The sequence below is a fragment of the Rheinheimera mangrovi genome, from assembly GCF_003990335.1.
Taxonomy (GTDB): Bacteria; Pseudomonadota; Gammaproteobacteria; order Enterobacterales; family Alteromonadaceae; genus Pararheinheimera; species Pararheinheimera mangrovi.
This window is the reverse complement of sequence record NZ_CP034683.1, coordinates 57,672-115,342: the sequence shown is the minus strand read 5'-3', so window position 1 is coordinate 115,342 and position 57,671 is coordinate 57,672. Positions and strand designations below refer to the sequence as shown.

Sequence of the window (57,671 nt, the reverse complement as noted above, 5' to 3'; positions counted from 1 at the left end):
AGTGGTCATGCCCAAAAAGCCAGCCACTATCATCCAGAAGGTCGCTCCAGGCCCACCCAAAGCTATGGCTACAGCCACACCAGCAATATTGCCTGTGCCCACTGTGCCGGATAAAGCCGCAGACAAGGCCTGAAACTGAGTGATATCGCCTTTGTCGGTTTTATCGGCGTAATCGCCACGCACCACCCGTATCGCATGGCGAAAACCACGGATATTGATAAACCCCAGATAACAGGTAAAGACAATAGCGCCCAGTACCAGCCAAAGCACTGTGACAGGTAAAGCAGCACCGTTAATAGGAATGGCATAAAACACTAGTGAGGCAATGGCAGAACTTAACCATTCAAAGGCCTGCTGAAAACTAAAATCGGACATAGACACGCACCTTGGTATTTTTATTTTTACCGCCTGTTATATATACCCAAGCAACTTGAAATTGCGGCGAGGCGACAAGCCTGTGAGACCCCAGGAGCATAGTTAACCTATGTGACTGGGGCGAGATGGCGTAGTCAACAAAGCTGCAGCTTCAAGGGCGACGGGTATACTTCCAGACGGCTATTTTTATAGAAGGCTATCTTCAGCGCAGAACAGAGCCAACGCAAGCTTTTTTAGCCTGAATACTATTGATGTCACCGAATTGCCATCAGTTTTAAGCTTTGTTGTCATGTGCCACTGGCAGGATCTGCCCCAATCCACTGCTGTTGGGGTAAAACGATGAAGTTAAACTGGCTTGTGTTACTGGTGTTTTTACTGCCACTTAGCCTGAAGGCTGAACCTAAAGTTGTATTGGTCAGCATAGACGGAGTGCGTTGGCAGGAAGTTTTTGCCGGAGCAGATCCAACCCTTAATCAACAATCCCAGTGGGTGAAAACACCGGAATTGATCCGGGCCTTTAAACCAGGCCAGCCAGACCTTTTAATGCCCTTTTTACATAACACAGTGAAGCAGCGCGGCATTACGGTCGGCGACCGCAGTCAGGGGTCGGCCATTAATGTCAGCAACCCTTATCAGATTTCTTACCCTGGTTATCAGGAATTACTGGCTGGTTTTTCCGACCCGGCTATTCACAGCAATAACAAAATAGCCAACCCTAATGTCACAGTACTGGAATGGTTAAACCAACAACCTCAAATGCGGCATAAAGTTGCGGCTTTTGGCTCCTGGGAGTTATTCCCTTACATTTTAAATACAAAGCGTTCAGGCCTGACGGTGAATGCAGGTTTTATGTCGGAACAAGGTAAACTGAGCGAAAAACAAAAGTATTTAAACCAGTTGCAGGCGAAAACACCCAGCCCTTTTGCTTCAGTACGACTGGATGTATTTACTCAGGAATTTGCGCTGGAGCATATGCGTCTGCATAAACCTAAAGTGCTGTATATAGCCCTGGGTGAAGCCGACGATTTTGCCCATTTAGGCCAATACGATCAGTACCTAGCGGCTATTCACCGCAGTGATCAGTTTATTGCCGACTTATGGCAGGAACTACAAAACGACCCTTATTACCGCGACCAAACCACATTATTGATCAGCACCGATCATGGCCGTGGCGAAGCAGCTCAGTGGCGCTCTCATGGTAAAAGCACAGCAGTGCCAGGTTACAAAGGGCCAGTGCCACAAATAGCAGGCTCAGAACAAATCTGGCTGGCCGCTATGGGGCCAGAGATTCCGGCTGCAGGTTTAATTCGCACCAACGGAAGCTGGCAACAAGGCCAGATGGCTGCAACATTGGCTGCAGCTCTGGGTTTTGATTATCAGGCGATACAACCGAAAGCCGCTGCAGCCTTTGATTTTAACGCCTCAGCTCAGTTGGCACTATTTGGTAAAGTTCCAGTGGCAGATCATCAGGGTCTTTAAAAAAGGTATAAGCCCGTTCTGTATAGGGGTCAATCCGCACAGGCTCAGCTGCGATGCCATGCTGCTCTAAATGTGATACCACCTGAGCGACATCCAGCACCTGAAAAGCCAGATGGCGTAAGCCCTGAGCTTCAGGTGTACTAGGGCGAGGCGGTGGATTTGGAAAAGAAAATAACTCCAACTGGCTACCATCAGGCAACTGTAAGTCCAATTTGTAAGACAAGCGTTCAGCTCTGTAATGTTCAGCCAGAACTTTTAAACCCAGAATTTCAGTATAGAAATGCTTGGAGCGCTGATAATCACTGCAAATCAGCGCCACATGATGAATACCGGCTAACATAGCAACAACCTTTGGCAACTAGTAATACGCCTAGTGTGCCAGTTGTAATCACAATCAGCCAGTTTATCCCCCGAGTAATTCAGGGGTGCATGGTTTAAAAATTCGATAAAAACTCAGATCGAGTTGCAGCGTCGGTTTTAAAAGCACCACCCAAAGCCATAGTCTTAGTGCTGGAACTGGTATCCATCACACCACGGGACTTCACACAATAATGCACAGCATCGATGCTGACCGCTACGTCTTTCACCCCCAACAAGGCCTGCAAAGACACTTGAATTTGCTGAGTTAAACGCTCTTGCACCTGCGGCCGCTGCGCAAAAAACCTCACTATACGATTGAGCTTCGACAAACCAATAATTTTCTGGCCCGGTATATAAGCTACAGTCGCAGTGCCATCTATAGTGACAAAATGATGCTCACAGGTGCTGGTAAAACTAATGTTCTGCACCTTGACCATTTCTTCTGCACGCATTTTATTATCGATCATGGAAATCTTAGGAAAAGTGCTGTAATCCAAACCAGAAAACACTTCATCCACATACATTTTGGCAATACGAGCCGGAGTTTCTGCCAGACTATCGTCACTCAGATCCAGCCCAAGCGTCTGCACCACTTGCGTCATCAGTTCAGTTAAACGCTGTTTTTTCTGATCACTCGACAAACCATTATCCAGCATAGGCGTTTCCAGCCCCGCAGCTTCCAGAGCGCTGCGCACCACTAAAGCAGATTCAGTTAACATAAAAGCTCTCGCCGCTTGTTATCACAAAGTTCATATTATACGCAGACCACGGACGGTTGGTTTAGTTTGGTGAATAAGTTGTTAAGGCGGGCTGATGTGTTGTCTAAAACCTTAGATAATCAGCAGTTAAGTCGCTTGTTACAGCGTTTGAGTAAATGAAAGAATAACTAGCACACTGCGTGTACAAATTTTGCCTGAAACCATTTAAGGTATCTAAGAACAAAAGCATTGAAAAACAGGTACATTGGCGCTAATTTGGTATCAAGAAAGAAGGCGAGATAATGCCCAACTTGAGGGCGTGGCATCGTCTAACAAGCGTTATAGACTTCAGGAGGGATACCGTGTTAGAAAAAGGAATTATCATTTCTCCAGATTTTAGTTTCGATGGACGCAATTTAGAATTGCGAGGTTTGTCGGGACAAACACTGCGTCAGTGCTTGCTATATTGGGATCATATTGAATTTCCTACTAGTAACATCCTAAATGTAGGAACAAGTCCCGAACTGCAGTTTTTAATTGATGAAGGGGTACTACAAAGAACTGATATCAGGCTCGAGCGGTTTTCAGGGAATATTGGCTACGGTGTTATTCAGACCCAGATTGAAGCCTTTAGGATAATGAACGAACGAGAGCCTGGACAATGGAGTTTAGCCCAGTCTTCAAACGCTCTTTGTTTAATCGGTGATAGGGCTAAAGAAGAGAATCTGATTGAATTTGAGCTGCATAAATGTATGCCAGTCCCAACTTCTGACGTACCTTTTGAGGATATATTAGAGTTTAAGTTACGAAGAAAAGATGAATATATCGCTTTCAAAAATTATGTAGGTGAGTTGTACCTAAACATCGTTAATTCGAATGACGTTCCGAGATCAAAAATTCAAACGTTGAATAGGCTAGAAGAGGCAATATTAAATATTGATAGAGTAACGCAAGAAAGCTTTCCAAAGAGAATAATGAAATCTTTTTCTCTAAGTTTGAACCCAGCGAATCTATCCACTCATGGGCTGGCGGGTATAGGTGCTGCAACTTTATTTGGTTTTCCTATACCCCTTGGCGCCGCAGCTGGTGCGGTATTGGGAGCAATAAACTTCAACTTGATCAAACAGTCTGTTCCAGAAGTCATGTATCAGAACCAAAAAGGGCTGGCTTACCTAATGAGCGCAAGGGAGCAATTCGGCTGAGAATTGATAGCAACCTCAGGGTCAGGTCTTACAGTGCGCGTCATTGCTACTTTTATCTCTTTGGTGTCGATCATTGGAAAATCAATTCCAACTACTGACACCAATCCCCCATTGGGGCGCGGTACCGGTACTTCGCTGAGCTCAGTACGTTTATTCGGCGGCAAGCCAAATTGTTGGCTTACCGAAAGCCCGAATCAACCCAGACAAAATTGGGTGGCCAAGGTTTTAAGGCTGGGAGTGTTTGAGTGAGGAGCGGTAGCGACGAGCGAGTTGCCCAGCCGCCTTGGACGCACGATTTTGGGCCGGGCTTTATACTCACTTCGTTCGTACCCCTTCGGGGCCAGCTAAAGCTGTTCAACGCAAGCGTTGTCGCTGCACCTGGGGTCGCCTTTTATGAATTGCATCCCTGCAATTCACCCTGCGGGCCAGCCTTCGGCTGTTAGAAAGTGCTTCCTGCACTTTCTTTGGATACTTTCTTTTGGCGAAGCAAAAGAAAGTATCTCGCCAGCGGCGAAACGCTTTTAACCTAACCGAACGCTACCAAAAACAAAGCCGCTAAAAAGCGGCCTTGTCCAAATAACCTAGCGGTGCATTTAGATTACAAAGTAAAACGCCCCACCATATCTTCCACGACTTGCTTCATCAGCTTATCGTGCACTGAACGGCGGCGGTCTGCAGCTTTGGCGCCTATAGATACAGCGTCACTGGTGCCTTGTACCAATTGATCATTGTAAGTGGCGTATTCCTGCGGTACATAAGGCTGGCAGTAGCCGTCAACACAGTAGACATAAGTGTTAGCGACTATTTGATCGGCATCTTCCTGCGATTGCACATTGTTCCACTCGTAAAACCAAATAGCACGGCCATTTTCGACTAAAGTCACGCTGGCGTTGATGCTGGCGCTTAGTACCTCAATACCTGCGATCATGGCTTGTTCGTTTTGTTTGGCATAAGTGTCGAGTAAATTGGCCATATAACTGTCGACAGCTGTCGGCACTTTGCTGCCCCCATTCGTGATGTAAAAACGTCTGTCCCAGCGTGCGTCCTGACCTGCCTGAGTGACTCCACGCTCCAGCGAGTTAATCTGAAACATCGCATCTGCTCTGAGTTTTTTCGCTGCATCCAGATGGGAGGTCGATACTGTCATTTCGTTTTGCAGTACTTTCCAGCTGATCACCCCAAAACCCGCTTTGGCCAACGAGCTTTCGATTTGTGCCATTTCAACACCACAAGTGGTTTGCATTACATTGGTTTCAGCGCGGGCTGTACCGGTGCGCTGAGATTGTGATTCGCTGACACAAAAATCAGGGGCCTTTACCGCAATAGTGGCCAGGCGTGGGAAGTTAGCCTCAAAGCCCTGCCCTTTGGTGATAGTAGCCGGAATTCTGTCGTTCGCCGCACTCATTTTGAAATTCGATTCCACCTGGTAATAGTCATAAGAGCTACAACCTGTCATCAATACTGCAAGTGCTGTCAGACAAATAAGTTTCAACAGATTATTCATACTTCTATTCCTTTTTCTTTATTCGAGTGGAAGTTCAGTGCGTATAGAGCATCAGTAGATTTGCCAATACAAGTCAGGTGGGGTCGACACTTCAGCCTGACGGCCAACCACCCTGCCTTCTTTGTTAAAAGCTTCCAGATTACTGCAGCTTACAGCCAGAGGGATCACCAGACTACGGCCGGTTTTCAGCTCACGCGCCAGTACTCTGTCGTTGCTGTCGTCATTGGCGTCACAGGAGCGTTCGACAATACGGTCTATGGTTTCACCAGTGGAGTTCACCACTGTCAGTTCGGGGGCTTTAATTCTGGAACTATAGTCCTCTGCGCAGGAGCTTAAAAAAAGCAGGCAGAGGCAGGAGAGAAATATGGGGTATGTCTTAGTCATTGATCTGGCTTTAATATTTTAATTATTCCAGACCAGAGTATTGAACAAATTAAAAAAGCGTCAAGTTTTGATCAGTTTTTAACCGTTAAATTTTTATTTTTGCTTGTTTTTCCTGTTGTTTTACCTCTAACCACAACGACTCCATCGCACCCAAATCGCTTTGTGCCGGACTAGAGCCTTGATCCAGCAGCGCCTGTTCTACCTGCCGAAACCGCCGCTCAAACTTATTGTTGGCCTGGCGCATGACTTTTTCCGGGTCAAAACCTTGTTTACGCACTACATTGACCAGCGCAAACATTAAATCTCCCAGCTCTTCTTCCAGCTCAGCCGCACCTGCAGGTAATTCGGCGACTTCCTGAATTTCTTCCTGCACTTTATCCCAGGCCCCTTCTACATCAGGCCAGTCGAACCCGACTTGAGCACAACGTTTTTGCAATTTGTAAGCCCGGCTTAATGCCGGCATCGCCAATGGGATATTGTCCAGTACTGATGTTTTGCCGGAGGCCGTGCGTTCTGTGGTTTTTATCGCTTCCCAGTTTTGCAGCACGGCTTTGCTGCTATCCAAATTCATATCAGCAAACACATGAGGATGGCGGCGGATCAGTTTGTCGTTAATGGCCTGAGCGCAGTCGTCAAACTCAAAACGGCCTTCCTCTTTGGCAATCTGGGCGTAAAACACCACCTGAAATAACAAGTCGCCCAGCTCGTCTTTTAACTCGGCATAATCTTCACGAGCTATCGCATCGGCCACTTCATAGGCTTCTTCCAGCGTATAAGGCACTATGGTTTGGTAAGTTTGTTCTTTATCCCAGGGGCAGCCGTTTTCCGGGTCCCGAAGTCTGGCCATAATGGCTAATAATTGCTGAAGTGGTTGTGACACAGTCTGTCCTGCAGAGGCCGGAGCATAAAACTCCGGCGCTATTGAATTTAAAATTAATGAAACCGTTTCGCTTCGATCACATCGTCAATCTGGCTGACTTTAGTCAGCAGTTTGTTCAGTGAATCCAGGTTATACAGCTCCATCGTCATAATAATAGTGGCTGTTTGCTGGGCTATATCCGAGTTACTGCTCATCCGCAGCACGTTGGCTTTTTCATTGGCCAGAATGCTGGTGATATCGCGCAATAAGCCATTGCGGTCATGCGCCACAATACGAATAGTGACTTCATAACCTGAGGCATATTTATCGCCCCATGTTGCTTCCACCACGCGTTCACGATGCGCTTCCTGCAAGGTTTTAAACTGATCGCAGTCGTCGCGGTGCACAGCAATACCGCGGCCCTGAGTGATATAACCTACTATGGCGTCTCCAGGCAGCGGCTGACAGCAACCGGCCATATGAGTCAATAAATTACCTACGCCTTGCACCACCACATGACTTTTTGGCTGGGCCGACATAGGTTTGCTGATCAGGCGTGGGTCAATTTCAGGCTGCTGAATTTTGCCTGACTGACTCTGCACATAATGCACTACTTGGGTGACTTTAATTTCACCGCCACCAATACCGGCCAGTAACTCTTCCATGGTATTGACGTTAAAACGCGCCAACACTTTAGGAATACTGTCGATACTAAGATTCAGGCGGCTTAATTCGGTATCCAGCAGCTCTTTACCAGCCGCTATATTTTTATCTCTGTCCTGCAGGCGGAACCAGTACTGTACTTTGGAACGGGCACGGCTGGATTTTAAATAGCCTGAGTTCGGGTTTAACCAGTCGCGGCTTGGGTTCGGCTCGCGGCCTGTTAATATTTCAATTTGATCGCCGGTTTTCAGCTGATAGGTAAAAGGCACAATGCGGCCGGAGATCTTCGCACCTATGCAGCGGTGGCCCACATTAGAATGCACATAATAAGCAAAGTCCAGCGGCGTGGAACCTACTGGCAAATCAACAATATCGCCTTTAGGGGTAAACACATACACCCTGTCTTCGGTAACCTGATTTTTTAATTCTTCGGCTAAATCCGAGCCATCGACCAACTCTTCCTGCCAGGCCAGCAGTTTGCGTAACCAGCCAATTTTTTCGTCCAATTGGCCTTCTTTACCCGCATGGCCTGTGCCTTCTTTATAACGCCAGTGTGCCGCTACGCCCAGTTCGGCGTCGTCATGCATCTGATGAGTCCGAATCTGAATTTCAACAGGGCGGCCAGCCGGGCCAAGTACGACGGTATGAATAGACTGGTAACCGTTTTGTTTCGGTGTGGCTATGTAATCGTCAAATTCTTTAGGCAGATGACGCCAGGAGGTGTGCACTATACCCAAAGCTGCGTAGCAATCTTGTACTTTGGTGGTGACAATACGTACAGCACGGATGTCGTACAGTTGATCAAAAGCCAGCTGCTTTTTCTGCATCTTTTTCCAGATACTGAAAATATGTTTAGGCCTGCCGTACACTTCGACCGAAATCGCAGCGTCCTGCATTTTCTGCCGCACTGAAGCGACAAAGTCCTGCATATATTGTTCGCGGTCTAAGCGTTTTTCTTCCAGCAAACTGGCAATTTGTTTGTAGGTTTGTGGGTGCAGGTAGCGGAATGCTAAGTCTTCCAGCTCCCATTTGATTTGACCTATACCTAAACGGTTAGCCAGCGGGCCAAAAATAGCATTGGTTTCTTTGGCAGCCAGTACCCGGGTTTCTTCATCGGCGTTTTTAACAGAACGCAGGTAACAAATTTGTGCCGCCAGCTTTAACACCACAGCGCGCACATCTTCTACCATGGCCAGCAACATACGGCGCAGGTTGTCGGCTTGTTGCGGGTTACTGCTTTGATTTGGTCCAACCGGAATAGAACGAATGGCCTCCATCTGGCGCACTGCGTTGAGCATGGTCAGCACGGCCGGGCAAAACTGTGTTTCTACCTGATCCAGTTCAATCAGCTTGGCGTCCACCAAAGGAAATAATAAGGCAGCAGTTAAGGCATCTTTGTCCATACGCAAATCAGCCAGAATTTCGACCATTTCCCAACCCGTTTGTACTTCGGGTTCCTGGTCAGTTAAATTCTGCTGATGTAACCAGAGTTCAGCATCCAGCAGCGCATTGGTTTTTGCTTCAGGTAAACCCAAAGCAGTTAACCAGCTCTGAGTGCCGCCTGGGTGGTATTCGGCGCTATGTGATTGCCTTACCGTCACCATTCGTTACTTTCTCCTGTGAAACAAGGCCATCAACTCCAGATGGCTGGTTTGTGGAAACATGTCCATCACACTGATTTTATCCAGCTGATAACCACAAGCCAGTAAAACTTTTGCATCCCTGGCAAAAGTAACTGCATTGCAGGACACGTACAATATCTGTGCCGGACTTAAAGCAGCTATTTGCTCCACTGCCCCCACAGCACCAGCACGAGCCGGATCGAGCAGTACTTTTTGGTACTTCGGCTTATTCCACTCGGCTTTGGGCCATGCTAAATGCAAATCAGCCTGACTAAAACTCAGATTGGTCAGGTTATTTAATACTGCATTGGATTCTGCCCGCTGCACCATAGTGGTGACACCCTCCAGCCCATGCACCCATTTGGAGCGCTGCGCTAACGCCAGACTGAAGTTACCAATACCAGAGTACAGCTCTAATACCTGGTCATCAGGCTGCGGATTGAGCCAATCCAGTGCCTGTTGCACCATTTTCTGATTAATACTCTGATTTACCTGAATAAAATCTGCAGCGGAAAACTGCAGCTTTAATCCAAATGCTGGTAACTGGTAACAAGGCTCTGCAGTTCCGACTTGCCAATGCTGATAAAGTTCAGGCTCTGCTTCGCCTATCCATATGGCCTCTGGCCAGGACTGGAGCAAAGCCTGCCTGTCTGATTCTGGCAAAGCACGGATATGTCTTACTATTAAATACACCTGACCGTCTGCATCCAGCGCTTCAACATGAGTAATAGCAGAGCCATGTTGCAGTTTTGGCAGCTGTTGTTGCAATACACTAAACACAGAAGTTAAAGCCGGACTGAGCACTAAACAGTGCTCAATGGAGGTAATGACTTTGTCATTGGCTTTGCGAAAACCTACAGTAAATTGCTGTGTTTTTTTATCAAACCACACGCCAATACGGGCTTTACGGCGATAACCCTGACCTTCGCTTTTCAGCGGCATTTGCCAGGGTAAGCTGGCCAAGCCGGTTTGATGGCGGATTAGTTGATCTACGCCCTGCTGTTTTAGCTCCAGTTGGTGTTCTGCCGACAAATACTGCAACTGACAACCACCGCAGTCGGCAAAATGCTTACAGATAGGTGCCTGTCGCAACGGCGAGGCTTGCAGCACTTTCACCACCTTGCCTTTGGCCGATTTGTCTTTTTGTTCGGTCAGTTGTACCTTCACCCGCTCACCGGGCAAAGCACCACTGACAAACACGATCCGCTTTTGCTCAAAGCCTATGCCCTGCGCTTCATGATCCAGACGTTCAATCTGTAGTTCAATTTGTTTTAACTGTTGAGGTTTATCTCTGGTGCCTTTGGCAGCCTGATAAATTTTGACCATCTGGACTTAGTACCTGTGGTGGGCTTTTAGTAAGCCTTGTGTCATTATAAATTCGCTCCGGACTATTCTATCAAGCAGCGCTACAGATGACGAAAATTGGTTTAAGAGATTGGGTCTTATTGACCACCCTGGTGCCGACCTTGCTGGTCAGTTTATGCCTTGGGGGTTATTTTAGCTATGCCCGCCATCATGATTTGGCCCAGTATCTGGAAGATCAGGCTGAAAACATTGCAGTCCCTTTAGCTATTGCCAGTGAACATGCCTTATTACACAACAGCAGACAAGACGTCAAACGTTTGCTGGATGTCAGTCATAGAAAAAATTCGGCACTGGTGAAAAGTATCGCCATTTTTAATGCCGACCACGAGCTGTTTGTCACCACCAATTATCATAAAGACTTTGCCATGCTGAAGTACGCTCGGGACAGCGCTATTCCGCAGCAAAGTACCATCACAGACCTTGGCAACTGGTTGGTGATCCGCACCCCCATTTTGCCGGAACAAGCTGATTTCAGCACAGATCCTGCCGATCAGCCTTTGGGTTATATCTCAGTTCAGGTGGCCAAAGACAAGGTGATGCTGGCACAGCAAACCTCCCTGCTCAGCAGCTTGATCATTATTTTGCTTGGGCTTGCCGCCTGTGTGTATTTCAGCATGCGCCTAATCAAGCGTGTAAGCAGCCCTTTGCAGCAGATGGGTGATGTCATAGAGCAACTGCGCGAAGGTCATTACCAAAGCCAGCTACAACAGCCTTTTTTAGGCGAACTGGAACAATTACGCACTGGCATCAATGCGCTGGCGACAGCTCTTAAAACCCATGACGAAGAAATGCAGCAAAGCATTGAACAGTCGACCAGCGACTTGCAACAAAGCATGGAACAGCTGGAGATGCAAAATATTGAGCTGGACCTGTCCCGTAAAAAGGCGATGGAAGATAACCGCAGCAAATCCGACTTCCTCGCCAAAATGAGTCATGAATTACGTACGCCTCTCAACGCCGTTATTGGTTTTGCCCGGCAGTTACTGAAAACTAACCTGACTCATAACCAGCAGGATTATCTGGCCACTATTCAAAAGTCAGCCAATAGCTTACTTAGCCTGGTTAACGATGTGTTGGATTACGCCAAACTGGAAGAGGGCCGGATGCCCATTAACCCCGAGCCTTTTTCATTACGCGACTTATTAAACGATTGTGTGGAGTTATTAGCCTCCAATGCCTTTGATAAACAGCTGGAATTGGTACTACTGATTGAAAACAGCTGCCCCGATGATTTAATTGCTGACCCGATACGGATTAATCAAATTCTGACCAATATTGCCGGTAATGCGATTAAATTTACCGAACAAGGTAGTGTGGTGATCCGCGTCAGTTGTCGTCCTATGCCGGATGAGCAATGGCAATTGCGCTTTTCGGTGCAGGATACAGGCATTGGTATTACTGAAGATCAACAAAAAAGCTTGTTTGGTGGTTTCGCACAGGCCGACAACAGCATAGGCCGTCGTTATGGTGGCACAGGTTTAGGTTTAGTCATTTCGCAGCGCTTAGTAACGGCTATGGGTGGCAAAATTGGTTTTGACAGCAAAGCCGGTGAAGGCTCGACCTTCTGGTTTACCTTGCTGTGTAAACGCCATCATCTATCCATAGCAGAGCCTTTGCCGCTGGAAGAACTGAAGCAAAAAACCTTACTGTACTTTGAACCTCAGCAGTACTCGCGCGAAGCTATGCTGGCACAGTTGGATCAGTGGGGACTGAATATCATCAGTTGTAGCAATATGAGCCAGTTGACTCAGACGCTTGCCTTGCAGCCCAACATTGATATGGCGTTGATTGGCCGCTCTATTTCGCTGAATCAGGTCAATCAGGTAATTGAGTTACTGCAACAATTGCAGCTACATAGCGAACAGTTGTATTTACTGGTCAATACCCTGTCACCGAATTTACGCGAAGTACTGCAAGCCTCGGGCGCCAAAGCTGTGTTATCCAAGCCTGCGCATTACCGTAAACTGGCGATGACTTTGGCGCAGCCTTATTTGGATTTCCCTGAGCAAAACCCGCTGCAGGACAAACCTAAAGCTCGCCTGCGGGTGCTGTCGGTGGACGATAACGAAGCCAACTTAAAACTGATTAATACCCTGCTTTCTGAAATGGTGGAACAAGTCGATTCAGCCCGTAATGGCGCTGAAGCCTGGCAAAAGGCCAACCAACAGCATTACGATTTAATTTTTATGGATATTAATATGCCGGTGATGGACGGTATTCAGGCCTGTCAGCGTATTCAACAAAGTTCGCTGAATGAAGCCACTCCTATTATTGCGGTGACAGCTCACGCTGTAGAAGGCGAAAGAGAACGGCTTTTAGCTTTAGGTTTTTGTGAGTTTTTAACCAAACCTCTCGATGAAAAACTGCTGCATTACACCTTGCGCGAATGTTGTCCTGATTTTCAGCAAGCGCTGGCGGCTTCACTCAGTGAAAACCAACTGCCACAAAGCAAACAGTTGGACTGGACTCTGGCATTACAAAGAGCAGGCGGTAAACTGGATTTAGCCAAAGAAATGTTATGGATGTTGGTACAGTCTTTACCCGATAGCCTGACGCTTATTCAACAGGCGATGCAACAACAGGACGCAGAACAACTGCTGCAACATATCCACAAATTACATGGAGCCAGCTGCTATACAGGTCTGCCCGTACTGAAACAACTGACAGAATTAATTGAAACCGAACTGAAAAAAGGTAAACAACCAGAGCAACTGGAGCCTGAGTTGTTTGAATTACAGGACAGGATCCAGTCTTTATTACAGGACGCCAAAAGCTGGCCACCATTGGTGACTGAGCCAATACAAACCAAAGTATCAGGCTAATCGTTAGAGTAAGTGCGGCGCTTCTGCAAAATGTCGTTGATTTGTTCCACTGTGGTATCGGCTTTACAAGGCACACTGGTTGACAACCAGATGGCATTTTTACGAGACTCAGCAGGAGGAACTTTCCAGCAGCCTGGATTAGTGTCAATCAGCATGCTGCCGTCAGCAAAGGCTTTTACTTTCCTGCCCATTTCCGGCTTTTGTTCAGCTTTTAGTGCCGTGATCTCCAGTGCCAGCTGTTTTTGTTTTTCTTTCCAACTGGCAGAGCCTGAAGCATCCCCTTGTTTGGCAGCCTGTAACGCTTTATTGGCTGTGGTTTTCTGCTGTTCCAAAGAAGCAGCCACAGCTGTGGTTGCTTGTTGTGTCGTAGTATCTGCGGTGTTTTTTGTGGCAGTTTGATTGGCTTTCAGCTGAATGGCTTGTGCTGACGCAACATCAGCTTGTTTGGGTAAAACCTCTGGCAATGCTTTGGCTGCGACCACTTCTGGCTGTTTAATCACAGGCTTTGGCAATGGCTGCGCTGCTACTACTTCTGGCTGTTTGATCACAGGCTTTGGTAACGGCTTAGCTGCGACCACTTCTGGCTGTTTGATCACAGGCATTGGTAACGGCTTCGCTGCTACCACTTCAGGCTGTTTAATCACAGGCATTGGTAACGGCTTCGCTGCTACCACTTCAGGCTGTTTAATCACAGGCTTTGGCAATGGCTTAGCTGCTACTACTTCTGGCTGTTTGATCACAGGCTTTGGCAAGGGTTTAGCTGCTACAGGCATAGGCTTGACCATAGCGGGCTTGCGCACGGGCACAAAAGGTTTGCGCTGTGGCTGAACAGAGGCAGCTTTGACTATGGCTGGTTTGGTTTTTACTTGTGGCTTTGCCTTGGTTGGCTCATTTTTCGGCACGACTTTCTTTGCCGCTGGCTTTTTCACTGCAGCTTTTTTAACTACCGCCTTGGTTTCACCTTTTTTAACCGCTTTGACAGGAGGTTGTGGTGTCACCACTTTGGCAGGAACAGCGACAGGCGTGACCACTGCCGGAGCTGTTTTGGCTTTAATTGGCTGATAAGCGTAAGCCAGAATAGGAGGCTCTGGCACTGTTTTTGCGGCATCATCCGGCGCAAAATGATGATAGGTTAATAAACCTAACAACACGATGTGCAAACACAATGACCACAAAAATGCTTTCAACGCATCTCCCTATTCGCTTGTCGACACAATCTTGTTTTACCTACATCACCAAGAATCAGACTTCAGGCAAGCTATACGCTTAGCCGTTAAAAAAATGCACCTTGTTTCGCCCCAACTGCTTAGCCTGATACATGGCAGTGTCTGCATCTTCGATCAGTTTGGTTAAATGGTAACCTGAAAGTTCAGCAGAAGTGACGCCAAAACTAGCACTTAATTTAAACTCATAACCCGAAGCTGCAGTATCAATACTGTTAATTGCATCACGACAAATATCAGCCAATAAGTGGGCCTTGTCACTCTGACAACCAGGCAAAAAAATGGCGAACTCTTCACCACCAATACGACCAAATACATCGTTATTGCGCATAAAGTTACGGCAAGTATCAACAGTCTGACGCAAAGCCCAATCGCCAGCGGCATGGCCATACTGATCGTTAATTTGTTTAAAATGGTCCAGATCAAATACGATAAGAGCAGCAGGTAACTGGCCTTTTTCACACAAAGCTAAAGCGCCTTTCGCCGAGGCCGAGAAATGGTATCTGTTGCTTATAGCGGTGAGATCGTCGTATTCAGCCAAAGCTTTAAAACGCTGGCGAGCGACATAACTACGATACGCCAGTATCGTAAGGCCCAGCACCAGCACAATTAAAGCAGCAATCAGTAGTTTGTTAAACGTAGCCTGATGCTTAAGCGCAGTTTGTTCGTACTGTAGCAATTGGTTGTCTTTATCCAGCAAGGCGATTTTTTGGTTTTGCGCCATAATTTCCGAATGCGCTGTATGGTAAGCCATTTGTTGCGCCGATTTATCATCCATATACGCAGTAAAAGCGGCCATATATTGTTCGTGGTAATCCAATGCTTGCTTGTAGTTTTTTTCTTGTTTGTTTAACTCTGCCAATACCTTGAGAGTATTCACTATAGGCAAAGTAGCAACATCGTCACCGGTAACATTATGACTAACCACTAGTGTTGCATAGTGCCTGGCTTGTTGATTCTGATTCGTTTTGGCATAAATCTGCGCCAATATGCTATTTAGCTCAGTCATCAAACGCTGATAATGCGTTTTTTCTGCTGCAGGATAACTATCTAAAATAAGACGAAGAGCTTCGTTGTCTTTATTTTGAGTTAGTAAATATTGCGCTTTGTATAATCGAATCAAAGTGGCAAAGAGCAAATTCTTACTTAATTCACATACGCTAATGCCTTGCTCATATTCCTGTTCAAATAAATCATATTGGCCTGAAGCCAGTAATGCGTCTAATCGGAGTTGTCTTGCTGTACATATAGCCGTATTTCTAGGCTTCTCGCCTTCTAGAATACGGGTATATTCGATAGTTAACTCATAGCGGTCAATGTATCTGTACATCATAGCTATAACCATCAAACCTTGTTCTCGCGCCAAAGCAGCTCGCACATCGGGTAACTGAGCAATTAACTGCTCCAGATAATTAAACGCATCCAGATAACGTCTGGCGACCACTAAACTATTTATTGCGAGAGCTTTAGCCCGAAAACTAATGTCGGTGTGAGTTCCTGAACTAATCAGGCTTGTTGTCAATTCAATTGTTTTCTCCGTATTGCCCATATAGGCCGCTTCATAAGCCATCAGTAAGTGCAAATAGTCAGTTTCAAAATCAGAGAATGAGCCAGAGTCTTTTTTTAACAGCTCCAATTGCTGACGAAAGATTTGAAAATCAGTGTTTTTTATTTGATCTGCTTTAACTAACTGCTCAACGAAAACGTCAGCCCAGACAGGGGCCAAAGGAAAAGCAAATAAAAAAATAAACCACACTAGCAAGTGCGGTTTGCAGACTGGAAATGAACTTCTTGTATGCCTCATTGGGCAGAATTAGCCACAATGTTTCAAATGTATTTTGTCCTCGTCCTGCTCATCGTCAGCAGGCTCATCTTGATGAGGTTCATCTGCGGGGTAAATCGCACAGACTATATTAGAGCGCGCCCCTAAAATTGCCTCTAAAGCTTGCTGATCTCCGCTAATTACAGCGTCTATTAGCGCAGGGTCTGTATCCGAAATTAATACAGCTAATTGTTCGGCGTTGGCATAGCGGAACTCTGCATTCTCGCCCAATCTTTCTAACAAACTGATAATTTTTGACATAACGACTCCAAAACTACAAAACAACGCATCATTAAAAATCAGATGCCAGAAGTGCTGACGCAAATCCACTTTAAAACGATAAAATTAAAAGCACAAGCATGCAGAACCAGTTCTCTGTTTAAGTTTTTATCACAATGGCGCTATTGCATAGTTCGGCTTCACCCAATAGGTTCTGGCATGGTGCACGTCAGGCTGAAAGCCAGTTTTTAATACCAGCTGCACTGCGGCCTGATTATTAGGATCTAAATCACCTTTGATCACTGCACCATAAAACTGCTGCTGCACTCGTTGAATTAATGCACCCAGAGCTTCTGTTGCATAACCCTGACCATGCCAGGGCCGCAGCAACATAATGCCAACCTCTGCTATGCCGGTTTCACTGCTCCATTGGTTGATAGCACACAAACCTGCACATCGCCCTTGTTCAACAATGGTCAGAAATAGCCGCTTAAAGGGGGTTTTAGCATTTAATCGTAACGCCACTTCAAAGCTATGAGTGGCCTGTTCGGGCGGCAAAGGTTCACCAACAAACACCATAGTCTCTGCATTAGTGTATAAATCCAGGTACAGCTGTAAATCCTGTTCAGCCAAAGGGCGGATCAACAAACGCGCTGTAGTGATCTCAAAGTTTTCTGCAACTGCCGCCTTATGCCAATCTGTATTCACTTTATGCGTCCTGAGCTACTACAGCTTTTAGCTTATCTAAAATAGCCTGATTGGGCTTAGCAACACTGGCTGGAGGTATCACTAAAGTGGTTTTTAAGTCCATTTGGGCTTGAGGTAAATCAGACAAAGCCATTCGCTCAATACGAGGTTGTTGAATAGGTAAAGTGACGGCTTCGTATAAAATCACCTGATGGTCCAGCGGATACCATTGGCTTAACAGTTCAACCAAGACTTCCCGATACGCACTGCCTGTGCTGAATTTCGCCAATGATTTATCACCTGCGACTCCTATCTGCCATAAAATCAAATAAGCGGCGGTGTCGATGGTGCGCTGATAAAACATCAGGTTGCTGGCTTCATAATGCTGGCAGCCATAAGTGCCGGGGTCTAAACCCAAATCAGCGTATAAACAATCTTCAGCGGAAATACCCGGCTCCATATGAGCCCGATACCCTTCAGCTATAGCTTCTTTAATAGCCTGATGTGGCACCCAGGCAAACACTCCGGGATGACCATAAAAAGCCCCACAGACCTTTTTGCCCAAACGGACTTCGGCAAGCAGTGCTGCCACCATTTGTTTATAGGTGATCTTACGCGACTGACCTTCACAATAATAAGGCTGCAGGCTGCGTACATCGGCATTCATGCCCTGAACCCATAGCTCAGTCGTACCGTCAGCCACTAATACAAAAACTACATCAGCTTGTTCTATATAACTGCGGGATAAAGGACTGATATGAGAACCCAACGTCATACCTGTGCCTACGCACACCAAACTACCTTTTTGCATCTTTTTCACCAACGGCCAAATGTAAGCTCTTTATACCTCAAGACGCTTCAACATGGGTAGCGGCCAGGGTTTATGCTCGCCAATACAGCAGTAGCATCGATTGTTAAAACATCTGCTTCGCGTTAATTCGATGTAGCAGCCGCAAGTTTTACCCCAGCACTGATCACCTCGATTACTGTGGTAAGCCCAAATAACCAAAGCAGCACCACCAACTTTGACGCCTTTGGCCAGAGTACCAGCAGCTCCGTCAAAGGGGCGCTGGCCAGTGATACAGCGGTGACGGGCACTGTCAGCAAAAGCTTCTGTAATTCCTGTGAAACCCTGTTTCCGGACGCCTATATCAAAGTAGTGACCAGCAGTGTGACTGGCGCGGAGCAGCAGCAGTTTATTGATAAATATGGCCGCGAAGTGGGCAGTAAAACCAAGCTGCCAGTGTCGGGCGCGTATTCGGTTAGCCGTAAAACTTATGATAATCAAGGCCGTCCTTCTCAGGTGTTTGAGCCTCATATTGGCAGTGTGTCCAGCTATGTAAGTACGGTGAGTTACGACGCTTTGGGGCGGGCGACACAAACCACGATGGCCAATGGTGGCGTATCGAAGGTGGACTACAGCGGTTATACCACGACGAACACCGATGCCTTACTGAAAACGAAAAGCAGCCAAAGCAACTATTTAGGCCAGACGGTCAGCACCACAGACCATAAAGGCAGTGTACTGAGCTTTAGCTACAACGCCTATGGTGATTTATTAACAGCAAGCTTTGCTGGCGTGACCCGGGTCAGTAACAGCTACGACGCCTATGGCCGCAAATACGCCATGACAGATCTGGACAAAGGCAGCTGGAGTTATGTGACCAATGGCTTTGGCGAGCTGATAAGCCAAACCAATGCCAAAGCCCAAACCACAGTGTTTGAATACAACAACGCAGGTCAGATGATAAGGCGGTACGACCCCAGCGGCACAGTCTGCTGGAGTTATGGCAGTACAGCGGCCAGCTACAACGTCAATCAGCTGATGGGTATGAAACAGTGGACGGCCAGTAATACGGCCTGCGACAGCACGGTCACTCCTGCCTATTCAGAAAGTTATCTGTACAACAGCAAAGCGCTGGTCAGCAGTAAAACCATCAGCACAGGCGGGGCGAGTTACACCACATCCAGCACCTATGATAGCTACGGCCGTCCTTATGAGCTGACCTACCCAAGCTCTGGCAGCATCATAGGCCCTAAAATCCGCACTGACTACAGTTTTGGTGCCGCCTATAAAACCACAGACTACAGCAGCGGCAGTGCGGGTACTGTCTATCACCTGACCACAGCAGTGAACGCCAGAGGCCAAAGTACGGGTGTGACTTAGAAACCTCAGGAAACCTCAGGGTCAGGTCTTGCCCCTTGCCCCGATCTTTGAAGAGTACCTCAGGGTCAGGTCTAATGTGATGACTCGCCTCCCATCCTGACTTAGGATGAGGTGACCAAACCGAAAGAGGCGAATCATCATGCTTATCAAAACATTAGGTGTAGATCTTGGCAAGCTCAGTTGTCATGTGATTGGGCAAGATCAGCACGGAAAAGTAGTAGAAAAGCGCAAAATACTGATCAGTAAGTTTGCAGAATATCTGGCAAATTTACCGCCATGCGCTGTGTTTTTTGAAGCCTGTGGTGGCGCACATCATTGGTGCCGTAAAGCCAGAAGCCTTGGCCATCGGGCTGACATGATACCGGCCAATTTCGTGAAGCCTTTTGTAAAGTCGAACAAAAACGACTTCAACGATGCCGAAGCCATTTGCGAAGCGGCACAGCGGCCGACGATGCGTTTTGCGCATGTTCGCAGTGAAGAGCAACAAGCCTTTGGCTGTTTACTCAAGTTACGTGAGCAGTTGGTAGAAGAGCGCACAGCGGTCAGCAATCAGGCGCATGCGTTTCTGTTGGAATTTGGTATTCAGCAGAAAAAGGGCCGTGCTTTTATCGGCACTGTAGCGGATATGACTGAAAATCCTGATATTAATTTACCTGAAGCGCTGCGTCTGGCGCTGTTCCGTCTGGTGGAGCGTTATAAAGCGGTTGATAAAGAAATCAGTGAGTTGGAACGGGATATCACGGCGATTAACAGCCAGAACGAGAACTGCAAGCGTATGCAAAGCATTCCGGGTGTAGGTTTAATTACCTCGAGCTTTATTGAATCATGGGCTGGCAGTTGCAACCAGTTTAAAAGTGCCAGAGACTTTGCGGCCTGGGCAGGATTAGTACCAAAACAGCATTCAACAGGCGGAGTAAGCAACCTGCTTGGGATCAGCAAACGCGGTAACAGCACGTTGCGTAAATACCTGATCCACGGTGCACGCTCGGTTATCCAATGGAAGCTCGAAGAAGATCATGCCTGGAGCCCGTGGATTAAAAAGCTGTTAAGCAGTAAGAAAAAAACAGTGGCGGTGGTCGCTATGGCCAATAAACTGGCCCGCATTATCTGGGCCGTATTAACAAAAGAGCAGAATTACGCAGCAGTCGCTGCATAAACCGGGTCACACCGAGTTTGCAACACGATGGCAATAAGGCAACAACCATGATCGGAAACCTGTCAGGGGCAAAAGCACATAGATGCTGAAGGTCTTATTAGGGCGATGATGGGCGAACAACATAGCGGGCGGGCACAACAATAAAGTGCCAACAGACTCCGGATAGATTGACGCAGACTTATTTGCTAACCGTGCTTGCAATATGGAGGCGAGTCATAGATTGCCCCTTGCCCCGATCTTTGAAAGATAGTTTTATTTACTGTTCTCTACGGTTTTTTCTGTTATTTGTTTATTAACATCACTGAAATTTAATCAACAAATTGCTTTTGGGCAAGGGGCAAGACCTGACCCTAAATGCTGCGAAGTGCGACAAAACGACGGTTAAATAAGTCAGCCAAAGTCCTGCACCCTGTGTCTGGCATCAGAGCTTTTAAACGAATAATTTCAACAACGGCCCAATCCGGCTTTTTATGAGTTCGCACTTTGCGGAAGAATTCAGGCTTGTTTCGAACAGTCGCGCGGAAGAGCTTTTTGTGATGGGTTTGAAAACAAAGCTTCAGGATGTACCTCAGGGTCAGGTCTTGCCCCTTGCCCCGATCTTTGAAAGATAGTTTTATTTACTGTTCTCTACGGTTTTTTCTGTTATTTGTTTATTAACATCACTGAAATTTAATCAACAAATTGCTTTTGGGCAAGGGGCAATCTATGACTCGCCTCCATATTGCAAGCACGGTTAGCAAATAAGTCTGCGTCAATCTATCCGGAGTCTGTTGGCACTTTATTGTTGTGCCCGCCCGCTATGTTGTTCGCCCATCATCGCCCTAATAAGACCTTCAGCATCTATGTGCTTTTGCCCCTGACAGGTTTCCGATCATGGTTGTTGCCTTATTGCCATCGTGTTGCAAACTCGGTGTGACCCGGTTTATGCAGCGACTGCTGCGTAATTCTGCTCTTTTGTTAATACGGCCCAGATAATGCGGGCCAGTTTATTGGCCATAGCGACCACCGCCACTGTTTTTTTCTTACTGCTTAACAGCTTTTTAATCCACGGGCTCCAGGCATGATCTTCTTCGAGCTTCCATTGGATAACCGAGCGTGCACCGTGGATCAGGTATTTACGCAACGTGCTGTTACCGCGTTTGCTGATCCCAAGCAGGTTGCTTACTCCGCCTGTTGAATGCTGTTTTGGTACTAATCCTGCCCAGGCCGCAAAGTCTCTGGCACTTTTAAACTGGTTGCAACTGCCAGCCCATGATTCAATAAAGCTCGAGGTAATTAAACCTACACCCGGAATGCTTTGCATACGCTTGCAGTTCTCGTTCTGGCTGTTAATCGCCGTGATATCCCGTTCCAACTCACTGATTTCTTTATCAACCGCTTTATAACGCTCCACCAGACGGAACAGCGCCAGACGCAGCGCTTCAGGTAAATTAATATCAGGATTTTCAGTCATATCCGCTACAGTGCCGATAAAAGCACGGCCCTTTTTCTGCTGAATACCAAATTCCAACAGAAACGCATGCGCCTGATTGCTGACCGCTGTGCGCTCTTCTACCAACTGCTCACGTAACTTGAGTAAACAGCCAAAGGCTTGTTGCTCTTCACTGCGAACATGCGCAAAACGCATCGTCGGCCGCTGTGCCGCTTCGCAAATGGCTTCGGCATCGTTGAAGTCGTTTTTGTTCGACTTTACAAAAGGCTTCACGAAATTGGCCGGTATCATGTCAGCCCGATGGCCAAGGCTTCTGGCTTTACGGCACCAATGATGTGCGCCACCACAGGCTTCAAAAAACACAGCGCATGGCGGTAAATTTGCCAGATATTCTGCAAACTTACTGATCAGTATTTTGCGCTTTTCTACTACTTTTCCGTGCTGATCTTGCCCAATCACATGACAACTGAGCTTGCCAAGATCTACACCTAATGTTTTGATAAGCATGATGATTCGCCTCTTTCGGTTTGGTCACCTCATCCTAAGTCAGGATGGGAGGCGAGTCATCACATTAGACCTGACCCTAAATGCTCCAAGGTTCAGTTTAGTTTTATAGATTATTATACCTGACCTAACCCGTCTTCATTACTTGGATTGATTTGAATCATACAGTCTTGCCTGAGCTTTGCGTAATGCCCAATCCTCGATTAACCAGAGCTCTTTTGGGCTCAAACTGCTGGCAAAGGGTTACATCGTTGAGAGACATTTCCAATGAGTAGCGATGAGGAATATCTGTGGTGCCACAACTAGCCGCAATGGATGTTGAGCTCGCCTGGTTTGCAGTTGCCCCTTTATAGAGAGTGCCACCTTTTCCTGCAGGTCCACCCAAATAAATATGCACGTTGATAGACAATGAGACTCCACTATCACAAGCCCAACCACTAATCCTGACTTTTCCATCAGAGCGAGCCCTCACGCTATCGATATAGCCTTTGATAAGTGCCTCTGAAGAAGCTGAAAAGCAAACCAAAAACAAGAAAAGCATCAAGCGCACAGTGTCACCCATAAAAAATGTAAATAATATATTTGTGATGTTAACTAATCGCGAGCATCAATAGAATGACTAAAAATCAATTTTGGGGAAATAATCACTTTGTGCATCTTAAACATAGAGCAAGACCACGGACGCTTTTTGAATACCCAGCTGGTAGTTGATCCAAACGCAGACTTATGATCAGATACTGCACATTGCAAGATGTGCAATCATGAAACAGTGACAGGTCTTGCGTTTTACCCCTAAAGATAGGTTTATACTCTTCTGAGTGAGCCAACTAAAAATCGGCTGTGTTCGTGTCGAATGTATGAGCTGACGCTGTGAGCAAGATAAAGATTAATTTTTAATGTCTTAGCATGTTTTCAACAAATTAAACTGCGGGGCAAAGGGTAAGAACTCAGCCTTTCAGTGCATACCCCAGTGAATAAAGTTGTTTAAAAACAGTAAACTTACTGCTATAAAAAGCAGGATTTTTCCCATTCATTTCCACTGGATTTTTTTACTAAGGAAAGCTTATGAAAGTTTGGCTTGCCCTGGCATTAAGCCTGCTGTTGAGTGCTTGTGCCACTACCTATGTTCCACCTACACCCAGCCTGAATTTACCTGCTAAAACCAAAATAGGAGTGTTGGTTGTAGCAGGAGACAATGTCAATCACAGCCATATAGGCACCACTGTATTTAATAATTTCAATACCAGTTACCCTTTTCAATGGCAGATGTCCAACAGCATTTTTGACACCTTAAAAGCTCAGTTAGAGCGGCCTGAACGTTTTGAGGTGGTGGACCTGAGCAAATGGAATCGGATGCCATTGCAACCTCTGAACTTTGTCGAAGTGCGGGATCAAAACTGGCAATTTACGATGGAGCAGGACCTGCTGCGCAAACGCCTGCTGGCCGAAGGGATCCAAGTCGTGATCAGCGTGTATGAAACCCCGTCTCTGGCTTATCTCGAATGCGGTAACTATGGCTGCAACGAGTTTTACAGCCAGGGCTACGGTCTGTTTACCCGCAGCTTTTTAGGTATGGACAACTACTTCAGCTCTGCCGCTTTTGCTATCAGTGTTGAAACCATTCATCAGCCTGTCGACCTGACGCTGATGCCGAAACTGGAAACGCTGACTAATTATCAAGCGAAACATAAAATACTGGACAATTTTGAAGACCCGAAAGATTTTCAGAACATAACAGCGTCAGAAATGGAACCGGTACGCCAGAGCATTCTTGATTACTTCACTATGATGGGCCAACAAATCAAAGCCTATCTGAATGGCGAAGTGAACGGGACCGCCAGTTAAGCTTTATTGGACCAGGTCCTGAGGGATGCCCACGAATTTCAGCCTGTCACTCATCCCCATAGCAAGCGATGATTTGCCGGAGTTCGTGGCGCACTCTGAACTTAAGTACGCCCTGATAATCCATTCGTTAGGGCGCGGCTAGGATTCAAGAATAACTGTAGCACAGGCATACGCCTGCTCGTCGCTGATGGAGAGCCAGACTGAGCGCACTTGCATTGAATCAGCCAGCGCTTTGGCAGGGCCTGTCAGTTCAAGTTGCGGCCGACCTGAAGGGTCGTTACTGACGGTAAAATGCTGGAAGGAAATACCTCGGCCAATGCCGGTGCCAAGCGCCTTTGCTGCCGCTTCTTTAGCGGCAAAACGTTTGGCGAAATACCGTGCAGGCTGGCCATGGGCCGCTAAAATTTGCTGCTCAGACTCCGTCAATACCCGTTGCACTAAACGGGGAGAGCGCGTCAGGCTTTGCTCTATACGCGCTATTTCAATTATGTCCGTGCCTAAACCAACAATGGCCATTAACGGCGCGCCTCCACCATCAGGCGTTTCATTTCAGCTACTGCCGGGCCTAAACCAGAGAAGATAGCGCGGGCCACAATAGCATGACCAATATTCAGCTCGTACATCTGGGGAATAGCGGCTATAGGCTGTACGTTATGGTAATGCAGGCCGTGACCAGCATTGACTGTTAAACCCAAGGAAGCGGCATAAGCAGCGGCTTCAGTGATCCGCTGCAGTTCTGCTTTTTGCTTTTTAGGATCCGTCGCCTCAGCGTACTGACCTGTATGAATTTCAATATAAGGCGCACCGGCTTTGGCTGCCGCAGTTATTTGTTTTTCATCGGCGTCAATAAACAAGGAGACTAAAATATTGTCTTGCTGCAGGCGATGCACAGCATCCTGAATTTTATCGAACTGACCTGCTACTTCCAGACCACCTTCTGTGGTTAATTCCTGGCGTTTTTCCGGCACCAAACAACAGAATTCAGGCTTGAGCTGGGCCGCAATGCCTAACATTTCTTCAGTCACGGCCATTTCAAAATTTAACCGGGTGGCTATGGTTTGACGCAACACAAATAAATCACGGTCCTGAATATGACGGCGGTCTTCACGTAAATGCACCGTAATACCATCAGCGCCAAATTGCTCAGCCAATAAAGCCGCATGCACAGGTTCAGGGTAATAAGTGCCACGGGCCTGACGTAAAGTGGCGACGTGATCGATATTGATACCTAAATAAATGGCGCTCATAGCTAGTTCCTGACAGGTTGAAATAATGCTCTGCTACTTAAAGGTTTGCTACCAAGTAAAGGCGCTAATAATAAGCGGCTTAATTGCTTGGCGGTTTTTAATACGTCGTTTTGCTGCCATTGCTGCTGGCCTATGGCTTTGAGTACTTCGCCTTTCCAGCCTTTGCCGGCAATTTGCCAGCCTTGCTCGGGCCACCATTGATACAAAGCACCGTCTTGCAAAGCTTCACCTTCAGAATCGTAATCCCAGTCCACAGGCTGGCCTAACTCGGTCAGCAGGGAAAATTCAAACTGACGTAAACAGGGTTCAAGATCTTCAGTGAGTAGTTGCTGCAAACTCTGTTGATACAACTCAAATAACGCGTCCGAACCAACGTTTTCCGGCCATAAACGGCAAATCAGCTCGTTTAAATACATGGCGCCAAATAGCTTTTCGCCTTGCAGCAAAAAGGCTGGGCCTGCTTCTTCCGCTTTACTGACAGTCTTTAATTCAGATCGGCCCAACAGCTCCAGTTGTAATAACTGGAAAGGCTGTAGCGACAAGCGTTGTTGTTTCTTACTGCTGGATTTGCGGATCACAGCGCTGACCCGCCCCAGTTCAGGTACCAGCAGCTGCAATAACAACTGCTGTTCCTTAAAAGCGCGGCTGTGCAGAATAAAAGCTGGCCAGCTGCGATTGTCCATTTTAGTCTTCGCCGTAACCTAAGCTGCGCAAAGCGCGCTCGTCATCAGCCCAGCCTGATTTCACTTTGACCCAGACCTGCAAAAACACCGGCTGTTCAAATAAGGTTTCCATATCTTTGCGGGCTTCAGTGGCGATGGTTTTAATGCGTTCGCCTTTTTTACCTATCACCATCTGCTTTTGGGTGTCGCGTTCAACCAGCACTAAAGCGGCGATATGGTAGTGTTTTTCTTCCCATTTAAAGCGTTCAATTTCAACCGTCACTGCATAAGGCAATTCGTCACCGAGGAAACGCATCAGCTTTTCCCGTACTATTTCGGACGCCATAAAGCGGCTGCTGCGGTCGGTCACATATTCTTCAGGGAAAAAGAATTCACATGGCGGTAATTGTTTTTGTACCAGCGCACGTAGTTCCTGCACATTGGTGCCTTTTTCCGCAGATAACGGAATGATCTGCTGGAAATTCAGCTGGCTGCTCAGCCACTGTAAATGCGGTAACAACTCTTCTTTGTCTTTGTATAAGTCGACTTTATTCACCACTAACAGCACCGGCTTTTTTGCCGCGATCAGACGGTTTAATACCATCTGGTCGTCGTCTGTCCAGCGGGTGCCTTCGACCACAAAAATAATCAGTTCCACATCCAGAATAGTGCTGGCTGCAGCTTTGTTCATCAGACGGTTGATAGCACGTTTTTCTTCGATATGCAGACCTGGTGTATCAACATAAACCGTCTGGTAATTATCTTGTGTGTCTATGCCAACAATACGGTGACGGGTGGTCTGTGGTTTACGCGAAGTAATACTGACCTTCTGACCCACCAGCTGGTTTAATAATGTGGACTTACCCACGTTCGGACGGCCAACTATGGCAACCAGTCCGGCAAAAGTTTCAGAGGTCATTTTTAACTTGTTCCAACAAAATCCGTGCTGAATCCTGTTCAGCTTTACGTCTGGAATTACCAGACGCGATCACAGGGGCTCTGCCCTGCACAGTACAACGCACAGTGAACACCTGATCGTGGTCGTCACCTTGAGTATCGATCACTTCGTACAAAGGTAAAGGTAAACGACGCCCCTGCAGATATTCCTGCAGCTGAGTTTTACTGTCTTTTTGTACGCTTGGCTGAATACCGGTTAAACGGCTACCAAACCAGCTTAATATCCGTTCTTTACAGGCTTCGATACCGGCGTCTAAAAAGATAGCACCCAGTATGGCTTCCACTGCGTCTGCCTGGATAGATTCGCGGCGTAAGCCACCGCTTTTCATTTCGCCAGGGCCAAGCCGCAAGTATTCAGCCAGTTCCAGTTCTTTGGCTATTTCAGCCAAAGTGATGCCTTTGACCAAAGAGGAGCGCATACGGGTTAAATCGCCTTCACGGGCTTTCGGGAAGTGGTTATACAGGGCTTCAGCAATCACCATGCTGAGCAAGGCATCACCTAAGAATTCCAGCCGTTCATTGTGTTCACCTTTACAACTGCGGTGAGTCAGGGCTTGTTCAAGCAACGCGACCTGTTGAAACTGGTAACCCAGCTTTTTCATCAGGCCGCTGACAGGTTTTTGCATTAATTAATTTTGCCTAATCGTTCAAAACGCACTCCGACCGGTACCCATGCAGGCAGCCAGTTGTTCGGATCGTCGCTAAATTCAAAACTCATCCAGATAAATACTGCTTTACCCACCAGATTTTCTTCAGGTACAAAACCCCAGAAACGGCTATCACTACTTTTATCGCGATTATCGCCCATGGCAAAGTAATGACCTTCAGGCACGATAAACTCTTCAATCGCAGTACCAGGCTGCTTGTAATAGTTCATCAACTGCTCAGCATTAAACGGATGCTGCAGTATGTCGTGCTTACGTTCACCCAATTGCTCTGAATAGCGTTTAGTAGGTAATTCACCATCCATAAACTCACCTTCAGCTTGCAGAGTTAAAGGCACAGCCTCTAATCCCGGACAAGTGCTTTTGTCTGCCGCTGTGCAAGCAGGCTGGATGTACAACTGCTTATTTTTGTAAATAATGCGGTCACCCGGTAAGCCAACTGTGCGTTTAATAAAATCGACAGTAGGATCAACAGGGTACTTAAATACAATCACGTCACCCCGTTCTGGCCGACCCGTAGTGATCAACGACTTGCGCCACACCGGGTCTTTGACGTCGTATGAAAACTTCTCCACCAGAATAAAGTCGCCGACCAATAAGGTTGGCATCATTGAACCTGATGGGATCTGGAACGGCTCGTATAAAAACGAACGGATAATGGTAATGGCCAGAATTAACGGGAAAATTTCTTTGGCTGTTTCTGCCAGATAAGAAGGTTTTTCCAGTTGTTCAATAGCATGTAATGGCAGGCCGCCGGCTGCAGCAGCCTGAGCGGTCGCAACTTTAACTTTGCGTTTAGGCGCAAATACCAGTATGTCGATCAGCCAGATTAAACCACTGGCCAAAGTCAATACTACGAGGAGAATTGCAAAATAACCTGCCATAACTGCCCTTGTTGTTATTTACCGACTTTAAGAATGGCAAGGAAGGCTTCTTGTGGAACTTCCACATTACCTACCTGCTTCATACGTTTTTTACCGTCTTTTTGCTTCTGTAACAGCTTTTTCTTCCGGCTGATATCACCGCCATAACATTTAGCCAATACGTTTTTGCGTAACTGCTTCACAGTAGTTCGGGCAATCACGTGTGCACCAATAGCGGCCTGAATGGCAATATCAAACATCTGGCGAGGGATCAGATCTTTCAGTTTTTCTGCCAGTTCACGGCCACGGCTTTGGGCAAAATCTTTGTGGCTAATAATAGCTAAGGCGTCTACCCGTTCACCATTAATCAGAATGTCTACCCGCGACATATCTGAGGTCTGGAAGCGTTTAAAGGCGTAATCCAGCGAGGCATAACCGCGACTGGTTGACTTTAAACGGTCAAAGAAATCCATCACCACTTCAGCCATTGGCAGTTCGTACACTACAGCCACCTGACGACCATGGTAGGTCATATTGATCTGCACACCACGTTTTTCAATACAGAGGTTAATCACGTTACCTAAGTATTCCTGCGGCACCAGAATATGAGCTTCCACTATAGGCTCACGGATTTCATCGATATTGCCCACTGGCGGTAATGCACTGGGGTTATCGACCATCACGGTTTCACCATTTTTGGTAATCACTTCGTACACTACGGTAGGCGCTGTGGTGATTAAGTCCAGATCGTATTCACGTTCTAAACGTTCCTGAATAATTTCCATGTGTAACATACCCAGGAAACCAATACGGAAACCAAAACCTAAAGCGCTGGAGCTTTCTGGTTCATAGAATAACGACGAATCGTTTAAGCTGAGTTTTTCCAACGCATCGCGGAAATCTTCGTAATCGTCTGAAGATACAGGAAAAACACCGGCGTAAACCTGAGGTTTAATCCGCTTAAAGCCTGGTAAGGGTTCAGTAGCCGGGTTTTTCGCTAAAGTTAAAGTATCACCTACCGGCGCACCTTTAATTTCTTTGATACCACAGATCACAAAACCTACTTCACCTGTACTTAAAATACCTGTGTTGTTGGCTTTCGGTGTAAACACACCTACTTTGTCGACTTCATATACCATGCCAGTCGACATCACTTTGATTTTGTCTTTTAACTGGATTTTGCCGTGTTTTACACGCACCAGTGACACGACGCCCTGGTAAGGGTCAAACCATGAGTCGATAATTAAGGCCTGAGTAGGACCATCGATATCACCTTCAGGGCAAGGAATGTTGGCGACTATAGTCTCCAATACATCTTCAATACCTAAACCTGTTTTGGCAGAACATTGCACCGCGCCAACAGCTTCGATACCGATAATGTCTTCAATTTCTTCAGCCACGCGGTCCGGATCGGCTTGAGGTAAGTCGATTTTATTCAGAATTGGCAAAACTTCGAGGTTCATTTCCAGCGCTGTGTAGCAGTTCGCTACGGTCTGAGCTTCTACACCCTGACCTGCGTCAACTACTAACAACGCACCTTCACAAGCAGCCAGAGAACGGCTGACTTCGTAGGTAAAGTCAACGTGGCCTGGCGTGTCGATAAAGTTCAGTTGGTAGGTTTCACCGTCTTTAGCTTTGTAATGCAGGGTCACGCTTTGCGCTTTAATGGTGATGCCGCGCTCACGTTCCAGATCCATAGAATCTAAAACCTGTGCCTGCATTTCACGATCGGTTAAACCACCACAGTGTTGGATCAGACGATCAGACAGCGTAGATTTGCCGTGGTCGATGTGGGCTATGACTGAAAAGTTACGAATATGAGTAATTTTTGGCATTTTTTCCGCTAAAGCTGCTATCAGGTGGCCCCACTCTGACCCTTATGGTCATAAACCGGGCGAACACCAAAGTTGATTCAGATAAATTTGCCGCGAATTGTACTCGATCTCTGCATTGGTTGCTATGTGTTCAGATGTTACAGCGGATTTCGGCAAAGGATTAGTCTGTGATACGGATATGTTGCACAGCCAGTTCTGGCAATACCGCAAGAATTTCGATCTGTTCTTGCTTTGCTGCCGGGCCGCTGAAAAAACGGGCCATACCAAAACCAGCGATTAATGCGGTTAAAGATCCCAGTACTATGGCACTTTCTGCCAATTGCAAACGACTGAGCAATGCAGCCACAGCTATCAGACAAAACAACGGCAGCAAGTACAATAAAGCGGCCGCAGACAACAGATGTTGCTCACTGACCGCAATTTTTACTTTTTGACCTTCCAACAGCTGTAAGCCACTTTTGACAAAAAACAGGTTTTCACGGGGAGTTAAAGCTTTAGCGACCACGCCTGTGCCGCAGTCATTGTTAGCCTGACAGGCATTACAGCTGCTGACACTTTGGGTTTTCAACCAGACGCCATCGCTCTGGCTTTTCATCACAGTGGCAATTTCTTCGAGCATTTAACGCACCGACTCGGCAATTTGACGGGCATTTTCAATAGACACCGGGCCTATCACTGTCACGTCAAACTGATTTTTAGGCATCACGAAAATGGTCGTAGCACCATCACGGAACGCTTGAGCGGGCAAGCTTGCACTAGGCTGCACAAACACAGACACTTGATGCAAACCATCGGACAATAGCCATTGTTCCAGCACTTGTGGTGGCACCATAGCAGCTGTGACAGCCACTTGTTGATAACCTTCAGGTAACCAGGACAGCTCCAGCGGACTTTCGGGCAAAGCTGTAGTTGGCATAGCCTCGGCAACTGCAGGTAATACAGCATTAGCGGCCACACTCAAAGCCTCAGGCAATGCAGTATGCGGCTGAATATGAGTCACAACCCAGCGTTCCAACACCTCGTTTTGCACCGTCAAAGTATCAATTTTAAGTGGAAAACCGGTTTGGCTATCTAGCCATAGCCAATAGCCTGGCCTGCCATTTTGCAGCGGTGTTAACCGCAATAATTGTGCAGAGCGGCCAGATAATTGAGTGGAGCCACCAGGTACTGCATCATACAAAGTTTTGATCGAGGTAATATCACGATATAACAAAGCAGGTAATTCTTTGATGGTATTGCTGCTTGTGGCTAAAGGGGCTTTTTCAGGCGCAATATAATAAACCAGTTGATCACGACGCAGTATCTCAACACCACTTTGCTCCAGCGGCATCAATTGCTCTATCTCAGAGCCATTATCAACGCCATGTACCCAACGGTAACTGTCGACTTGGTTAGGTTTGATGACAACAAAAGAGGCTTCGAAATTAAATTGACGGACTGAGCTTTGGCTACGCTCAAACCAATCCCAACCCGAGACTTCGGCGAAGCTCAGGTTGGAGTATAACAAGATGATCAAGGCACAGCTTAAGCCTTTCCAACCCATATTTATTGCTCTTGTCTTGGTTTCTCAGCTGGAGTTTCTGGAGTGCTCTGCTGCGCAGTGTCCATCACTCTGATTTGCTGACGGTGGGCTTGCAGTAATTGCTGCAAACGTTTTTGTTGTTCCAGCATAGCCTGACGTTGTTCCTGTTCAAAACGGGAATCCACTGAAGTCTGGCTCAGGCTGACCGGAGTAGCAAAACCGGCAACAGGCTGGGTTTGTAACACAGGTAAAGGCGAGTTCAGATCTGAATCCTGACCAGCGCTCTGAAATTGTTGCACGCCTAACACTGCAATTAGTGCCACGCTGGCGGCGACAGTGCCCTGAAAGCCGGTTTTAAACCAACCTGTATTGGCGGCTTCACCCAGTTTTGTCCAAAACGATACTGGCGCATTCTGTTTGTGCACTTTAGGGCTGCTCTCTAACTGATAAGCAGGTTCCTGATCCAACAGGCTGGCAAAGTTATCTGCAAACTGCATATCTAGTTGAGCTGGCAACTCATTACGAATGGCTGCACCAATCAAATGATAACGCGCAAAGCTTTGCTGTAATTCAGCATCTTGCAGTAAACGGTCTAATTGTTCCGGACTGATAGCTTGGTTATCACTAGCGGCCGAGAGCCAATCTGATTTTTCTGACGACATACCGATTCCTGTTTAGTAGAGGTTCAGCTAATGAGCGGTCTTAACTGCGCATCAATAGCTTCACGTGCACGGAAAATACGACTTCTGACTGTCCCTATAGGGCAACCCATCACTTCCGCAATCTCTTCGTAACTTAAACCATCCAATTCGCGCAAGGTTATAGCTGTACGCAACTCGTCTGGCAACTTTTCGATGGTATCGAACACGACGTGCCGGATTTCTTCAGATAACAATAGTTTTTCCGGAGAATCTTGCTCTTTTAACGCATCGCTGCCGTCATAAAACTCGGCATCGTCCGCATCTACGTCTGTAGATGGTGGCTTGCGTCCCGTCGCTACCAGGTAATTTTTAGCGCTGTTCACAGCTATCCGGTACAACCAGGTGTAAAATGCACTCTCGCCACGAAAGCCAGGAATAGCACGGTAAGCTTTAATAAAGGCTTCCTGAGCTACGTCTGCTACATCGCCATGGTTAGAGACATAACGAGAGATTAAGTTCGCAATTCTATGTTGGTATTTTTTCACCAACAGGTTAAAAGCTGCTTTATCCCCTTGCTGTACCCGCTGGACAATCTGCCAATCCAATTCTTGCTCGCTCATCCGAGCCTTTCCCCTAATGCTAAATACTACTTTCTTTTTGCAACTGGCGCTCGTCAAGCGTACCCTTATGACTGGAAGCTATATGAATAGTTCTGCGAATAAGTAAAAAAAGTTACAATTTGCCGCAGATAGCACGGCCAGCTGCCGGAAAGTAGCGTATAAAGACCCAAATTACAGACATTTATGTGTTTTTGACTGAATAAGTGTATCCCATGCAACAACAAAAAAAACATCTTTGTGACGTATTAATTATCGGCAGCGGCGCTGCGGGTTTATCGCTGGCTTTGCATCTGGCCGACACTGCCAAAGTGATAGTGTTGAGTAAAGGCCCCTTACGTGAAGGCTCTACCTTATATGCTCAGGGCGGCATAGCCGCTGTTTTCGATGAAAATGACAGTATTGCCTCTCATGTGGACGATACCTTAATAGCTGGCGCAGGTTTATGCGAAGCAGCTGCTGTGCAATTTACTGCTGAGCACGCCAAAGACGCTATGGAGTGGTTAATAGCTCAGGGGGTGCCTTTTGATCAGTACAAAGATGAAGATGGCGTACTAAAATACCATCTGACCCGTGAAGGTGGTCATAGCCACAGACGTATTTTGCATGCTGCAGATGCCACTGGCCGTGCAGTGCAAATCACGCTAGTTGAGCAAGTTAAAGGCCATCCGAATATTCAGTTGCTGGAAAATTACAACGCGATAGATTTAATCACCTCCCGAAAGTTAGGTTTAGCCGAACAAAAGTGTCACGGCGCTTATGTTTGGAACCGTGACGAAGAGCATGTTGAAGTGATAGGTGCTAAATGCATTGCGCTGGCAACAGGCGGTGCCAGTAAAGTTTATCTGTACACCAGTAATCCTGATGTAGCCAGCGGCGATGGCATAGCTATGGCCTGGCGGGCCGGTTGCAGCGTGGCGAATATGGAATTTAATCAATTCCACCCAACCAGTTTGTATCATCCTGAAGCGCAAAATTATCTGATCACCGAAGCTATGCGTGGTGAAGGGGCTTATCTGAAGCGACCTGATGGCAGCAGATTTATGCCGGATTTTGATGAAAGAGCTGAATTAGCGCCACGCGATATCGTGGCCCGCGCCATCGACTATGAAATGAAAAAGTTAGGGGCTCATTGTGTCTATCTGGACATTAGCCATAAGCCAAAAGACTTCATTATTGAGCATTTCCCGACTATTTACGCCAAATGCTTAAGTGTCGGCATAGACATCACTAAGCAGCCTATTCCTGTGGTGCCGGCAGCGCATTACACTTGTGGTGGTGTGATGACGAACCTCAATGGCCAAACTGATATTGATAATCTGTATGCCGTAGGTGAAGTAGCCTACACAGGTCTGCATGGCGCGAACCGCATGGCCAGTAATTCTTTGCTGGAATGTATCGTTTTCGCTCAAGCTGCAGCGCGGCATATAAAGCAACAATTGGACTCAACCAGCCTGATCTCCGGTTTGCCCAGCTGGGATGAAAGTCGGGTAATTGATTCAGATGAAGAGGTAGTGATTACTCACAACTGGCACGAGTTACGCCTGTTTATGTGGGATTATGTTGGCATAGTTCGCACGGAAAAACGCTTAGAGCGGGCCTTGCACAGAGTTGAATTATTACAGCGTGAAATTCAGGATTATTACCGTAATTTCAGGGTCAGTAACAACTTACTGGAGCTGCGTAATTTAACTATGGTAGCGGAGCTGATTATCCGCAGTGCCATGGCACGTAAAGAAAGTCGCGGCCTGCATTACAATTTGGATTATCCGGATCAGTTAGCAGAACCCACCCCTACCATATTAACGCCGGTTCGCTGAATCGGCGTGATGTTGCCATTTCACAGTCTGGCATACCCGAGCCAGACTGCGAAAGTGTTCTTCCGATAAGTTATCTCTGTATAACCATAATTGCTGTGGCTGCTGTTCTGTGTCCTGCCAGCGTAACCAAATCCCTAGCTGCGACACTAAAGACTCTGCCGACAACTGCCCGGCGGGCAGTTCATCCTGCCACCACTTCAGTTCGCCCTTTTCACTTAAAAACAGCAGTCGCGCTTTGACGGGTTCCTGCCATTGCCGTAACAGTTGATAAAAACAAAAAAATAACCAGGGCCAAAGCACCAGCCACCATAGCGCGTAAAAAGGTTGCAGCAGGAAAATAAGCAGTATGAATAAGCTTTGCGCCAGATAGACAATCCGGCGCATACGGGATGGCACAAAACTAAGGTTATACCCGTACTCTGTTAACAATGATATTCACCATAGCCTGCAGCTCTGGATCGGTGGATTTGCCATGGCCCATAAACCAGGCGAACAAATCCGGATCGTCACAGGCTAATAAGGCTTCAAAAGTGTATTTTTGTGCATCTGTTAACGCGTCATAACCTTCTTCAACAAAAGGAGCCAACAAAACATCCAGTTCCAGCATGCCACGACGACAGGCCCAACGCAGGCGGGGTTTACCCATTAATTCTTTCATTACAGCTTTCCTTTTGTTGGTAATAGCCGGATTCTAACAAAAAAACCATACAGGGGTTGAGCTTTTGGCTAAATCCCCCAATGATCGACTTAGTATTCTAAGAGACTTACCCTTATGCAAGCATCCTGGATCAGTGCAGATCAACTCGCTTCTTTATCGACTTCGGTGCAAGGCGCCTTTATCAGTCCGCTGCCGGGCTTTGAGAGCCTCATTATTGCAGGGCCGGATAACCGAAAATACCTGCAAGGTCAGGTGACTGCGGATTTAAACACTTTGACAGCCGAAAACTTCTTGCGCGGCGCTCATTGTGATGCCAAAGGTAAAATGTGGGCCCAGTTTCATTTATGTGCCGACGGCGACGCCTTGTGGTACATAGGCTTTCGTGACGAACTGCAGGCCTCAGCCACTCAACTGAAAAAATTTGGCGTGTTTTCTAAAGTCAGCTTTGAGGCAGGCCATGACAGTCTGGCGATTTTGGGGATCAGTGGTGTCGGTAGTGCCGCTTTATTAGAGAAATTGGGGTATACCCAGCCGGCCGCTGCCGGCCAGTTAAGCTCAGTTGCTGGCGGTAAATTGCTGCGTTTAGCTGATGAGCATTACCTGTTAGTGCTGGATTTTGCTCATGCCAGGCAATTATTGACGGAACAATCCGCCTACTTAGCAGCTCCAACCTTATGGTTAGCCCAGCATATCCAGCAGGGTTTTTCCTATTTAGAGCAGGCAGTGATCGGCGAATATGTGCCACAGATGCTGAATTTACAAAGTATCGACGCCATTAGTTTTACCAAAGGTTGTTATATAGGCCAGGAAACTGTGGCCCGAATGAAATATCTGGGTAAAAATAAAAGAGCAGCTTACATCCTCAAAAGTCAGACTGAGGAAACTCCGGCCAGCGGTACAGATATTGAAGTACAATGGTCGGAAAACTGGCGTCGGGTTGGCCAGGTCATTAATGCGGTGAATATTCAGGGGCAACTTTGGGTGTTGGCGGTGTTACCGAACGATATTAACCCAGCTGATCCACTGCGATTAGCAACTCCGGATGCATCGGTTGTAGTTATATCACCTTTGCCCTATTCACTCGCGTAACTGAGGTTTGCATGAGCATACAAGCAGAAAAAGTAGTCGCCATTCATTACACTGTGGCTGACAAAGCAGGCAACGAATTAGATAGTTCAGCTGGCGGAGAACCGCTGGTATTTATTTTTGGTACTGGCGCTTTAATTCACGGTTTAGAGCAGGCTTTACTGGGTAAAACTGTGGGCGACAAATTCAAAGCTGAAGTACCAGCAGCAGAAGCCTATGGTGATCGCCACGATGAGTTAACTCAGGCGGTACCACGTAATTTATTCGAAGGCATGGATGTGCAGGTTGGCATGCGTTTTCGCGCTGCAGGCCCGGACGGCCGTGAGCAGTCAGTTATTGTATTAGACGTGACAGAAGACGAAGTGGTTGTAGACGGTAATCACCCACTGTCAGGCATTGACCTGACTTTTGATGTGGAAGTGATTTTAGTCCGCGATGCCACAGACGAAGAATTGGCTCATGGCCATGTGCATGGTTTAGACGGCCACGCCGGACACTAAACAAAATCAACGGAGTCGCAAGACTCCGTTTTTTTACCCTGCGTACTTGAAGCTGCAGCTTTGTTGACTACGCTACTCGCACCAGTAGTTTGTGGTATGTGATGATTGATATGAGCTGCGAGTTCTCGCTTCAATCCAATTACACATAGGACTACTATGCTGCTGGGGTCTCGCTCACTTGTCGTCGCGCTGCAACATCAATTACTTTGGGTATTAGATTCAGAACAATTAAAAGGATGACTGAATTATGAAAAAATGGCTTTTGGTTTTTACCGCTCTTGGTCTTGCGGCTTGTTCTGACAAAGAAGTAGCAGATGTCAGTTTAGGTTTATTCACCACTAAAGACATTAAAATTCAGACCTTTAACGACCCCAAAATTCCAGGTGTGACTTGTCATATCAGCCATGTAGAGGCCAATCTGGATTTTGCCGACCCGTCCGATATGTCCATTGCCTGTCGTCAAACCGGTGAAATCACCACAGCTATGCTAAAAGACATCGATCGTTCTAAAAACGGCGAAGTGATTTTCAGCACTTCCAAAAGCATTTTATTTAAGAACTTAAAAATTCGACGTATTTTGGACAGTAGCAGTCAGACTTTGTTGTATTTGTCTTACTCCACCAAAGAAAGCACCGGCAGCTACAAACATTCGCTGACCAGCGTGCCACTTTGGGGCACTGCTGCATGGCAAGATAAGGTGCCAGCCAAAACGCCTTAAGTTTTAATCGGGAACTCTTTGTCGGTCAGCACCTTTACTTTATCGCCCTGAGTTAAGGTGTCGCCGCCACGGATCACGATTTGTTCACCCGCTGACAATTCTGCATCTACAGCAATTAACTTCCCCATGCCCTGGCCTAAGACCACTGCCTTTTGCTGAGCTTTTTGTTCGCTATCGACCACAAACACAAACTGGCCTTCACTTTTTACTACCACAGCATCCCGTGGCACTAGCAGCTGCTGACGAGCAATAGCTGTTGGTACAGCGACGGAGACTAACTGACCAACCTGGAAGTTAGCCAGTAACTGCTCCGGCACTTTGATACGAGCTTCAAAAGTTTGTGAACGCATATCAGAGACTGGGATCAGATTGCGCACAGGCAGCTGACTTTCGCCGCCACTATGAAATACCTGCAGCAATTGGTTTTGCTGCAAAAAGGCGGCATATTTCAGCGGCGCAAACACCACAACTTCTAGATCGCTCAAATTGACCAGCCGCACTAAAGCGTCCGTTCTACTGATATCTTCACCATACTGATGGAAACGTTGCGCAACCACGCCGGCAAAAGGCGCTTTGACTGAGCTGCGATCAATTTGATCCTGCAGTTGCGCCAGCTGGGCGCGCAATAATTTCAGTTCAGCTTCTGCGCCGTCGCGATCAGCACTGATTTGATCCAGTTGAGTTAAAGCCACGCTATTGTTTTTGCTGAGTTCAAGCAAACGCGCAGTATCTTTTTGCAAACGTCGCCACTGAATATCAGCTTTGCTGATACGGGCATGCATTTCGTTCACCCGCAACTGCAAAGGCGTGGTATCTAAACGCGCTATCACTTCATCCTGTTTAATTTGAGTACCGGGCTCAGCCAGCCACAATAACCGGCCTTCAACTCCGGCTGTCACATCAGCCTGATACCGGCTTTGTACCTGAGCTGTAACCATAGTGTGTGGCAACATCACCTGCTGCTGCACTTGGGCCACACTGACCACCTTATCAGGCGGCGTTTGCGCGATAAGGGAAGATGAACAAAATAAAGCCGTCGTCAGAACCCATTTATGAAGTTGCATCAGAGATCTCCAAAGAAAGAGGAGCCCGGTCGTTTTGGCGGGCTGTGGATGTCAAACGCAATAAAGCCGGAATTAATACCAGACTAAACAGCATGCTAAAGGTCATACCGCCGACAATCACAGCAGCTAAACCCCTGTATATTTCCGAACCCACACCAGGTACAAGCACCAGTGGTAACATGCCAAATATGCTGGTTAAGGTGCTCATAAAAATAGGTCTGGCGCGGGTTAAAATAGCCTGATACAAAGCTTGATCAAGGGACTGCCCCTCGCGCTGACCTTGCCGACACTGATCCACTAATAAAATCGCGTTATTCACCACCAGCCCCAGCAAAATGACAAAACCTATCATGGTCAGTAAATCCAGCGACTGGAAAGTCACCAAATTCAGGATCCTGAGCGCTACCACGCCACCCAGAATGGCCATAGGTATAGTCAGCACCACCAATAAACTGTCCTTAGCAGAACGGAATAAAGCGGCCATCAGTAAAAACAGAATAAACACAGCCACAGCAAAGTTTTTCCCCATCTCTGTCATGGCATGAGATAACCGGTCCGCATTGCCACGAAACTGCACTGAAATTTGTTGTGGCATTTCATCACGTAAAGGGGTCATCAGCTTACGTTGCAAAATTTGCATAGCTTCATCCAACGCCATGGTGGCAGGAGGTGTGATTTGTAAACTGATAGTTCGCAGACCGTTGACCCGCTGCAAAGATGTGGGTCCAGTGGTGTAATTCAGCTCACTCAACTGACCTAAGGTTTGACCACCAGAGCCTGGTGTATACAAAGGTGTCGCAGTTAATTGCTCTGGAGTTTGCCAGCCTTGCCCTTTGAGGATAATGTCCATCCGCTCGTTACCATCAAAGTACTCACCAATATAAATACCGTCTGTGACAGCTCGCACCATAGTGGCCACGGTAAAACGGTCCACGCCACTTTGCGCTATGCGGGTTTCGTCTGGTGTTAAACGTAATTCAGGCTGAGCCAAGGCCAAATCAGGCACTGGTCGCACTGTGGCTCCGGGCAGTAATTGCTCAATTTTTGGCATGGCGTCAGCCGCCTGCTGCATAAGCTGCGGCACATCCGGGCCCTGAAAATCTAAATTTAACTCGCGACCACTGCCAAAACCAAAGTTAAATAACGAACCTTGTACGCTAAAGGCATTGGTATCAGGCAATCCCACCAGAATTTCTTCCCGCAATAATTTAATCATATCCGCTATGCTATCCGGGTCTTCGGCATAGACAAAAAGTACGTTAAAGCCCCTGTTGATCGACAGGTTATAACCCTTAATAGCCGGATATTTTTTCTCCTGATAATAAGGCCGCAGCCGGGCCACCAGCAGATCGCCTATCTCTTGCTCCAGTACCTGCATATTGGCACCTGGCGGCAGAGAAAAACCGGAAAAAACTGTATCAATGGAAGCCTGAGGCAAAAAGTCGGCTTTAGGTAACAATAAAGTAATCAGGAATATCGCTCCCGGCACAAACAAAGCTGTCCAGGCCCAGGCCCTTTTTCGGCTCTGAGTAAAGCGGCTCAGATTGCTAGCTAGCTTTTGCCAAAACAACAACACCGATTCTTGCCCGGATTGGGGCTTTAACCAGTACAAAGATGCAACAGGCAAGACGGTTAAGGCCACCAGTAAAGACGATGTCACCGCTACAGCCAAAGTCAGCGCCAAATCATAAAACAGCTGCCCTTCAACTCCCTGCATAAACAATACAGGAACAAAGATAGCCACTGTGGTTGCTGTAGATGCCCAAAGTGCGCTACTGACCTGAGCTGCACCCTTTTTCACCGCAACCTCAGGCGCCAGACCCTGTTGCAATAAGCGCACTATGTTTTCCTGCACTATGATGGCAGCGTCCAACACCATACCTACCGCAAAAGCCAGTCCTGCCAAAGACACAACATTCAGTGAGCGGCCAAATAAATCCAGCACCATTATGGACATCATTAACGAAACCGGGATGGTTAAACCGATCAACAGAGTGGCCTGCCAGCCGCGTAAAAACAGATACAAAATACCGAGGGCTAGAGCTATGCCCAAAACCAGATTGCCATTCACAAGCTCAATGGCTCTTTTGATATGCACAGAGGCATCAAAACTCAGCACTATTTCAATGCCTTTATTCTGCAGCTCATTTTGATTTAAGTCGGCGATTTCTTTGTTCAGCGCATCAAGAATTTCAACAGTATTGGAGCCGGCGGCACGCTGTAAAGTGATGTAAAAAGCCGGATAGCCATTACGTTTGGTAAAACCAGCCTGCTCGGCATAATCAATTTTTACTTCGGCCACCTCACGCAAATAAACAGGCCTGTCGTTTTGATAAGCCACTACCATTTGCTCGTATTGTACCGGGTTGTACTGCCCGACAAAACGCACTGTGTATTCCCGCCGCCCCACCTCAGCAAAACCACCTGATACATTGCTGGCTCGGCCAATACGTGAACTTAATTGATCTACGGACAAGCCCAGGGCGGCTAAACGATAAGGGTCAAATACGATATGCAGTTCTTTAGCGCGACGACTGGATAAATCAACCTGGGACATACCAGCTATGGCTTTTAATCTGGGGTACACCACATCATCAATCACGGGTTGCAGAGCCGTAAAATCAGCGTCGGCATTTTCATCCAGCTTACGGATTAATAAACTGGCGACAGGACCAGCACCACTGTTCAGTGAAACCACAGGTTCAGCCGCTTCACGCGGACGTGGAGGGGCCTGATTTAACGCATTGATCACATTCAGCATGGCTTGTTGCATATCCTGACCTACATCAAAAGTCAGAGTGATAAAACCAAAACCAGCCCCAATAAAGCTGCTGCTTTCTGTCACGCCCGGCACAGTGCGCAGCGCTGCTTCTTGCGGTTCAATAATGGTGGATTCCATTTCTTCAGGCGCTGCGGCCCGCCAGCCATTTTGAATAAAAATTTGTGGTTGCTCGATCGAAGGTAAAAGCTGAACAGGCAACTTAGCCACAGCGAGCAAACCAAATAACACCATAATCAGGCTGACCACCACCACAGCGGCCGGATTTTTTATACTGCTTCGGGTTAAGTTCATGGTTCTGCTCTACTCTTCAGGGACAAGATAGCTAATGCTGATCAGTGTACCCAGTGCTGTCACAGGCTCCAGCTCACTGTGACCAGCGGTTGTGAATACAGGTTGGTGCCATGTTTTTCCTGTTAATTCAGTTTTGGTAAAGCCCGCAGTCTTTACACTGCAACGAAGTAAAAATGCCCTGAATGACCGAAAGATGGAGATTAAGTATGTTTAAACCACTGATATTAAGCCTGACAGCCTGGTTGGTTTTAGCCGCCTGTGGGCCTGCGCCAACCGAACCATCTGCCGCAGCTCAGGCCCAAACCGCCTACGACCATCACAACAGCGCCAATTCCTTAGACTGGGCCGGTGTTTATAAAGGGGTTGTGCCTTGTGCCGACTGTGAAGGTATAGAGACCTCGTTAACGCTGAATATGGACAATAGCTATCAGCTCAGCACAACTTATCTTGGTAAAGAGGCCACACCTTTTAAACAACAAGGCAGCTTCGAGTGGGATGTAAAAGGTTCTGTGATTCGCCTGCTAGATCAGAAAGAAGGGCCTGCCTTGTACAAAGTAATAGAGAATCAGTTGATCCAACTGGATATGCAAGGTGAGTTGATCACAGGTGATTTAGCGGACAACTACAAGCTGACTAAACAAAGCCTTGTCGCAGAGCATAAACTGACGGGGGTGCGCTGGAAACTGACTGAATTAATGGGGCAAGAGGTTCCAACCACAGAACCTGATCTGACTCCTTATCTGCAGTTTGGTGAGGACGCCAGAGTCAGTGGCTTTGCTGGCTGTAACCAGTTTACCGGTGAGTACAAAGCAGAAGGCCTGCGCCTGACCTTTAAACCTATGGCCACTACACAAAAGGCTTGCCTGAATGGCTCGATAGAGCAGCAGTTTCTGACGACTATTCAAGGCATTGATAACTACAGCCTGAATGACTCAGGTCTAGCCTTTTATAAAGCCCGCACAGCAGCTTTGCTGCGCTTTACGGCAGTACAACCTTAGTATCTGTTCCAGCCAACTGATTCTCAGCATTAAAAGGCCATTGTGCAGCCTAAAAGGGTTTGCGATGATGGCCTTTTATTTTTATGGACCTGTGACTCAATGCCTTATCAACGCCTAAGCCCAAAAGACGCCGCATTATTTGCCGACAAGCATAGCGATTTGTTTGGTGACCATAGTCAGTTAACCGCAGAACAGCTAGACACCAACGGCCTGAATCAGGTGTTCAGAGTAAAAAATAACAGAGGCACTAGCCTTATCGTCAAACAAGCTTTGCCTGAACATTCAGGTTTAACCCAGCACTGGCCTGTTAGTTTACACAGAGCACAAATTGAAGCTGATGTATTAAAGCACCACGCCAAAATCAGCCCTGAGTATCTGGTGGAGGTGTTGTTTTATGACCAGGAGCTTGCCGCTTTACTGCTTGAGGATTTATCAGATTGCAGCGTGCTTCGGACAGCGCTTCATACAAAACAACAACCACAAGGTATCGGCATTCATCTGGGCCGTTATCTGGCAAAAACCAGCTTTTACAGTAGCGATTTTGTCTTAACAGGTCCGGTTAAAAAAGCCAGGCAGCTGCAATTTAACAATCCTGAACTCTGCCTTGTGACTGAGGATTTAGTCTTCACCGATCCCTACTGCAACCACGAACGCAATAGCCTGAGCTTTTCGCAACTGCCTGAAGTCCGGAATTTATGGCTCAATGAAGAGCTTCAGGCGGAAGTAGCACAACTGAAAGCAGACTTTTTAGCAAAACCTCAGGCTTTATTGCATGGCGATTTGCACTGCGGTAATGTCTTGGTAAGCCATGAAGAATATAAAGTGATAGGCGCAGAATTTGGCTGCTATGGCCCTATAGCTTTTGATACCGGTACTTTTATCGCCAGCCTTATTTTAAATTTAATGACCCAAAACCCAACCGACTCTGTATCTGGGCGACCCTATTTATCAAACCAAATCGATGTATTCTGGCAGGAGTTTTCTGCTGTGTTCAGCACTCTGATGCAAAAAGAAACCAAAGACCAGAGTTTTCAGAACTCGCTTTATCAGCAGCGGTTTTTACAGCAGTTATGGCAGGATACTTTAGGTTATGCTGGCTGTGAACTGATCCGTCGCACTGTAGGCTGGGCACCGGCACCGGAATTACAGCAACTGACGGATGCAAGCTTTAAACTTAAGGTTCAGCGACAACTACTGGAGCTGGGGCAGTATCTAATTGTGCAACGCCAACAGATAACACCAGCAAACTTACTGGCGAAACTGGCAGAGTAACAGGAGGGCTCGATGGAAAAAGTCACAGGTATAGGCGGCGTATTTATTCGCGCAAAAAACCCTCAGGCGCTGGCACTTTGGTATCAACAGCATTTAGGGGTTCCGCTATCTCCTGATGCACCTTATGGCAGCTTTATAGCTAAAGCTGGGGATGAAACTGTCTGGTCCACTTTTGCTGCCGACACAACTTATTTTGGCGCTCAGAGCCAACAAAGCATGGTGAATTACAGGGTCGCTGATTTAGATGCCATGTTAAAGCAGCTTAAAGCTGCTGATGTCTGGGTTGATGACCAGATTGAAGATGGTGACTATGGTAAATTTGGCTGGGCTATGGATCCTGAAGGCAACAGGTTTGAACTTTGGCAACCGAAAAGCTAAGACGTCCCAGCATGGTTAAGTGACCCGGGAGATCGATGCAGTTGATGAAACTCGCATGTAATATCGGTCAACTGGCCTTGTTGCAATAATAGAATTCGATCCGCACTTAAAATAGTATCAGGCCTGTGTGCCACGATAATACGTGCCACCTTTAATTGCCGAATGGCCTGATTAACTCTGGCCTCCAGCATCAAATCCAGATGACTGGTGGCTTCATCAAGCAGTAATACTCTAGGCCTGTGGTACAAAGCTCTGGCAATCAATAAGCGTTGTTTTTGCCCTCCGGATAAGGCCGAGCCCATATCTCCAACCAAGGTATTGTAGCCCATAGGCATGGTTACAATATCCTGATGGATAGCAGCAAGTTCAGCACAAGACATCAAATGCTGTAAATCTGGTTTAGGGCTAAAAAAGCTGATGTTGTCCATCACAGAACCTGATAACAACTGATCATGCTGCATGACAGCGGCAATTTGGCTGCGATAGTGCTGTAAGCCAAAGCTATTTAGCTCCATACCATCCACCAGCACTTTACCTTGCTGTGCATTGGCTAATCCCAGAATAATTTTTAATAAACTGGTTTTTCCTGTCCCGGAAGGCCCAACAATTGCGACACTTTCACCTGGCGACAGCCGGAAATTAAGCTGATGAAACAGCCAGGGCTCCTGCTCTGTCTGACGAAAGTCCACATCACGCAATTCAATATGCCCCTGCAACTGTAAATACGGCTGACTCTCCCCAGACTTTTCAGTGTCCGTGAGTGCAATATCGGCCAGACGCTGCAAGTGCAGTTCAAGCATCCTGAATTCAACCCAGTGGTCAATAAAAGCAGCGGATCTTTGGGTAAACTGCGCTTTGTAACTGGCAAACGCAAATAACATCCCGACGCTAAAAGCATTGTCGATCACCGCCAAAGCCGCCAGATAAATGACCACTATGTGCTCAGCACCAAACAGTAACTGATGCACAGCCCGCAACGAAATATGCCAGCGCCCCAACCTGAATTGCTGATCGACTGCATCTGAATACTGATTTTGCCACAGGCTTAACCTTTGGCTTTGTTTTGAAAACAGCTGCAAACATTGAATAGCTCGCACACTTTCCATAAAGCCGGATTGTTCTTTGGCCCGAGCTACTATCCCTTGCTCGGTACATTGCTTAAGAGGGGCGTAAAAAACAAATCTCAACACTGCATAAAGCAGTACGGCGATCAGAACCACAGCAGCCAGCACTGGGTGATAAACAAAAAGCAGCACCAGCACTGTACAGGCCATAAGACCATCAATGAGAGCTTCAATCAGGCTATTGGTCAGCAATTCACGCAACTGCTGCAAGGAGCCAAAACGCGACACAATATCGCCCATATGGCGCTTCTCAAAAAAACTCAGCGGCAGATGCAGCAAATGCCGAAACAAATTAGTTGCTAACTGCAGATTTAAAACCGACCCTAAGTGCAGTACTAACCAGCTGCGCAGCACATTCGTCACTATTTGTAACAGCAATAGCAGCGCAAAACCCGCAGCCAACACATGCAATAAATCCAGATCTCTACTTACCAACACCTCATCCACCACCAGTTGCATATAATAAGGTGCAACCAGCAAAAAAAACTGCAACACCAGAGACATCAACAGGATCCGTAGTAACGCAGTCCACAAACCAGATGCAGAAGACCAAAACTGCCGCATCCTTAACTTTTGGCGTTGATCTTCCTTTTTAAAAACCTTGGTTGGACTCAGCTCAAGCGCTACACCGGTAAAGCACTGGTCGATATCAGCAAAGCTCAATTCACGCTGGCCAAATGCAGGATCAAGGATTTGAACCTTTTGACCTTTGACTTTCACCAGCACTACAAAATGACTCATTTGCCAATGCAAAATACAAGGAAGCTTTAATTGCGACAGCTCTGCCGGCTCCAGTCGCAAAGCCCGGGCAGCCAACCCAAGTTGATCGGCAAGTTGCATCAAGTGCTGCAAAGTAGCGCCTTTGAGCGACAAAGGATAACGCTGACGCAAACTGACCATATCAGTTTTATAACCATAAGCTCCGGCTACCATAGCCAGGCAAGCTAACCCACATTCTGCCGCTTCGGATTGGTAGATAATTTGCATCTGAATGCCCTACCGCCCAAACAGCACAATACCCAGCAGACCTGCCACCATCATGAACTGTGACATGATCAAAAAAGCAGCAGTGAGCGGGTCTGTATAAAAATCGAGCTTGTTCAGATCCTTGAAGCCTGAAATTTTTGTTTTAAAAAACTCACTGTCTTTTGGGCCAAGCAGGATAGTTAAAACACAACCACTGCAGAGCAGAAAGTCCCAGATACGACCTTTCTCTATAGCGTTTAGCGCAGAAAAGAGCATAAAAAGCGCGCAGCTACTCAGAATAAAACTATTCAGCAAAGCCCTACATTTTCCGATGCGATCAGCCATCATATCCTCCCTGAGCAATCTGATCTAAATCTGAAAACGCCCCTTTAAACTGACCAGCGGCTCAAGTAACCAACTCAGCACTGAGCGCTGCTCTAGTACGATGTCGGCACTTAACAACATACCGGCCTGCAATGGCATCTGTTCGCCATAAGCTTCTATAAATTGTTGATTCAGGCGCACCTGCACCTGATAAACCGGCTCCTTAATCTGTACCGGACTATCAGGGTCTTGCGCCATCAGCACTGCTTTTGAAAGCTGGTGAACTTCTCCCTGAGACAAACCAAAACGCTGATAGGGAAAGGCATCAAATCGAAGCCAGGTGATTTGGCCAGGCTGAATAAATCCAAAGGCTCGGGTTGGTACCAATAGCTGAGCGTACAAAAAACCAGATTGTGGCAGCAGTTGCATTAACACCTGAGCCCCTTGCACTTGCTGACCTTCGCTGACCAGCAGATTGGTTACTCTGCCAGCCACGGGAGCGATCAAAACAACTTCGCCGCGAGCCAATAACTCGGTTTTTTGCTGCTCAAATTGCAACCGTTCCGCTTCCAAATGCTGAATTTGGCGTTGCTGATCAACAGGTAAAGTTTGAAGTTGGTTTTCCCACTGGATCTGCTGCTGCAGAATGGATTGAGCTAAAGTTTGCACCTCAGCTAATTGTTGCTGCAACATCAGGTGCTGGTCTTGCTGCTGCTCAAGCTGCAACTTAGCCACATGTCCTTTTAATACCAGTTGCTGCTGAGACAGCAAACGTTGCGCCTGTAAATCTATGCGCCGGGACAGCAACTGCTGTTGGCGTTTATTTTCTGCAAGCTGCTGCTTAACATTACTTATTTGCGCCGACAATTGCTGATACTGCTGAGCATAACTTTGAATAAGCTCGTGCTGTTTTTGCGAATTTAGTGCCAGTTGAAGCGACAAGCTGTTTTGTAAATGAGCGGTCAGACTATGCCCGGCTGTCAGATATTCGTCACTGCTGAGCAGGGCCAGCTTTTGACCTGCCTGAACTTCAGAACCATCATGAATATAAAGCTGTTTAAGTACAGCTGAACGTTGGCTTTGGACCCGGACAACACCACTGGACGGCTTAAGATAACCACTCACTGTCTCTTTGCGGGAAAAACTCGCTTGATTTAAAAACAGCAGCAAGCTGACAACAATACCAACCAAACAGATACACAATAGTGAAGTACTGACAGGCTGGACAATACTGACCTGTCCTTCCAACCGTTGCTGTTGTGCCAACAGTGCTTTGGGTCTGAATAAACTTTGCTCTGTCGTCATAGTGAAACTCCTCACAGTTTTGTACACTGCAAAAAGACTATCCACTTTGTGCCGACAGGCATAAACCCGACACGGATGAAGGAATTGTTTTTAACCTAAACACCAGTGTAGATAAGTCACAAAAATAAACAAGTTATTAACACTAAAAATACTACCAGTTAATGGCAATGACAACAAAAACTACGGAAGCAACAGCAACACCGACCCTGGAACTACTCTGGGTAAACAGGGCGTGGAAAGCAGGAAAACATAACGCTTTTACAGACTTATGTTACTTCAGGCAACGTTATTATTTGGTGTTTCGTCAGGCATCCAGCCATCACTCCAAAGATGGTGTGCTGCGAATTATGAACTCAGTACAGGGTAAAAAATGGCGCACTGTAGCTGTATTACAAAATCCAGTCGCAGACTTGCGGGACGGTAAACTGACGGTTACCCCGGACGGTAAGCTACAGTTGCTTGCAGCTGCGGCTTTTCATGACAAAACACGACAGGCTTACCAGTCTTATCTTTGGCATTCAACTGATGGAAAAACCTGGCCTGAACCTCAGGCTGTGGGCGAAGCTGAATATTGGGTATGGCGTTTAAGCTGGCTGCGTGATCAGGCTTATGCAGTCGCCTATAAATGTGGCTCTGACCGGCATATTCGTCTATATCAACAAAAGGCGTCAGCTCAGTTTGAGGTGATAGCACCAAGAATTTATGCGGAAGGATATGCCAATGAGGCGGCTTTGTTATTTGATAACCAAGACACAGCCTGGTGTTTATTACGCAAAGATCCTGACCATGGCCAGCTTGGCCATTCTTTACCTCCTTACACGCACTGGCAATGGTTAGATATTGGCTGCCGTATTGGTGGTCCGCAGGCTATTTTTACTACTGATGGAAAAATGTTGGCGGTAGTGAGGCTTTACAACGAAACCGTAAGAACCAGCCTGGTGACTCTGGATCAGAGCTCAGGCGAGCTGACTGAAATAATGGCTTTACCTTCGGGTGGAGATACCAGTTATGCAGGTATGGTTCTGCAGCAAAATAAACTACTCATCAGTTATTATTCTTCTCATCAGGGTCGCTGCTCAATTTATACCGCCCTTTTACGTATCCAAGCTTGAGCTGGCATAAGTTAGCATCAGGTAAACCAAGCTTTACTTAAGTAGATAATGTGCAAATAAACTTCAAAAACCAGATGATTTTTAAGCGTTTTATCTACAAGATCGGCAAAATTCACTGCTAAATGCTATAATAGCAGACAAGTTATCAAAGCAAACACTGTGGTCACTCCAGAGTTTGTAGGGTTCGCTTCGATAACCACTCCGCAGGACGCACCAGAAAATACATAACAGCCTAAAACTAAGGTAAAAACATTGATGAAAACATGCAAAAAGTCTGTGCTGGCATTGAGTATTCAGGCCAGCCTGCTCGCTGCAGCCATGGGTCTTTCTCCTGCTTTATTAGCGCAGGAAAGTGACAAAGACCAGGCTGCTGAAGAGACCAAATTGGAACGCATTATGGTGACAGCACAAAAACGTGTGCAAAGCACCCAGGAAGTTCCTATCTCTATTGCAACATTAAGCGGTGAAAAGTTCGACGCTTTGTTTGCAGGCGGCGAGGATATCCAGGCTTTATCTGGCAAAATTCCAGGTTTATATGCTGAATCATCAAACGGCCGTGCGGCACCACGTTTTTACATTCGTGGCTTGGGCAACACAGATTTTGATCTGGCCGCTTCTCAGCCAGTTTCTGTGATAATGGATGACGTAGTGATGGAAAACGTGATCCTCAAGAGCTTCCCGTTATTTGATATCGAGCAAGCTGAAGTGATCCGTGGCCCACAAGGCACTTTGTTTGGCCGTAATACCACAGCTGGTATTGTGAAATTCAATTCAGTGAAACCCACTCAGGACTTCGAAGCTTATACCAAAGCGACTGTTGGTAGCTTCGGCACTATTAACGTAGAAGGTGCTGCTGGTGGTGGTTTAACTGACGAATTGTCTGCCCGTATATCCTTAATGAACCAAAACCGTGATGACTATGTCAACAACGGTTTTACTGGTGAAAAAGACTTCACTGGTGGTCATGATGAAAAAGCAGGTCGTTTACAGTTTTTATATGACACTGATGCCTTTTCTGCCTTGCTGAATGTGCATGGTCGTAAGCTGGATGGTACCTCTACTTTATTCAGAGCCAATATCCTGACTCCAGGCAGTAATGAGCTGAATGACAACTTTGACCGTGATACCGTTTATTACGACAAGGGTGATGGTAACTTCCAAAAATACGAAAATTTCGGTGCTTCATTAACGCTGGAATTTGATATTGACGGTATGACCTTCACCTCTATCACGGCTCAGGAAAATGCTGACGGTAAAGGTAAAGGTGATATTGACGGTGGTCACCGCATCGACTCTAACTTTGACAACATTCCTGAACAAATGGGCCCTGGTTTTATTCCTTTTGATGCTGTAACTGAAGACCAGTTGGATGATTTGGAACAGTTTACTCAGGAATTTCGTTTAGCCAGTGACACCACTGAAGCTTTAGAGTGGCAGGTTGGAGCCTTCTATTTTGACTCTTCGTTTGGCGTCACCAGTATCGACGGTTTCTTTGGTGCCACCACGGTTTACCATGGTAACGAAAGCTGGGCTGTGTTTGGTCAATCCACTTACAACCTGACCGATCGCTGGGATATCACAGGTGGTATTCGTTACACTTACGACGAAAAAACCTTCTGGGTAGGCCAGCAAAACGTAGACGGTGTAGCTTTAGTTGTGCCTGATGCCAATGGCAATCCTTCAGCCAGCATCCAGGTTTACGACCCAATCAAAGTCGATGACGGTCAGGTCAGTTGGGAGTTAAGCTCTAACTATCGTCTGACAGACTCAACCAGCGTGTTTGGTCGTGTTGCCAGCGGTTTCCGTGCTCAGTCTATTCAGGGCCGTGACGTTGCTTTCGAAAAAGCACCTTCAGTCGCAGATTCAGAAACCATTACTTCATTTGAAGTGGGTGCTAAGTCTGACTTACTGGACGATTCACTGCGCCTGAACGGTGCTCTGTTTTATTACACCATTGACGATATTCAGTTATCTGCTATTGGTGGTGAAACTCAGGGTAACCAGTTGATCAATGCCGATAAAGGTGTGGGTTATGGTTTCGAAGTGGATGCTGAATGGCGTGCTACCAAGAGCCTGGTCGTGGGCGGCGGTTTCAGCTACAACAACACTGAGCTGAAGGATCAAAACTTACTGGTTGCTCCTTGTGGTTCAGGCGCTTGTACACCAACAGACCCTGCTGGTGGCGCTGGTTTAGTCTTTATTGACGGCAACCCTTTCCCACAAGCTCCTGAAACTATTTTAACGGTCAATGCCCGTTACGATATTCCAGTCAGCACAGGTGAGATTTATATTTATGGTGACGTAGCCCGTCAGGGTGAAACCAACCTGTTCCTGTATGAATCTATGGAATACCGCACCAATGGCAACTTCGAAGCAGGCTTACGTATTGGTTATCTGAACTTTGATAACGATTACGAAGTGGCTTTATTTGGCCGTAATATCACCGACGAAGAAAACTTAAAAGGTGCTATCGACTTCAACAACCTGACAGGTTTTGTTAACGAACCTCGTATCATCGGTGTTGAGTTTAAAAAGAACTTTTTCTAAGTTGTAATTTTAGACAAAAAAGGGCATACATTGTATGCCCTTTCTCATTTAAAAACAGTCTCTTAACCAGAATTGCGCATACCAGCAGCAATACCGGCAATAGTCACCATCAAAGCGCGTTTAATACTGTCGTTCACTGTTTCAGGTTCATGCCTTACCCGATTTAACAGCTCCACCTGTAGTATGTGCAGCGGGTCGACATAAGTATTTCGCAGCATAATAGACTCGCGGATCCAGGCCTCTTTCGCCATCAGCGTATCGCTTTGGATCAGCTTTAACAGCAAAGCTGTATCTGCAGCTAACTGCTGACGCAATTGCAAACCTAAAGGCAATAAGTGCTCCGGTACCAGTTTTTCGTCGTAATAAGCGGCAATTTCTGCATCCGCTTTTAAATACACCATTTCCAGCATCGACAAACGGGTGGCGAAAAACGGCCATTTAGCGCGCATTTGCGTCAACAGCTCAGTTTTACCTTGCTCAACAACAACGGCCAACGCACTACCTGCGCCTAACCAGGCCGGTAACATCAGGCGGTTTTGCGACCAGGCAAAAATCCATGGAATGGCACGTAAACTTTCAACACCGCCATTTGGATTACGTTTTGGCGGACGACTGCCAAGCGGTAACTGGCCCAATTCCAGCTCTGGTGTAGCAGCGCGGAAATAAGGCACAAAATCAGGGTGATGCCGTACCACAGCACGGTAAGCATCACAGGACACTGTAGCCAATTGCTGCATCAACTCACGCCAGCTTTGCTCCGGCACAGGTGGCGGTAATAACACCCCTTCCAATACGGCACTGGCATACAAGGCCAGACTACGCTGCGCTAAGCCATTTAAACCAAACTTAAAGCGGATCATCTCGCCTTGTTCAGTGACCCGCAAACCACCGGCCAGCGATCCTGGCGGCTGGGATAAAATAGCAGCGTGAGCAGGACCACCACCACGGCCTATAGTACCGCCACGGCCATGGAACAAGGTCAGTTGCACTTTAGCCTGCTGACAAATAGCCACTAATGCTTCCTGCGCACTGTATTGAGCCCAGGCCGCCGCAAAAGCCCCCGCATCTTTGGCCGAGTCTGAGTAACCAATCATCACTTCCTGACGACCGTTGATATACCCTCTGTACCAGTCGATGGCCAGCAACTTGCTGATACATTCAGGTGCATTGGTTAAATCAGCCAGGGTTTCAAATAAAGGCGCAACCCGCATAGGGAAAGTAATACCGGCGTCTTTCAACAATAATTGCACCGCCAGTACATCTGAGGGTTTACCGGCCATAGAAATAACATAAGTAGATAAAGCTTCAGGTCCGTGCCGGGCCACTATATCGCAGGTATCCAGTACTTCTTTCACTTCAGGGCTTGGTGACCAGTTGCGCGGGAATAAGGGTCTTTTGCTGCTCAGCTCGTTTAATAAGAAAGCCTGACGGGTTGATTCATCCCATTCAGCATAATCGCCAATACCGAGATAGCGGGTAAATTCGCTGAATACAGCGGTATGACGGCCAGACTCCTGCCGCACATCCAGCTTCAGCAAAGTTAAACCAAAGGCATAAGCACGGCGAATGGTGTCTTTTAAGAGGCCTTCAGCCACCACCTGCATTTTGCAGTCGAGTAAAGACTGATAACACAGCAGCAAAGGCTCCAACAGTTGCTGGTTATGCCAAATCAAATCGTCAGGTCGTTGTAATCTGTCATGTTTTAATGCTTCGGTCAGCCAGTCTCTGGTGTGCAGTAATTTATGGCGGAAATCATTCAGCAGCTTACGGTAAGGTTCTGATACATCCCCCACTACAGCACGTACCGCATCATTGACCTGATTCATCGACAGTTCGTTGGCCAGCACATCCAGGTCACGGCTGAATAAATCAGCGGCTTTCCAGCGACTTAGCAGCAGCACCTGACGGGTGACTTTGGCAGTAACAAAAGGGTTACCGTCCCTGTCTCCACCCATCCAGGACGAAAAACGGATAGGAGCGGCGTCTAACGCCAAACCATGCCCCAGCACAGGCAACAAGGCAGTATCTAATTCGCGGATAAACTCTGGGATAGCGTCCCACAGCGAAGTTTCAATCACAGCAAAACCAGACTTGGCTTCATCCACTGGAGTGGGCCGTTGTTCGCGGATTTCGTTGGTATGCCAGGCCTGAGTGATCAGCTGATACAAACGGTTTTCTACTTTTTTCTGCTGTACAGGGACTAAATCCTGCTCCAGTTCTGCTAAACAGGCCGCTATTTCAGTCAGCTTATGAATAAGAGTACGGCGGGTGACTTCTGTAGGGTGCGCAGTCAGCACCAGCTCTATAGATAAATCAGCCACAGCCTGCTCGATCCGGCTTTTGCTGACATTTTTATCCTGCAGCAACTGCAGCAGTTCAGCCACTGGTTCAGGTTTTTCAATAGAAGCATGACCCGCTTTGCTGATGGTATGATGCTGTTCCGCCAGGTTCGCCAGATTTAAAAACTGCGCAAAAGCACGGGCAACCGGCAAAATTTCCTGATCGGTTAAACTAGCCAGCACTTGCTTCAGTTGCTGATCCTGTAGCTCTGTGCCCTGCCTGGCTTCTTTGGCTAAAGCACGAATTTGCTCAATACGTTCTAAAACTGCATCACCTAACTGATTGCGTATGGTGTCACCCAACTGGGTACCCAACAATCCGACATTTGCCCTCAAGGCAGCATATTGCGACATGACCCACTCTCCTCGTTGCACTGCCTGCAGTTTTTTACTGCGGTTTCTATCGTTATTTATAGTTTTCTTACCCACCCTAGCGGGTATTTGTTTAGTGCTCAAGCCTGATAGATTACAAAACGACCAACAAAATAGAAAGCCAGAAGTATAGAAGTCTGAAGTTTTCTCTCTGCTTTTTGTCACATAGTCCGAAGCTGAAGGTACTTAGTTCAGGCGCTGCATAACTGTACTGAATAGATACGCAGCTTTATTAAATTTCAGGAGTCACCATTATGTTGAAAAGAAAAGCTATTATTCTGCTGTGCTACACAGCATTTATGCTGCTAAGTCAAAGCCTTAAGGCTGATGCCCCCTCAGCACCTGGTTTTCAGGTGCAGGTCGAAGGCAAGGGCAAAGCCATTATTCTGATCCCAGGCCTGATGTCTGATCAGCGGGTATGGCAAGAGCTGGCAACCGCGTTAAAACCAAACTACCAGCTACATTTAGTGAGTCTAGCTGGCTTTGCCGGAACTCCCGCTTTGGCAACACCTTTAAAACTAACACAAGTGACCAGTGAACTGGCCGCTTATATACAGCACCAGCAGTTAAAGCAGCCGATAGTCATTGGTCATAGCATGGGTGCGTTTTTGGCCTTTCAGCTGGCAAGCTCTTATCCAAAACTGACTGGCAAAGTGATAGCTGTGGATGGCTTACCTTATCTGGCGCCTGTCTTTAGCCGCGACAGCTCGACTACAACAGCACAAATGGCCCCTCAGGCCAGAATGATGCAGCAGTATTATCAACAAATGACATCTGTCCAACTAGCTGAGAGTGCAAAACAAGGTATGGATATTCAGGTCAGTCAGCCGCAACATGCAGCACTAATCACCCAAATGGCAGGAGCCTCTGATCCGGCTACTGTGGGTGCTGTGATCGCTGAACTATTAACCACTGACCTGCGAAGCGAAGTGCATAAAATTCAGCAGCCTGTGCTCTTGTTAGGTGCTGGCGGCGCTTTACCCTCGGCAGCCATGCGCCCCGCGGTTCAGGCGTTGTATCAACAACAAATTAACACCATTCCCCAAGCGAAGCTGGACTTTAACTGGCAGGCACGGCATTTTATTATGTGGGATCAACCTGAATGGCTACTGACGCAAATCACTGATTTTATAAAGGAATAATAACAAATGTTAACTACAGTGGAACAGAGATTATTACCTGACGTGATTGCCGCCACTGCAGGCGATCGCAACGCCTTTGAACGCCTGATCACTCAGTGTCGCCATACAGTCACAGGCATAGCTTTGGCGATAGTGAAAGATTTGGACGCCAGCGAAGAAGTGGCACAAGAGGTGTTTATTTATATCTGGCAGCAGTTAGCAACGCTGCGTGAACCTGCCAGTTTTTTACCTTGGGTCCGACAAATGACAAGGCATCGCAGTTACAACTACCTGCGGGACAACAAGGTAAAGCAAAAAGTGTTGGGAGAAGAGGCAGAAAGTTTGCTGGAAAATTTCGCCGACCCAACAGCTTCAATGCAGGATCTGCTGGAGCGTGAGCAGCAGCAAATTATTATGCAGGACTTTATCAGCCAATTGCCTGAAGACAGCCGGGAAATCGTTTTACTCTATTACCGTGAAGAGCAATCAAGTCAGCAAGTGGCTGATTTATTGGGTTTAAGTGACGCCAATGTGCGTAAAAAACTATCCAGAGTGCGGGAGCAATTAAAAGACAGTCTATTAGCTCGTTACGGCCAGTTAGTGTTAAGCACAGCACCGGGTTTAGGTTTCAGCGCTGTGATAGCTGCGGCTTTGACCAGTGTAGCGCCCCCTGTCGCGGCTGCAACTTCTGTCTCTGTTGCAGCACAACAAAGTGGCTGGCTGGCGAAAATTGCAGTGCTGCTGGGTGGCGCCATGATAGGCGCTTTTGCTGCAGTAGCAGGTGTGGTGTTTGGTATGAGGACAGTGCTAAAAAGGGCGGACAGTGAAGATGAAAAAGCTGCACTAAAAAGGTTACGCAACAAAACTGTCCTATGGGTTTTGTTATCGGGCCTATTATTAACAGCGGCCTACGAACTGACCAGTGGGGCTTGGGCGCCGATCGCAGCTTTTGTGCTGTTGATCGCAGGATTGATCTATAGCCAGCTGCAATTACAGCAAATCGTCAGCCCACGCTTGCAACGGCAATACCCCAACGCCGCAGAGCTTGCCAGAGTGAAGCGACAAAATACACTTTGGTGCGTGTTGGGTATGACAGCTGGCTACGGTGCTGGCTTTTTTGGTTTGATTTACGGCCTGATACAAAGTGGCCGCTGGCATTAGACTTTCGATCACCAGCGCCAGAATTTAAAGCGTTTCGGTTCAGACTGCTGTAACAGCACAGCATCTGCGGGTTCAGGCGCATATAAAGCTGACAGATCCACAGCTACAGTGCCTTCGGCTTGCCATGGATGTTGTGGTTGCTGCTCTGCGACAGCAGCTGATGCCTGGGCCTCAGTTTCTCCGGCAAGACGAAAGGCATAAGAGGCGATGGGAGGACCTATGGTTTCAAACACTGTGACAGCACCAAGCACTATGGCACTGATAACCGCAGCATGTTCTGGTACCAACTGGCTGGAACTTTGCACCAGACCTATCGCCAAACCTGCCATAGGAATA

Annotated in this window: 51 protein-coding genes (2 of these 51 cut by a window edge); 17 read left to right on the top strand and 34 right to left on the bottom strand. The window is 47.1% G+C overall.

Annotated elements, in window-relative coordinates:
* Window positions 1-375, bottom strand: partial view of an alanine/glycine:cation symporter family protein gene (locus tag EK374_RS00520; protein ID WP_127019171.1) — the 5' portion only. The gene continues 1,017 nt to the left of window position 1, outside the view; the window shows 375 of its 1,392 coding nt (coding positions 1-375); the start codon lies at window positions 373-375; its stop codon lies off the left edge, out of view.
* Between the two features lie 339 nt (window positions 376-714).
* Here EK374_RS00520 and EK374_RS00510 point away from each other — a divergent pair, with 339 nt between their 5' ends.
* Entirely contained in the window at window positions 715-1,854 is a 1,140-nt protein-coding gene (locus tag EK374_RS00510) for an alkaline phosphatase family protein (protein ID WP_127019169.1), read from the top strand.
* Here EK374_RS00510 and gloA2 read toward each other — a convergent pair.
* Both gloA2 and folE read right to left on the bottom strand, forming a co-directional pair.
* Window positions 1,790-2,194, bottom strand: coding sequence for an SMU1112c/YaeR family gloxylase I-like metalloprotein (gloA2, locus tag EK374_RS00505; protein ID WP_127019167.1), 405 nt, complete (start codon window positions 2,192-2,194; stop codon window positions 1,790-1,792). The genes EK374_RS00510 and gloA2 overlap by 65 nt on opposite strands.
* Window positions 2,195-2,288: 94 nt before the next feature.
* Window positions 2,289-2,933, bottom strand: a complete 645-nt coding sequence (gene folE / locus EK374_RS00500) for a GTP cyclohydrolase I FolE (RefSeq protein WP_127019165.1) — start codon at window positions 2,931-2,933, stop codon at window positions 2,289-2,291.
* A gap of 341 nt (window positions 2,934-3,274) precedes the next feature.
* Here folE and EK374_RS00495 point away from each other — a divergent pair, with 341 nt between their 5' ends.
* Window positions 3,275-4,114, top strand: coding sequence for a DUF6236 family protein (locus EK374_RS00495; protein WP_127019163.1), 840 nt, complete (start codon window positions 3,275-3,277; stop codon window positions 4,112-4,114).
* A gap of 598 nt (window positions 4,115-4,712) precedes the next feature.
* On the opposite strand, the gene EK374_RS00490 is transcribed toward EK374_RS00495, so the two are convergent.
* The 5 genes from EK374_RS00490 to rlmD all read right to left on the bottom strand — a co-directional run bounded on the left by EK374_RS00490 (window position 4,713) and on the right by rlmD (window position 10,472).
* Window positions 4,713-5,618, bottom strand: a complete 906-nt coding sequence (locus tag EK374_RS00490; protein WP_127019161.1) for a hypothetical protein — start codon at window positions 5,616-5,618, stop codon at window positions 4,713-4,715.
* A 51-nt stretch (window positions 5,619-5,669) separates the two neighbouring features.
* Entirely contained in the window at window positions 5,670-5,900 is a 231-nt protein-coding gene (locus tag EK374_RS00485; RefSeq protein WP_127019159.1) for a hypothetical protein, read from the bottom strand.
* 187 nt (window positions 5,901-6,087) lie between these two features.
* Window positions 6,088-6,882, bottom strand: a complete 795-nt coding sequence (mazG, locus tag EK374_RS00480) for a nucleoside triphosphate pyrophosphohydrolase (protein ID WP_127019157.1) — start codon at window positions 6,880-6,882, stop codon at window positions 6,088-6,090.
* A gap of 53 nt (window positions 6,883-6,935) precedes the next feature.
* Window positions 6,936-9,128 (bottom strand): GTP diphosphokinase, encoded by a 2,193-nt coding sequence (gene relA, locus EK374_RS00475; RefSeq protein WP_127019155.1) that lies wholly within the window; start codon window positions 9,126-9,128, stop codon window positions 6,936-6,938.
* 3 nt (window positions 9,129-9,131) lie between these two features.
* Window positions 9,132-10,472: a 23S rRNA (uracil(1939)-C(5))-methyltransferase RlmD gene (rlmD, locus tag EK374_RS00470; RefSeq protein ID WP_127019153.1), complete on the bottom strand. Its 1,341-nt coding sequence runs from the start codon at window positions 10,470-10,472 to the stop codon at window positions 9,132-9,134.
* Between the two features lie 86 nt (window positions 10,473-10,558).
* Between rlmD and barA the strand changes: the two genes are divergently transcribed.
* Window positions 10,559-13,333: a two-component sensor histidine kinase BarA gene (gene barA, locus EK374_RS00465; RefSeq protein WP_127019151.1), complete on the top strand. Its 2,775-nt coding sequence runs from the start codon at window positions 10,559-10,561 to the stop codon at window positions 13,331-13,333.
* Here barA and EK374_RS00460 read toward each other — a convergent pair.
* The 5 genes from EK374_RS00460 to EK374_RS00440 form a co-directional block, all read right to left on the bottom strand.
* A complete protein-coding gene (locus EK374_RS00460) occupies window positions 13,330-14,520 on the bottom strand; it encodes a hypothetical protein (protein WP_127019149.1) in 1,191 nt (396 codons plus the stop codon). The genes barA and EK374_RS00460 overlap by 4 nt on opposite strands.
* 79 nt (window positions 14,521-14,599) lie before the next feature.
* Window positions 14,600-16,312 (bottom strand): tetratricopeptide repeat-containing diguanylate cyclase, encoded by a 1,713-nt coding sequence (locus tag EK374_RS00455; protein WP_164731789.1) that lies wholly within the window; start codon window positions 16,310-16,312, stop codon window positions 14,600-14,602.
* A 57-nt stretch (window positions 16,313-16,369) separates the two neighbouring features.
* Window positions 16,370-16,639, bottom strand: a complete 270-nt coding sequence (locus EK374_RS00450) for a hypothetical protein (RefSeq protein WP_127019145.1) — start codon at window positions 16,637-16,639, stop codon at window positions 16,370-16,372.
* A gap of 129 nt (window positions 16,640-16,768) precedes the next feature.
* Window positions 16,769-17,305 (bottom strand): GNAT family N-acetyltransferase, encoded by a 537-nt coding sequence (locus EK374_RS00445; protein ID WP_127019143.1) that lies wholly within the window; start codon window positions 17,303-17,305, stop codon window positions 16,769-16,771.
* 1 nt (window position 17,306) lies between these two features.
* Entirely contained in the window at window positions 17,307-18,095 is a 789-nt protein-coding gene (locus EK374_RS00440) for an SAM-dependent methyltransferase (protein WP_127019141.1), read from the bottom strand.
* A gap of 177 nt (window positions 18,096-18,272) precedes the next feature.
* Between EK374_RS00440 and EK374_RS00435 the strand changes: the two genes are divergently transcribed.
* Window positions 18,273-19,451, top strand: coding sequence for a hypothetical protein (locus tag EK374_RS00435; protein ID WP_127019139.1), 1,179 nt, complete (start codon window positions 18,273-18,275; stop codon window positions 19,449-19,451).
* 139 nt (window positions 19,452-19,590) lie between these two features.
* Complete coding sequence (locus EK374_RS00430) at window positions 19,591-20,607, top strand: IS110 family RNA-guided transposase (RefSeq protein WP_127019137.1); 1,017 nt, start codon at window positions 19,591-19,593, stop codon at window positions 20,605-20,607.
* 922 nt (window positions 20,608-21,529) lie between these two features.
* Here the strand turns inward: EK374_RS00430 and EK374_RS00425 are convergent.
* Together EK374_RS00425 and EK374_RS00420 are read right to left on the bottom strand one after the other, a co-directional pair.
* Window positions 21,530-22,546, bottom strand: coding sequence for an IS110 family RNA-guided transposase (locus EK374_RS00425; RefSeq protein ID WP_127019137.1), 1,017 nt, complete (start codon window positions 22,544-22,546; stop codon window positions 21,530-21,532).
* A gap of 157 nt (window positions 22,547-22,703) precedes the next feature.
* Window positions 22,704-23,093, bottom strand: a complete 390-nt coding sequence (locus EK374_RS00420) for a hypothetical protein (RefSeq protein WP_127019135.1) — start codon at window positions 23,091-23,093, stop codon at window positions 22,704-22,706.
* A gap of 515 nt (window positions 23,094-23,608) precedes the next feature.
* Here EK374_RS00420 and EK374_RS00415 point away from each other — a divergent pair.
* Window positions 23,609-24,388 carry a hypothetical protein gene (locus EK374_RS00415; protein WP_127019133.1) on the top strand — a complete coding sequence of 260 codons (780 nt, stop codon included), beginning with the start codon at window positions 23,609-23,611 and terminating at the stop codon, window positions 24,386-24,388.
* 138 nt (window positions 24,389-24,526) lie between these two features.
* On the opposite strand, the gene acpS is transcribed toward EK374_RS00415, so the two are convergent.
* The 11 genes from acpS to rpoE form a co-directional block, all read right to left on the bottom strand.
* On the bottom strand, window positions 24,527-24,904 hold the full coding sequence (gene acpS, locus EK374_RS00410; RefSeq protein WP_127019131.1) for a holo-ACP synthase: 378 nt from the start codon (window positions 24,902-24,904) through the stop codon (window positions 24,527-24,529).
* A complete protein-coding gene (gene pdxJ, locus EK374_RS00405; RefSeq protein ID WP_127019129.1) occupies window positions 24,904-25,635 on the bottom strand; it encodes a pyridoxine 5'-phosphate synthase in 732 nt (243 codons plus the stop codon). The genes acpS and pdxJ overlap by 1 nt, the downstream gene beginning before the upstream one ends.
* Window positions 25,636-25,637: 2 nt before the next feature.
* Window positions 25,638-26,318 (bottom strand): DNA repair protein RecO, encoded by a 681-nt coding sequence (gene recO / locus EK374_RS00400; protein WP_127019127.1) that lies wholly within the window; start codon window positions 26,316-26,318, stop codon window positions 25,638-25,640.
* 1 nt (window position 26,319) lies between these two features.
* Window positions 26,320-27,216, bottom strand: a complete 897-nt coding sequence (gene era / locus EK374_RS00395; RefSeq protein ID WP_127019125.1) for a GTPase Era — start codon at window positions 27,214-27,216, stop codon at window positions 26,320-26,322.
* Window positions 27,206-27,880, bottom strand: coding sequence for a ribonuclease III (rnc, locus tag EK374_RS00390; RefSeq protein ID WP_127019123.1), 675 nt, complete (start codon window positions 27,878-27,880; stop codon window positions 27,206-27,208). The genes era and rnc overlap by 11 nt, the downstream gene beginning before the upstream one ends.
* Window positions 27,880-28,803, bottom strand: a complete 924-nt coding sequence (gene lepB, locus EK374_RS00385; protein WP_127019121.1) for a signal peptidase I — start codon at window positions 28,801-28,803, stop codon at window positions 27,880-27,882. Before lepB ends, rnc begins: the two co-directional genes overlap by 1 nt.
* A gap of 14 nt (window positions 28,804-28,817) precedes the next feature.
* Window positions 28,818-30,617, bottom strand: a complete 1,800-nt coding sequence (gene lepA / locus EK374_RS00380) for a translation elongation factor 4 (protein ID WP_127019119.1) — start codon at window positions 30,615-30,617, stop codon at window positions 28,818-28,820.
* 160 nt (window positions 30,618-30,777) lie between these two features.
* Entirely contained in the window at window positions 30,778-31,236 is a 459-nt protein-coding gene (locus EK374_RS00375) for a SoxR reducing system RseC family protein (RefSeq protein ID WP_127019117.1), read from the bottom strand.
* Window positions 31,237-32,160, bottom strand: a complete 924-nt coding sequence (locus EK374_RS00370; protein ID WP_127019115.1) for a MucB/RseB C-terminal domain-containing protein — start codon at window positions 32,158-32,160, stop codon at window positions 31,237-31,239. It lies immediately after the preceding gene.
* 2 nt (window positions 32,161-32,162) lie between these two features.
* On the bottom strand, window positions 32,163-32,801 hold the full coding sequence (locus tag EK374_RS00365; RefSeq protein ID WP_127019114.1) for a sigma-E factor negative regulatory protein: 639 nt from the start codon (window positions 32,799-32,801) through the stop codon (window positions 32,163-32,165).
* A 23-nt stretch (window positions 32,802-32,824) separates the two neighbouring features.
* Window positions 32,825-33,400 carry an RNA polymerase sigma factor RpoE gene (rpoE, locus tag EK374_RS00360; RefSeq protein WP_127019112.1) on the bottom strand — a complete coding sequence of 192 codons (576 nt, stop codon included), beginning with the start codon at window positions 33,398-33,400 and terminating at the stop codon, window positions 32,825-32,827.
* 212 nt (window positions 33,401-33,612) lie between these two features.
* Here rpoE and nadB point away from each other — a divergent pair, with 212 nt between their 5' ends.
* The gene (gene nadB, locus EK374_RS00355; protein ID WP_127019110.1) at window positions 33,613-35,217 is read left to right on the top strand and encodes an L-aspartate oxidase; all 1,605 of its coding nucleotides are present in this window, start codon (window positions 33,613-33,615) and stop codon (window positions 35,215-35,217) included.
* Here the strand turns inward: nadB and EK374_RS00350 are convergent.
* Window positions 35,200-35,646: a protein YgfX gene (locus tag EK374_RS00350; RefSeq protein WP_127019108.1), complete on the bottom strand. Its 447-nt coding sequence runs from the start codon at window positions 35,644-35,646 to the stop codon at window positions 35,200-35,202. The two genes, nadB and EK374_RS00350, sit on opposite strands and share 18 nt — an antisense overlap.
* Window positions 35,624-35,875, bottom strand: a complete 252-nt coding sequence (locus EK374_RS00345; protein WP_127019106.1) for an FAD assembly factor SdhE — start codon at window positions 35,873-35,875, stop codon at window positions 35,624-35,626. The genes EK374_RS00350 and EK374_RS00345 overlap by 23 nt, the downstream gene beginning before the upstream one ends.
* 114 nt (window positions 35,876-35,989) lie before the next feature.
* Between EK374_RS00345 and ygfZ the strand changes: the two genes are divergently transcribed.
* The 3 genes from ygfZ (at window position 35,990) to EK374_RS00330 (ending at window position 38,179) form a co-directional block, all read left to right on the top strand.
* The gene (gene ygfZ / locus EK374_RS00340; protein ID WP_127019104.1) at window positions 35,990-36,964 is read left to right on the top strand and encodes a tRNA-modifying protein YgfZ; all 975 of its coding nucleotides are present in this window, start codon (window positions 35,990-35,992) and stop codon (window positions 36,962-36,964) included.
* Between the two features lie 11 nt (window positions 36,965-36,975).
* A complete protein-coding gene (locus EK374_RS00335) occupies window positions 36,976-37,461 on the top strand; it encodes an FKBP-type peptidyl-prolyl cis-trans isomerase (RefSeq protein ID WP_127019102.1) in 486 nt (161 codons plus the stop codon).
* 247 nt (window positions 37,462-37,708) lie between these two features.
* Window positions 37,709-38,179 carry a CreA family protein gene (locus tag EK374_RS00330; protein ID WP_127019100.1) on the top strand — a complete coding sequence of 157 codons (471 nt, stop codon included), beginning with the start codon at window positions 37,709-37,711 and terminating at the stop codon, window positions 38,177-38,179.
* Here EK374_RS00330 and EK374_RS00325 read toward each other — a convergent pair.
* Entirely contained in the window at window positions 38,176-39,243 is a 1,068-nt protein-coding gene (locus EK374_RS00325) for an efflux RND transporter periplasmic adaptor subunit (RefSeq protein WP_127019098.1), read from the bottom strand. The genes EK374_RS00330 and EK374_RS00325 overlap by 4 nt on opposite strands.
* Window positions 39,230-42,316, bottom strand: a complete 3,087-nt coding sequence (locus tag EK374_RS00320) for an efflux RND transporter permease subunit (RefSeq protein WP_127019096.1) — start codon at window positions 42,314-42,316, stop codon at window positions 39,230-39,232. The genes EK374_RS00325 and EK374_RS00320 overlap by 14 nt, the downstream gene beginning before the upstream one ends.
* A 206-nt stretch (window positions 42,317-42,522) precedes the next feature.
* Between EK374_RS00320 and EK374_RS00315 the strand changes: the two genes are divergently transcribed.
* From EK374_RS00315 to EK374_RS00305, 3 genes are all read left to right on the top strand, one after another.
* Window positions 42,523-43,314, top strand: coding sequence for a copper resistance protein NlpE N-terminal domain-containing protein (locus tag EK374_RS00315; RefSeq protein ID WP_127019094.1), 792 nt, complete (start codon window positions 42,523-42,525; stop codon window positions 43,312-43,314).
* A 99-nt stretch (window positions 43,315-43,413) separates the two neighbouring features.
* Window positions 43,414-44,586 carry an S-methyl-5-thioribose kinase gene (gene mtnK, locus EK374_RS00310; RefSeq protein WP_127019092.1) on the top strand — a complete coding sequence of 391 codons (1,173 nt, stop codon included), beginning with the start codon at window positions 43,414-43,416 and terminating at the stop codon, window positions 44,584-44,586.
* Between the two features lie 12 nt (window positions 44,587-44,598).
* The gene (locus tag EK374_RS00305) at window positions 44,599-44,964 is read left to right on the top strand and encodes a VOC family protein (RefSeq protein WP_127019090.1); all 366 of its coding nucleotides are present in this window, start codon (window positions 44,599-44,601) and stop codon (window positions 44,962-44,964) included.
* Here EK374_RS00305 and EK374_RS00300 read toward each other — a convergent pair.
* Complete coding sequence (locus EK374_RS00300) at window positions 44,961-47,075, bottom strand: peptidase domain-containing ABC transporter (RefSeq protein WP_127019088.1); 2,115 nt, start codon at window positions 47,073-47,075, stop codon at window positions 44,961-44,963. The two genes, EK374_RS00305 and EK374_RS00300, sit on opposite strands and share 4 nt — an antisense overlap.
* A gap of 348 nt (window positions 47,076-47,423) precedes the next feature.
* The gene (locus tag EK374_RS00295; protein ID WP_127019087.1) at window positions 47,424-48,683 is read right to left on the bottom strand and encodes an HlyD family secretion protein; all 1,260 of its coding nucleotides are present in this window, start codon (window positions 48,681-48,683) and stop codon (window positions 47,424-47,426) included.
* A 167-nt stretch (window positions 48,684-48,850) separates the two neighbouring features.
* Here EK374_RS00295 and EK374_RS00290 point away from each other — a divergent pair, with 167 nt between their 5' ends.
* On the top strand, window positions 48,851-49,795 hold the full coding sequence (locus tag EK374_RS00290) for a WD40 repeat domain-containing protein (protein WP_127019085.1): 945 nt from the start codon (window positions 48,851-48,853) through the stop codon (window positions 49,793-49,795).
* 255 nt (window positions 49,796-50,050) lie between these two features.
* Window positions 50,051-52,342 (top strand): TonB-dependent receptor, encoded by a 2,292-nt coding sequence (locus EK374_RS00285; protein ID WP_127019083.1) that lies wholly within the window; start codon window positions 50,051-50,053, stop codon window positions 52,340-52,342.
* Between the two features lie 62 nt (window positions 52,343-52,404).
* Here the strand turns inward: EK374_RS00285 and ppc are convergent, their stop codons facing one another.
* On the bottom strand, window positions 52,405-55,035 hold the full coding sequence (ppc, locus tag EK374_RS00280) for a phosphoenolpyruvate carboxylase (protein WP_127019081.1): 2,631 nt from the start codon (window positions 55,033-55,035) through the stop codon (window positions 52,405-52,407).
* 272 nt (window positions 55,036-55,307) lie between these two features.
* Between ppc and EK374_RS00275 the strand changes: the two genes are divergently transcribed.
* Both EK374_RS00275 and EK374_RS00270 read left to right on the top strand, forming a co-directional pair.
* Window positions 55,308-56,195 carry an alpha/beta fold hydrolase gene (locus tag EK374_RS00275; RefSeq protein ID WP_127019079.1) on the top strand — a complete coding sequence of 296 codons (888 nt, stop codon included), beginning with the start codon at window positions 55,308-55,310 and terminating at the stop codon, window positions 56,193-56,195.
* 6 nt (window positions 56,196-56,201) lie between these two features.
* The gene (locus tag EK374_RS00270; RefSeq protein ID WP_127019077.1) at window positions 56,202-57,335 is read left to right on the top strand and encodes an RNA polymerase sigma factor; all 1,134 of its coding nucleotides are present in this window, start codon (window positions 56,202-56,204) and stop codon (window positions 57,333-57,335) included.
* An 8-nt stretch (window positions 57,336-57,343) separates the two neighbouring features.
* Here EK374_RS00270 and EK374_RS00265 read toward each other — a convergent pair whose 3' ends face one another.
* Window positions 57,344-57,671 carry the 3' portion of a cation:proton antiporter gene (locus tag EK374_RS00265; protein WP_127019075.1) on the bottom strand. 1,019 nt of this gene lie beyond the right edge of the window, so the window shows 328 of its 1,347 coding nt (coding positions 1,020-1,347); its start codon lies off the right edge, out of view; the stop codon is at window positions 57,344-57,346.

Coding starts and splice junctions, on each gene's coding strand:
- nadB (WP_127019110.1), top strand. CDS start 33,613: ATGCAACAACAAAAAAAACATCTTTGTGACGTATTAATTATCGGCAGC.
- EK374_RS00285 (WP_127019083.1), top strand. CDS start 50,051: ATGAAAACATGCAAAAAGTCTGTGCTGGCATTGAGTATTCAGGCCAGC.
- EK374_RS00290 (WP_127019085.1), top strand. CDS start 48,851: ATGACAACAAAAACTACGGAAGCAACAGCAACACCGACCCTGGAACTA.
- EK374_RS00320 (WP_127019096.1), bottom strand. CDS start 42,316: ATGAACTTAACCCGAAGCAGTATAAAAAATCCGGCCGCTGTGGTGGTG.
- EK374_RS00325 (WP_127019098.1), bottom strand. CDS start 39,243: ATGCAACTTCATAAATGGGTTCTGACGACGGCTTTATTTTGTTCATCT.
- recO (WP_127019127.1), bottom strand. CDS start 26,318: ATGGACAATCGCAGCTGGCCAGCTTTTATTCTGCACAGCCGCGCTTTT.
- relA (WP_127019155.1), bottom strand. CDS start 9,128: ATGGTGACGGTAAGGCAATCACATAGCGCCGAATACCACCCAGGCGGC.
- rlmD (WP_127019153.1), bottom strand. CDS start 10,472: ATGGTCAAAATTTATCAGGCTGCCAAAGGCACCAGAGATAAACCTCAA.
- ygfZ (WP_127019104.1), top strand. CDS start 35,990: ATGCAAGCATCCTGGATCAGTGCAGATCAACTCGCTTCTTTATCGACT.
- EK374_RS00300 (WP_127019088.1), bottom strand. CDS start 47,075: ATGCAAATTATCTACCAATCCGAAGCGGCAGAATGTGGGTTAGCTTGC.
- rpoE (WP_127019112.1), bottom strand. CDS start 33,400: ATGAGCGAGCAAGAATTGGATTGGCAGATTGTCCAGCGGGTACAGCAA.
- ppc (WP_127019081.1), bottom strand. CDS start 55,035: ATGTCGCAATATGCTGCCTTGAGGGCAAATGTCGGATTGTTGGGTACC.
- EK374_RS00335 (WP_127019102.1), top strand. CDS start 36,976: ATGAGCATACAAGCAGAAAAAGTAGTCGCCATTCATTACACTGTGGCT.
- EK374_RS00490 (WP_127019161.1), bottom strand. CDS start 5,618: ATGAATAATCTGTTGAAACTTATTTGTCTGACAGCACTTGCAGTATTG.
- EK374_RS00345 (WP_127019106.1), bottom strand. CDS start 35,875: ATGAAAGAATTAATGGGTAAACCCCGCCTGCGTTGGGCCTGTCGTCGT.
- EK374_RS00430 (WP_127019137.1), top strand. CDS start 19,591: ATGCTTATCAAAACATTAGGTGTAGATCTTGGCAAGCTCAGTTGTCAT.
- lepA (WP_127019119.1), bottom strand. CDS start 30,617: ATGCCAAAAATTACTCATATTCGTAACTTTTCAGTCATAGCCCACATC.
- acpS (WP_127019131.1), bottom strand. CDS start 24,904: ATGGCCATTGTTGGTTTAGGCACGGACATAATTGAAATAGCGCGTATA.
- lepB (WP_127019121.1), bottom strand. CDS start 28,803: ATGGCAGGTTATTTTGCAATTCTCCTCGTAGTATTGACTTTGGCCAGT.
- mtnK (WP_127019092.1), top strand. CDS start 43,414: ATGCCTTATCAACGCCTAAGCCCAAAAGACGCCGCATTATTTGCCGAC.
- EK374_RS00315 (WP_127019094.1), top strand. CDS start 42,523: ATGTTTAAACCACTGATATTAAGCCTGACAGCCTGGTTGGTTTTAGCC.
- era (WP_127019125.1), bottom strand. CDS start 27,216: ATGACCTCTGAAACTTTTGCCGGACTGGTTGCCATAGTTGGCCGTCCG.
- EK374_RS00375 (WP_127019117.1), bottom strand. CDS start 31,236: ATGCTCGAAGAAATTGCCACTGTGATGAAAAGCCAGAGCGATGGCGTC.
- rnc (WP_127019123.1), bottom strand. CDS start 27,880: ATGCAAAAACCTGTCAGCGGCCTGATGAAAAAGCTGGGTTACCAGTTT.
- folE (WP_127019165.1), bottom strand. CDS start 2,933: ATGTTAACTGAATCTGCTTTAGTGGTGCGCAGCGCTCTGGAAGCTGCG.
- EK374_RS00365 (WP_127019114.1), bottom strand. CDS start 32,801: ATGTCGTCAGAAAAATCAGATTGGCTCTCGGCCGCTAGTGATAACCAA.
- EK374_RS00330 (WP_127019100.1), top strand. CDS start 37,709: ATGAAAAAATGGCTTTTGGTTTTTACCGCTCTTGGTCTTGCGGCTTGT.
- EK374_RS00415 (WP_127019133.1), top strand. CDS start 23,609: ATGAAAGTTTGGCTTGCCCTGGCATTAAGCCTGCTGTTGAGTGCTTGT.
- pdxJ (WP_127019129.1), bottom strand. CDS start 25,635: ATGAGCGCCATTTATTTAGGTATCAATATCGATCACGTCGCCACTTTA.
- EK374_RS00295 (WP_127019087.1), bottom strand. CDS start 48,683: ATGACGACAGAGCAAAGTTTATTCAGACCCAAAGCACTGTTGGCACAA.
- EK374_RS00275 (WP_127019079.1), top strand. CDS start 55,308: ATGTTGAAAAGAAAAGCTATTATTCTGCTGTGCTACACAGCATTTATG.
- barA (WP_127019151.1), top strand. CDS start 10,559: ATGACGAAAATTGGTTTAAGAGATTGGGTCTTATTGACCACCCTGGTG.
- EK374_RS00425 (WP_127019137.1), bottom strand. CDS start 22,546: ATGCTTATCAAAACATTAGGTGTAGATCTTGGCAAGCTCAGTTGTCAT.
- EK374_RS00370 (WP_127019115.1), bottom strand. CDS start 32,160: ATGGGTTGGAAAGGCTTAAGCTGTGCCTTGATCATCTTGTTATACTCC.
- EK374_RS00305 (WP_127019090.1), top strand. CDS start 44,599: ATGGAAAAAGTCACAGGTATAGGCGGCGTATTTATTCGCGCAAAAAAC.
- EK374_RS00510 (WP_127019169.1), top strand. CDS start 715: ATGAAGTTAAACTGGCTTGTGTTACTGGTGTTTTTACTGCCACTTAGC.
- EK374_RS00450 (WP_127019145.1), bottom strand. CDS start 16,639: ATGTCAAAAATTATCAGTTTGTTAGAAAGATTGGGCGAGAATGCAGAG.
- EK374_RS00270 (WP_127019077.1), top strand. CDS start 56,202: ATGTTAACTACAGTGGAACAGAGATTATTACCTGACGTGATTGCCGCC.
- EK374_RS00440 (WP_127019141.1), bottom strand. CDS start 18,095: ATGCAAAAAGGTAGTTTGGTGTGCGTAGGCACAGGTATGACGTTGGGT.
- gloA2 (WP_127019167.1), bottom strand. CDS start 2,194: ATGTTAGCCGGTATTCATCATGTGGCGCTGATTTGCAGTGATTATCAG.